Source organism: Marinospirillum perlucidum, assembly GCF_003336805.1.
Classification (GTDB): domain Bacteria; phylum Pseudomonadota; class Gammaproteobacteria; order Pseudomonadales; family Halomonadaceae; genus Marinospirillum; species Marinospirillum perlucidum.
Map to the genome: position 1 here is coordinate 57,672 of NZ_QFWJ01000011.1, position 57,671 is coordinate 115,342.

The 57,671-nt window shown below is 52.0% G+C and carries 52 protein-coding genes (2 of these 52 cut by a window edge); 9 read left to right on the forward strand and 43 right to left on the reverse strand.

Annotated elements, in window-relative coordinates; translation table 11 throughout:
- The 19 genes from DFK18_RS12600 to leuC all read right to left on the reverse strand — a co-directional run.
- Window positions 1-621: the 5' end (the start) of an ATP-binding protein gene (locus DFK18_RS12600; protein WP_114418628.1), read on the reverse strand. It extends 1,509 nt beyond the left edge of the window; 621 of the gene's 2,130 nt are visible here — the first part of the coding sequence; the start codon lies at window positions 619-621; its stop codon lies beyond the left edge, outside the window.
- A gap of 179 nt (window positions 622-800) precedes the next feature.
- Window positions 801-1,889: a methyl-accepting chemotaxis protein gene (locus tag DFK18_RS14775; protein ID WP_114418629.1), complete on the reverse strand. Its 1,089-nt coding sequence runs from the start codon at window positions 1,887-1,889 to the stop codon at window positions 801-803.
- Window positions 1,890-1,959: 70 nt separating this feature from the next.
- Window positions 1,960-2,331, reverse strand: a complete 372-nt coding sequence (locus DFK18_RS12610; RefSeq protein WP_114418630.1) for a DUF3135 domain-containing protein — start codon at window positions 2,329-2,331, stop codon at window positions 1,960-1,962.
- Between the two features lie 104 nt (window positions 2,332-2,435).
- Window positions 2,436-3,593, reverse strand: a complete 1,158-nt coding sequence (locus DFK18_RS12615) for an HD-GYP domain-containing protein (RefSeq protein ID WP_114418631.1) — start codon at window positions 3,591-3,593, stop codon at window positions 2,436-2,438.
- 274 nt (window positions 3,594-3,867) lie between these two features.
- Window positions 3,868-5,052, reverse strand: a complete 1,185-nt coding sequence (locus DFK18_RS12620) for an O-succinylhomoserine sulfhydrylase (RefSeq protein ID WP_114418632.1) — start codon at window positions 5,050-5,052, stop codon at window positions 3,868-3,870.
- A gap of 62 nt (window positions 5,053-5,114) precedes the next feature.
- Entirely contained in the window at window positions 5,115-6,632 is a 1,518-nt protein-coding gene (purF, locus tag DFK18_RS12625; protein ID WP_114418633.1) for an amidophosphoribosyltransferase, read from the reverse strand.
- Between the two features lie 11 nt (window positions 6,633-6,643).
- Window positions 6,644-7,129: a CvpA family protein gene (locus DFK18_RS12630; protein WP_114418634.1), complete on the reverse strand. Its 486-nt coding sequence runs from the start codon at window positions 7,127-7,129 to the stop codon at window positions 6,644-6,646.
- 15 nt (window positions 7,130-7,144) lie between these two features.
- Complete coding sequence (locus DFK18_RS12635; protein WP_114418635.1) at window positions 7,145-7,735, reverse strand: SPOR domain-containing protein; 591 nt, start codon at window positions 7,733-7,735, stop codon at window positions 7,145-7,147.
- Window positions 7,720-9,057 carry a bifunctional tetrahydrofolate synthase/dihydrofolate synthase gene (gene folC / locus DFK18_RS12640; protein WP_245944390.1) on the reverse strand — a complete coding sequence of 446 codons (1,338 nt, stop codon included), beginning with the start codon at window positions 9,055-9,057 and terminating at the stop codon, window positions 7,720-7,722. Before folC ends, DFK18_RS12635 begins: the two co-directional genes overlap by 16 nt.
- A gap of 6 nt (window positions 9,058-9,063) precedes the next feature.
- Window positions 9,064-9,927: an acetyl-CoA carboxylase, carboxyltransferase subunit beta gene (accD, locus tag DFK18_RS12645; protein ID WP_114418637.1), complete on the reverse strand. Its 864-nt coding sequence runs from the start codon at window positions 9,925-9,927 to the stop codon at window positions 9,064-9,066.
- A gap of 93 nt (window positions 9,928-10,020) precedes the next feature.
- Entirely contained in the window at window positions 10,021-10,824 is an 804-nt protein-coding gene (gene trpA / locus DFK18_RS12650; RefSeq protein WP_114418638.1) for a tryptophan synthase subunit alpha, read from the reverse strand.
- Window positions 10,821-12,032 carry a tryptophan synthase subunit beta gene (gene trpB, locus DFK18_RS12655; protein ID WP_114418639.1) on the reverse strand — a complete coding sequence of 404 codons (1,212 nt, stop codon included), beginning with the start codon at window positions 12,030-12,032 and terminating at the stop codon, window positions 10,821-10,823. The genes trpA and trpB overlap by 4 nt, the downstream gene beginning before the upstream one ends.
- A 47-nt stretch (window positions 12,033-12,079) precedes the next feature.
- A complete protein-coding gene (locus tag DFK18_RS12660; RefSeq protein ID WP_114418640.1) occupies window positions 12,080-12,730 on the reverse strand; it encodes a phosphoribosylanthranilate isomerase in 651 nt (216 codons plus the stop codon).
- Window positions 12,723-13,682 (reverse strand): tRNA pseudouridine(38-40) synthase TruA, encoded by a 960-nt coding sequence (gene truA, locus DFK18_RS12665; protein WP_114418641.1) that lies wholly within the window; start codon window positions 13,680-13,682, stop codon window positions 12,723-12,725. Before truA ends, DFK18_RS12660 begins: the two co-directional genes overlap by 8 nt.
- A 1-nt stretch (window position 13,683) precedes the next feature.
- Complete coding sequence (locus tag DFK18_RS12670) at window positions 13,684-16,275, reverse strand: FimV/HubP family polar landmark protein (protein ID WP_162299779.1); 2,592 nt, start codon at window positions 16,273-16,275, stop codon at window positions 13,684-13,686.
- A gap of 222 nt (window positions 16,276-16,497) precedes the next feature.
- Complete coding sequence (gene asd, locus DFK18_RS12675) at window positions 16,498-17,604, reverse strand: aspartate-semialdehyde dehydrogenase (RefSeq protein WP_114418643.1); 1,107 nt, start codon at window positions 17,602-17,604, stop codon at window positions 16,498-16,500.
- A gap of 24 nt (window positions 17,605-17,628) precedes the next feature.
- Window positions 17,629-18,714 carry a 3-isopropylmalate dehydrogenase gene (gene leuB, locus DFK18_RS12680; protein WP_114418644.1) on the reverse strand — a complete coding sequence of 362 codons (1,086 nt, stop codon included), beginning with the start codon at window positions 18,712-18,714 and terminating at the stop codon, window positions 17,629-17,631.
- A 36-nt stretch (window positions 18,715-18,750) separates the two neighbouring features.
- Window positions 18,751-19,389, reverse strand: coding sequence for a 3-isopropylmalate dehydratase small subunit (leuD, locus tag DFK18_RS12685; protein ID WP_114418645.1), 639 nt, complete (start codon window positions 19,387-19,389; stop codon window positions 18,751-18,753).
- A 15-nt stretch (window positions 19,390-19,404) separates the two neighbouring features.
- On the reverse strand, window positions 19,405-20,820 hold the full coding sequence (gene leuC, locus DFK18_RS12690; RefSeq protein ID WP_218563960.1) for a 3-isopropylmalate dehydratase large subunit: 1,416 nt from the start codon (window positions 20,818-20,820) through the stop codon (window positions 19,405-19,407).
- Between the two features lie 109 nt (window positions 20,821-20,929).
- On the opposite strand from leuC, the gene DFK18_RS12695 reads away from it, so the two are divergent.
- Entirely contained in the window at window positions 20,930-21,805 is an 876-nt protein-coding gene (locus tag DFK18_RS12695) for a LysR family transcriptional regulator (RefSeq protein WP_114418647.1), read from the forward strand.
- Here the strand turns inward: DFK18_RS12695 and DFK18_RS12700 are convergent.
- Together DFK18_RS12700 and DFK18_RS12705 are read right to left on the reverse strand one after the other, a co-directional pair.
- On the reverse strand, window positions 21,778-23,835 hold the full coding sequence (locus DFK18_RS12700) for a putative bifunctional diguanylate cyclase/phosphodiesterase (RefSeq protein ID WP_162299780.1): 2,058 nt from the start codon (window positions 23,833-23,835) through the stop codon (window positions 21,778-21,780). The genes DFK18_RS12695 and DFK18_RS12700 overlap by 28 nt on opposite strands.
- Before the next feature lie 94 nt (window positions 23,836-23,929).
- On the reverse strand, window positions 23,930-25,258 hold the full coding sequence (locus DFK18_RS12705) for a diguanylate cyclase domain-containing protein (protein WP_114418649.1): 1,329 nt from the start codon (window positions 25,256-25,258) through the stop codon (window positions 23,930-23,932).
- Window positions 25,259-25,453: 195 nt separating this feature from the next.
- Between DFK18_RS12705 and DFK18_RS12710 the strand changes: the two genes are divergently transcribed.
- From DFK18_RS12710 to DFK18_RS12735, 6 genes are all read left to right on the forward strand, one after another.
- Window positions 25,454-26,623 carry an isovaleryl-CoA dehydrogenase gene (locus tag DFK18_RS12710; protein WP_114418650.1) on the forward strand — a complete coding sequence of 390 codons (1,170 nt, stop codon included), beginning with the start codon at window positions 25,454-25,456 and terminating at the stop codon, window positions 26,621-26,623.
- 295 nt (window positions 26,624-26,918) lie between these two features.
- On the forward strand, window positions 26,919-28,526 hold the full coding sequence (locus tag DFK18_RS12715; protein ID WP_114418651.1) for a carboxyl transferase domain-containing protein: 1,608 nt from the start codon (window positions 26,919-26,921) through the stop codon (window positions 28,524-28,526).
- Window positions 28,527-28,537: 11 nt separating this feature from the next.
- Window positions 28,538-29,344, forward strand: coding sequence for an enoyl-CoA hydratase/isomerase family protein (locus tag DFK18_RS12720; RefSeq protein ID WP_114418652.1), 807 nt, complete (start codon window positions 28,538-28,540; stop codon window positions 29,342-29,344).
- A gap of 181 nt (window positions 29,345-29,525) precedes the next feature.
- Window positions 29,526-31,553 carry an acetyl/propionyl/methylcrotonyl-CoA carboxylase subunit alpha gene (locus tag DFK18_RS12725; RefSeq protein WP_114418653.1) on the forward strand — a complete coding sequence of 676 codons (2,028 nt, stop codon included), beginning with the start codon at window positions 29,526-29,528 and terminating at the stop codon, window positions 31,551-31,553.
- Between the two features lie 125 nt (window positions 31,554-31,678).
- On the forward strand, window positions 31,679-32,584 hold the full coding sequence (locus DFK18_RS12730) for a hydroxymethylglutaryl-CoA lyase (RefSeq protein WP_114418654.1): 906 nt from the start codon (window positions 31,679-31,681) through the stop codon (window positions 32,582-32,584).
- A 146-nt stretch (window positions 32,585-32,730) separates the two neighbouring features.
- On the forward strand, window positions 32,731-33,471 hold the full coding sequence (locus DFK18_RS12735; protein ID WP_114418655.1) for a YdcF family protein: 741 nt from the start codon (window positions 32,731-32,733) through the stop codon (window positions 33,469-33,471).
- Here DFK18_RS12735 and rluF read toward each other — a convergent pair.
- The 8 genes from rluF to DFK18_RS12775 all read right to left on the reverse strand — a co-directional run bounded on the left by rluF (window position 33,465) and on the right by DFK18_RS12775 (window position 42,704).
- Complete coding sequence (rluF, locus tag DFK18_RS12740; RefSeq protein WP_114418656.1) at window positions 33,465-34,373, reverse strand: 23S rRNA pseudouridine(2604) synthase RluF; 909 nt, start codon at window positions 34,371-34,373, stop codon at window positions 33,465-33,467. The two genes, DFK18_RS12735 and rluF, sit on opposite strands and share 7 nt — an antisense overlap.
- A 23-nt stretch (window positions 34,374-34,396) precedes the next feature.
- A complete protein-coding gene (gene rsgA / locus DFK18_RS12745; RefSeq protein WP_114418657.1) occupies window positions 34,397-35,425 on the reverse strand; it encodes a ribosome small subunit-dependent GTPase A in 1,029 nt (342 codons plus the stop codon).
- A 200-nt stretch (window positions 35,426-35,625) separates the two neighbouring features.
- Complete coding sequence (locus DFK18_RS12750; RefSeq protein WP_114418658.1) at window positions 35,626-36,978, reverse strand: alanine/glycine:cation symporter family protein; 1,353 nt, start codon at window positions 36,976-36,978, stop codon at window positions 35,626-35,628.
- A gap of 68 nt (window positions 36,979-37,046) precedes the next feature.
- Window positions 37,047-38,687: a BCCT family transporter gene (locus tag DFK18_RS12755; protein ID WP_114418659.1), complete on the reverse strand. Its 1,641-nt coding sequence runs from the start codon at window positions 38,685-38,687 to the stop codon at window positions 37,047-37,049.
- A 137-nt stretch (window positions 38,688-38,824) separates the two neighbouring features.
- Window positions 38,825-39,577: an SDR family NAD(P)-dependent oxidoreductase gene (locus DFK18_RS12760; RefSeq protein WP_114418660.1), complete on the reverse strand. Its 753-nt coding sequence runs from the start codon at window positions 39,575-39,577 to the stop codon at window positions 38,825-38,827.
- Between the two features lie 162 nt (window positions 39,578-39,739).
- Window positions 39,740-41,344, reverse strand: a complete 1,605-nt coding sequence (locus DFK18_RS12765; RefSeq protein WP_114418661.1) for an ATP-binding cassette domain-containing protein — start codon at window positions 41,342-41,344, stop codon at window positions 39,740-39,742.
- Window positions 41,345-41,474: 130 nt separating this feature from the next.
- Window positions 41,475-42,083: a DNA-3-methyladenine glycosylase I gene (locus DFK18_RS12770; RefSeq protein WP_114418662.1), complete on the reverse strand. Its 609-nt coding sequence runs from the start codon at window positions 42,081-42,083 to the stop codon at window positions 41,475-41,477.
- 15 nt (window positions 42,084-42,098) lie between these two features.
- Window positions 42,099-42,704, reverse strand: coding sequence for a LysE/ArgO family amino acid transporter (locus DFK18_RS12775; protein WP_218563962.1), 606 nt, complete (start codon window positions 42,702-42,704; stop codon window positions 42,099-42,101).
- 113 nt (window positions 42,705-42,817) lie between these two features.
- Here DFK18_RS12775 and DFK18_RS12780 point away from each other — a divergent pair, with 113 nt between their 5' ends.
- Window positions 42,818-43,708, forward strand: coding sequence for a LysR family transcriptional regulator ArgP (locus DFK18_RS12780; protein ID WP_114418663.1), 891 nt, complete (start codon window positions 42,818-42,820; stop codon window positions 43,706-43,708).
- Between the two features lie 52 nt (window positions 43,709-43,760).
- Window positions 43,761-44,354, forward strand: coding sequence for a GNAT family N-acetyltransferase (locus DFK18_RS12785; RefSeq protein ID WP_114418664.1), 594 nt, complete (start codon window positions 43,761-43,763; stop codon window positions 44,352-44,354).
- Window positions 44,355-44,537: 183 nt separating this feature from the next.
- On the opposite strand, the gene DFK18_RS12790 is transcribed toward DFK18_RS12785, so the two are convergent.
- The 14 genes in view from DFK18_RS12790 to DFK18_RS12855 are tightly spaced (at most 34 nt apart) and all read right to left on the reverse strand, a layout consistent with a single transcriptional unit that may run on beyond the window.
- A complete protein-coding gene (locus DFK18_RS12790) occupies window positions 44,538-45,452 on the reverse strand; it encodes a hypothetical protein (RefSeq protein ID WP_114418665.1) in 915 nt (304 codons plus the stop codon).
- Between the two features lie 16 nt (window positions 45,453-45,468).
- On the reverse strand, window positions 45,469-47,277 hold the full coding sequence (locus DFK18_RS12795) for a hypothetical protein (RefSeq protein ID WP_114418666.1): 1,809 nt from the start codon (window positions 47,275-47,277) through the stop codon (window positions 45,469-45,471).
- Window positions 47,262-47,999, reverse strand: a complete 738-nt coding sequence (locus tag DFK18_RS12800) for a hypothetical protein (protein WP_114418667.1) — start codon at window positions 47,997-47,999, stop codon at window positions 47,262-47,264. The genes DFK18_RS12795 and DFK18_RS12800 overlap by 16 nt, the downstream gene beginning before the upstream one ends.
- 7 nt (window positions 48,000-48,006) lie before the next feature.
- On the reverse strand, window positions 48,007-48,582 hold the full coding sequence (locus DFK18_RS12805) for a hypothetical protein (protein ID WP_114418668.1): 576 nt from the start codon (window positions 48,580-48,582) through the stop codon (window positions 48,007-48,009).
- Between the two features lie 26 nt (window positions 48,583-48,608).
- Complete coding sequence (locus DFK18_RS12810) at window positions 48,609-49,343, reverse strand: ATP-binding cassette domain-containing protein (protein WP_114418669.1); 735 nt, start codon at window positions 49,341-49,343, stop codon at window positions 48,609-48,611.
- Window positions 49,336-50,841, reverse strand: a complete 1,506-nt coding sequence (locus tag DFK18_RS12815; protein ID WP_114418670.1) for a hypothetical protein — start codon at window positions 50,839-50,841, stop codon at window positions 49,336-49,338. Before DFK18_RS12815 ends, DFK18_RS12810 begins: the two co-directional genes overlap by 8 nt.
- Window positions 50,841-51,917, reverse strand: coding sequence for a hypothetical protein (locus DFK18_RS12820; protein ID WP_114418671.1), 1,077 nt, complete (start codon window positions 51,915-51,917; stop codon window positions 50,841-50,843). Before DFK18_RS12820 ends, DFK18_RS12815 begins: the two co-directional genes overlap by 1 nt.
- Before the next feature lies 1 nt (window position 51,918).
- Window positions 51,919-52,731: a hypothetical protein gene (locus DFK18_RS12825; protein WP_114418672.1), complete on the reverse strand. Its 813-nt coding sequence runs from the start codon at window positions 52,729-52,731 to the stop codon at window positions 51,919-51,921.
- Between the two features lie 5 nt (window positions 52,732-52,736).
- A complete protein-coding gene (locus DFK18_RS12830) occupies window positions 52,737-53,495 on the reverse strand; it encodes a hypothetical protein (RefSeq protein ID WP_162299781.1) in 759 nt (252 codons plus the stop codon).
- Window positions 53,482-55,200: a hypothetical protein gene (locus tag DFK18_RS12835; RefSeq protein ID WP_114418674.1), complete on the reverse strand. Its 1,719-nt coding sequence runs from the start codon at window positions 55,198-55,200 to the stop codon at window positions 53,482-53,484. Before DFK18_RS12835 ends, DFK18_RS12830 begins: the two co-directional genes overlap by 14 nt.
- A 15-nt stretch (window positions 55,201-55,215) precedes the next feature.
- Window positions 55,216-56,067, reverse strand: a complete 852-nt coding sequence (locus DFK18_RS12840) for a hypothetical protein (RefSeq protein WP_114418675.1) — start codon at window positions 56,065-56,067, stop codon at window positions 55,216-55,218.
- Window positions 56,068-56,087: 20 nt separating this feature from the next.
- A complete protein-coding gene (locus DFK18_RS14510) occupies window positions 56,088-57,185 on the reverse strand; it encodes a hypothetical protein (RefSeq protein ID WP_162299782.1) in 1,098 nt (365 codons plus the stop codon).
- Window positions 57,160-57,588 (reverse strand): LPP20 family lipoprotein, encoded by a 429-nt coding sequence (locus DFK18_RS12850; protein ID WP_162299783.1) that lies wholly within the window; start codon window positions 57,586-57,588, stop codon window positions 57,160-57,162. Before DFK18_RS12850 ends, DFK18_RS14510 begins: the two co-directional genes overlap by 26 nt.
- Window positions 57,589-57,622: 34 nt before the next feature.
- A protein-coding gene (locus DFK18_RS12855) for an RCC1 domain-containing protein (protein WP_162299784.1) crosses the window boundary here: on the reverse strand, window positions 57,623-57,671 show its 3' portion. Its footprint extends 1,697 nt past the window's final position; only the last 49 of its 1,746 coding nucleotides appear in the window; its start codon lies beyond the right edge, outside the window; the stop codon is at window positions 57,623-57,625.

The following is a 57,671-nucleotide window of genomic DNA, read 5'->3' on the forward strand; positions in this document are numbered from 1 at the left end:
CACCTCGATATCGGCTAAAATATTTTGGATGCGGCCCAGATTAAGTGGCGCATTGATACTCCCCAGAAAGCGGCCTTCACCATCTTCCAGTCGGTGGCTGATTACCAGTATCTGCTCACCGTTGGCCCGCGAGCGGATCACTCCGGAAAAAGCAAGATGCTCATCGTCCTTTTCCTGAACCCGATGAAAGTGAGGACGGTCGGCAATGCTCATGCTGGTGGGGCGCTGTCTGGGAGCCAGGCTGCTGACATAAAGACGCCCCTGGTGATCAAAGATATTCAGGTAGTCAACCAGGGGGAAGCTGGCGACCAGCCGTGCCAGGGAGGTCTGAAGCTGGCGATAGCTTTGCAGATCCATCTCGCGCAGGCTTTCTTCATCCTGCACCTTGTCGGCTGCATAATGAAGCAGATTACTCACCCGCATCAGATCAGCATGCAGATGAGCATCCAGAAGACCGGTCAGGTTACGCACCTCGGTTCGAGCCTGGGCCTCAGACTGGCGATATTCAAAAACCTGAACCAGCCCCATGATCAAATAGACCAGAAGCAGGACCAGCCAGATAATCCTGGGTTTGAGCCAGAAGCGCGAGGCTAACAAAGAGGGCTGGATAGCAGAGGACATAGATACCTTTCCTTAATCACCCACTAGAGGCTAACAGCTTTCCCTGGAATACCAACAAAAAGGCAGGCGAAATTATATTCGCCTGCCTTTTTTTGATACATTTTGACTAGATTAGTGACACCTTTCAATCGCAATAAAACCCAGCTTAACAAAGCCTCTGCTTTTAAACAAACACTTGATTAGCCGGTAATTTCTGCCTGTAGCCGATCGATCAGTTCCACCACCTGATGGCTGGCATCTTCCATGGCTTCCAGGGCTGCCACCATGGCTTCCTGATCCCCTCGGCTACCAGCTTCCAACGCCTGATTGCCATAGTCATGCACGGATTTGTGGGGGATGTTCAAATCGCGAAAACTTTGCAGATGCTGGTAATGCCTGGAACCATAGCCTTCAAAGTACCATTTGCCTAAACGGCAGCAGGTATGATCACCCAGGCGTTCACCGAAATCCCCCTGCTGAACTCGGCGGTAAACGTTGTTTTTCCAGACAGCATGATCCAGCTTGACCGTATTCAGAAAAGCATTGGTAGTGGTTTCATAGATAATCGCCTGCATTCTCTCAGAACGCTGAATCACCTCATCTACCATGGCATCGATCTGCACTGAAGAGGCCGAGACTTCTTCCGCGCCTTCCAGACTGGTGTCGATCCGCTGCTTGATAACACGGGTCTGATCACTAATCTGTTGGATCATTCTGCCAATTTGCTCACTGGCTTCCCTGGCCTTGCCTGCTAGCTGGCGCACTTCATCGGCCACCACAGCAAAGCCCCGACCCTGCTCACCGGCTCTGGCCGCTTCAATGGCCGCATTCAGGGAAAGTAAATTGGTTTGATCGGAAATTTCCTGGATCGAGGTGATCAGGTCACCTATTCCTTCAGCCTTTTCGGCCAGTTCTTCTGCCTGATGTGCACTGTCTTCAGCCTGGCTCTTAATATTGCCGGCACGCAGGTCAAGCTTTTCAACGGCTGTTCGTGTCTGAGCAAAAACATCATCCAATTGCTTGAGCGCCTTGCGCTCTTCAATCAGGGCTCCGGCACTGGCTGCCAAGCCTTCACGAATTGCTTCCAGCATATCGGCACCTTTCAAGGAGGTCGCCGTAACATCACAATGACCTTTGGAGTCCAGCGACTGATGCAAAGCCTGCTTTTCTTGCTGCTCCTGGTGCAATTGCAGTTCCAGCTCCTCCACTCGGCGCGCAAAATCCTGCTCTTGTTGTTGCAGTTGTTGCCGGAGTTGGTTCACCTCTTTTTTCAAGCCTTGATTAAACATAGACACCCTGTCTTTATTGTTAATAGTTGTTAATCCTGGCCGGAAGGACTCCAAGAGTTCATCCCAGCCTTTACACTCGGGACTGGCCTGAACCGCTAAAAGGAAGCAGTCGCCCAGGTTGTTTTGACGTCTTCGTGGCCTCTACTGACCGGTCAGAGTGACCTGCGTCAGGAAAAGCATGCAAGAGTTGATTAAGCTCCTGGAAATGCTCATGCATGAGTGCAGAAATATCCAGAGCCGCGCCCAGCCCCTTCCCTGATGCCCGGGCACGAATGGCCTGCATCTTGAAAAGCAGATAGCGGGGGTGATCCTGCCTGTCTTCAGGAATCAGATCCAGCGTCTGCTGGTTCATCTTCTGACAATAATCATCCAGGCGTCCTTCCTGGTGCATCGCAAGCAATTCATCAAAACTGGCTAAAACGGGCCATTTCCTGATCGCCATAACCTGCACCTCACAGTATCAGTTCTAGTCGTTGGCTAGTCACCAAGTAACTAAATGTTATCTGCAAAATGCTTGTACAGGAAATGTAAATGTATCTCTTTGTATTATTCTGCTATGGCGTTACTGACCTTGATACGCCAGAAAAGAAAAGGCTGCAGCGGCTTGAGAATATCCTTGCTGAGAATTTTCTTGATCATCAGTTCGGGATCACTGGTATCCCGGCGCGGTGGATGCATGTAGATCTGCCCGGTTGCTGCACGAATGCCGGCACAAATAGGCGCATGAATGGCGCTGCCTTTTTCCACCACCACGGCTTGATCACCATTTTTCAACTGCACGGGGGTTCCCGGTGGATAGATGCCCAGCTGACTCAAAAACACCTTGCCCAGACGCGCATCCAACAACTGGGAATCTTCACCCAGCATCTGCTTCATGGCCTGACGGGGCGTTAAAAGAGGTCGATATTCGCGAGGTGCCGTCAGGGCAGCATAGCTGTCGGCCAGAGCAACCAGTCTTGCGGTATTGGTTATTGCCTTGCCCTTGAGGCCTTCAGGATAGCCGCTTCCATCCAGGCGCTCATGGTGCTGGGCTACGGCACGCAACCAGATACTGTCTTCCACCCCCATTAATTCCAGCAGCAGCAAAGACCGTTCAGGATGGTTATGGATGGCTTCTTTCTGCTCTTCGGTCAAGGGAGTCTGCTGCTTGTTAAGCTTCTCCTGCAATTGCAACATGCCCAAATTGGCCGTCAGGGTTGCCGCCAGGGCAGAGGTTAACTTCTCTTTACTGGCCTGGAGAGGACGCGCCACCACCGCCAGAATAACGGCACAACGCATGGGATGATCTAGCCAGGAAGGAATTTCTCTGGGCCAATGAGCAGCACCGAGCAAGGCATCCGGTTGCTTATTGGCCAGAAACATCAAGGTTTCACAGATATCGCGGATACGCCGTTCAAAGCCCTTGCCGCTGGTATGCTTTTCCACTTCGTCAAATGCCAGACGCAGCTCTTCATAGAGGCTTTCCAGCTCCAGAAAGGGATTGACGTTGCGGCTGTAACGATGGCGTTTAAAGTCCGTTTCGTCCTGACGGACGATGGTTCTTTCCTTGGGATTGATATACCCCTGAGCCAGCAGTGCCTGAACCTGCTGTTCACTTTCCACTGGCGATCCCTTGGTGAGGAGAACCACGCCACTGCGGGCATAGACATTCAAGGGCGCACGATCGCCAACAATCAGTTGCCCTTTGGCCAGTTTTTCCAGCATCGGCTTCCTGCTCCTTGCCTGCACCCAGTGCCGCTTGCCATTTATTCAGGTAAAACAGGCAACTGGGGCAAAGTAATTAATCGGTTCTTAAAGAAACCAGATTAGCGAATTCAACTTCAAAATGACAGTTGCATTACGCGGCCTTTTTTAACAAAAGGTAACTGGATCTTGCTAAAACCTAATCAAACCAGGACAGGAAATGCCTTGTATTTAACAAGACAAAACCCCGGCCACCTAAAAGTGAACCGGGGTTTTGTCAGCAACTGATTTAAATTTAAGCCGAGAAGCCCCTGGCCAAATCAGCCTGGATATCTTCGATATCCTCCAGGCCAACAGCGACCCGCAGAAGGCCTTCGCTGATTCCGGCAGCCGCCCGGGCTTCCGGGGTCAAGCGGGCATGGGTGGTGGTGGCAGGATGGGTAATGGTGGTCTTGGCATCACCCAGATTTGCGGTAATAGACAGCATTTGTGTGGCATTGACCAGCTTCCAGGCGGCTTCACGTCCACCTTGCATTGCAAAGGAAAGCACCCCGCCAAAGTCACGCATCTGCTTTTTAGCCAACTCATGCTGGGGATGCTCGGGCAAACCGGCATAGTGTACAGCCGCCACGCCGGGCTGTTGTTGCAGCCACTGGGCCAGCTTCAGGGCATTGGCTGAATGGGCCTGCATACGCAGCTTGAGGGTTTCCAAGCCTTTGAGGAATACCCAGGCATTAAAGGGGCTCATGCAAGGACCTGCCGTGCGCACCACGCCAAAGACTTCGGCCATATCCTTGTCATTGCCCACGACAGCGCCACCCAGCATGCGGCCCTGACCATCTAGGTATTTGGTGGCCGAATGAACGACAATATCCGCTCCCAAAGCCAGGGGTTTCTGAAGTGCAGGCGTACAGAAACAATTATCCACGACCAGGCGCAGTCCGCGTTTTTTGGCCAAAGCCGAGAGAGCTTCCAGATCAGCCAGCTCACACAGGGGATTGGAAGGTGTTTCAGCAAACAACAGGCGCGTCTTGTCATTGCAAGCCGCTTCCCAGGCCGACAGATCCTGCAGGTCAACAAAGTGAACACTGATGCCAAAACGTGCCATAAAACGGCCAAAGAGGCCGATCGTGGAACCAAAAACACTACGCGAGCAGACGATTTCATCGCCCTGGTTCAAAAACGCCATACACACGGAGAGGATAGCGGCCATCCCCGAACTGGTGGCAACGGCCCGATCAGCCCCTTCCAGGGCAGCCAGGCGCTCTTCAAAACAGGCCACCGTAGGGTTGGTAAAGCGTGAATAGATATTCACTTCCCCGGTTTCGTTGGCAAAGCAGTCAGCAGCCTGCTCGGCTGATTCAAAAACAAAGCTGGAGGTAGTAAAAATCGGCTCGGCATGCTCGCGTTCAGCAGTGCGTCGATGACCGGTACGCAGGGCCTGTGTAGCAGGACCCCAGGGTTTATCCTGTTCAGACATAAGCTTCTCTTGGTTACAGACCCCGCCCCCGGCAAAGCTAGGGACCTTGGGAGTATCCCGGCCTAGTCAGCCGAGCTGTCGTTATGCAAATCGATGGCCGAGTTATCAGCAGTATCCTTGCTGCTCTTGGCCGCATCATTGCGCTGGTTTTCCAGGCGTTCCAGGTAGGCTGCATCAATACCGCCGGTTACATAGTGGCCATCGAAGACCGAGCAATCAAAACCATCAACCTGGGGATTCAATTCCTTGCAAGCGGCAACCAGATCGTCAATATCCTGATAAACCAGCCAGTCGGCACCGATCAGATCACCCACTTCCTGCTCGGTACGCCCATGAGCAATCAGCTCCTGAGCAGCCGGCATATCTATGCCATAGACATTGGGATAGCGTACGGCTGGAGCCGCCGAGGCAAAATAAACCTTCTTGGCACCTGCATCACGAGCCATCTGGATAATTTCATTACAGGTGGTACCGCGAACGATGGAGTCATCCACCAACATGACCGTCTTGTCTTTGAACTCCATGGAAATGGCATTGAGCTTCTGACGCACGGATTTTTTACGCTGCGTCTGACCGGGCATGATAAAGGTACGGCCGATGTAGCGGTTCTTGATAAAACCTTCGCGATAGGTCACACCCAGATGCTGGGCCAGCTCCAGGGCTGAGGTACGACTGGTGTCGGGGATGGGAATGACCACATCAATATCATGCTCGGGCATAACCCGGCGAATTTTTTCGGCCAGCTTTTCACCCATCTGCATGCGCGCATGGTAGATATTGATGCCATCCATGATGGAGTCAGGACGAGCCAGGTACACATGCTCGAAAATACAGGGAGTCAGTTTGGGGGCAGCCGCACAGACTCGGGTGTGAAGTTCGCCATCACGGTCAATATAAATGGCTTCACCGGGTTGGAGATCACGAACCAGTTCAAATCCGGCCACATCCAGCGCTACGCTTTCCGAGGCGATCATATACTCGGTGCCTTGGCTGGATTCGCGCTTGCCGTAGACTATCGGACGTATGCCATAGGGATCACGAAAACCCACCAGACCGTAACCACTGATCATGGCGACAGCAACATAGCCGCCTTCACACCGCTCGTAAACACGAGCAATCGCTGAAAACATGTCATCCGGGGTCAGGGTCATGCCCTGCTTGCCCAGCTCATGGGCAAACACATTCAAGAGGACTTCGGAATCGGAATTGGTGTTGATATGACGCAGATCCGTACGATACAACTCTTCTGTCAGGGCTTCAGAGTTGGTCAGATTACCGTTGTGCGCCAGGGCAATACCATAGGGAGAATTGACGTAAAAAGGCTGGGATTCGGCCTCGCTGGATGAACCTGCTGTGGGGTAGCGAACATGGCCGATACCCATGTTGCCCGTCAGACGCTTCATGTGGCGGGTTCTGAAGACATCCCGCACCAGACCATTGCTCTTGCGCAAGAAGAATCGCCCCTGATCGCAGGTCATGATGCCTGCTGCGTCCTGGCCGCGATGCTGTAATACAGTCAGGCTGTCGAACAGCATCTGGTTGACCGGTTCATGGGCCAAAATACCCGTTATTCCACACATGAAGCTTTCACCTATTTACTGATGTAATCATTGAGATGGGAGGCACTGTAATCACGCACCTCTTCCATATAAGGCATCAATCGGGATTCCTGCCAGAGGCTGTGATTGCGTAGATCGGTTAAGCTGGCCACAGCCACACCCAACACGATAATCACGACCCCGCGCAGGGCTCCGAAGAGAATACCCAGCAATCGATCCAGCTTACCCAGACCAATTTTCTGCACTAGCGTACCCAGTGCACTGCAAACCACCCGGCTGGCCAGCAACACCAACAGCGTGATACTGACGTAGGCAGCAGCCAACTGCAGCCCCGGATCAGCCAGAAGAGAAGCAAACAAGGGCGCCACCTGCTGCCCCAACATGCGTGCAGCTAACAAGGCGGCAATCCAGCCAGCCAGGGATAAAACCTGCTGCACAAAGCCTTTCCAGAAAGCCAGCAGCATGGAAGCCACCAGGATAACCAGAAAAACCAGATCCAGTGAATTGAGACCGAACATCTTCCTTAGTGCTCCTTAATCAATCGACTCGGGTAAACTGCCCTGTTCACGGGCGACACTTTCAGACACATAAGCCTTGAGCAGGGTTTTCACGCCCAGAGCCTGCAAGAGTTTATCCTGGGTGGTACGCGCCTGCTGCTGGGTTATAAAAGGGCCGACAAAAACCACTGCCAGACCATTAATCTTGCGCCAATAGGGACGGTACTGCTGTTCCCTCAGGCGGGTTACCATGCGCTTGGCATTGGCATCATCAGAGAAGCTGGCCACCTGTATGGACCAGGCTTCCACACCCCCTTCCTCGGCCAGCATCAAAGCTGACCGGGAGTCCTCGTCCACGGAAGTAGACGACTCACTCGTGTTTGACGAGGCTCCTTGTTCGGGTGAAGAAGTCTCAGCTGTTTGCGTCTCTTCATGAGTCGCTGACAATTGCGGAGCTTCCGGCCGATCCACCTCAACCTCCAGGGGATCCGGAGTAGGCGGCGTGATAATTTTATCAGATAGTGGTAGGGGCGCACGCTCTTCTTCCAACACAAAGGGTAGAAAAATGACCGCCAGAGCAATCAAAGCCACGGCTCCCACCAGCCTTTCCTTCAGACCGTAACGCATGAGGCCTCCTTGGAAACGGGCATTAACTCCAGAAACAAAGCCAGGGTAAAGAAGGACCCTAACACCAGGATTTCATCCACTTCACCTGCCGCTAAGGCAGCTTCACCCTCACGATAAAGCCTTGCCGCCTCATCCCAGTCAGCCATCTGCTCAACCCTGGCGCCCAGTTTCTGCAGAACACCGGCCAAATCACCAGGTGCAGCGGCACGCGGTGTAGGCAAACCGGTCACCCACCAGGCATCCACCCGTTCTAATAGAGGTTCCAGGGTGCCCTGTTGATCCTTATCGGCCATCATGCCCACAACAGCCAAACGCCGCTTGGGTGTTTCCTTGAGTTTTGCTGCCATATAAGCCGCTGCCTGGGGATTATGGGCCACATCCAGCAACCAGCCCCCCTGACGTTGCCAGCGACCCGTCAGTTGAGCGGTTTGCAACCCCTGACTAATGGCAGCAGTCGTCAACGGGCAAGCGGCCAGCATCAAAGCCTGGATGCTGGTGGCGGCATTATCCCAGGGGAGCTGTGGCCAGGGTAAGGCATCCAGTTTCAGGGGCTTGCCCTGGGCATCAAGGCCTTGCCAGGTCCAGGATTGCTCCTGATCTTCACGGAAAAATTCGCGCCCCAACTGAGCGATATGGCAAGAAAGCTCTTCGGCTCTCTGGCGAACCGATGCAGGCAGATTAGCAGGCGAACTGCCTAGAACAGCTTTCCCCCCGGGACGGAAAATACCAGCCTTCTCCTGCCCGATGACCTGCAGGTCACTGCCCAGGTATTCCTGATGATCCAGGCCAACGGTGGTTACGACTGCAACATCGGCATCGACCAGATTAACGGCATCCAGACGCCCACCCAGGCCGACTTCGAGCAGCCAGAGATCAAGATCGGCCTCTGCAAAGATCAGCAGGGCGGCCAGGGTGGCAAACTCAAAGTAACTCAGAGAAATGGGCGGTCGGTCCACTTGCAGGCGGGCTGCTTCTATCGCCTCAAAGGCAGCTACCAGCTCGGCATCTTCAACCGGCTGGCCGTCAAGCTGAATACGTTCATTAAAACGCAGAAAATGTGGAGAGGTATAGCTGCCGACCCTAAGGCCAGCAGCTTGAGCAATCGCCAATGAAAGCGTGAGCGTGGAACCCTTGCCGTTGGTTCCGGCAAAGGTCAGCACCTGAGGCCGTCTGGATTCAGCAGTCAGCGGCAACCCGAGCCTGCGGGCCACTTCACCAACGCGTTCCAGACCCAGGTCGATCTCACGTGAGTGCAGATTTTCCAGCCGCTTGAGCCAGGCATCGAGCGAACCGGAGAAGGTTTTCACTGGCTTGCTGCTCACCAGAGATCAGGCAGCGGGCTGGTGAGTCATTTTGCGTAGCAAATCAGCAAGCTTGGAGGACATTTCGTGTCGATGAATAATCATGTCGACGGTACCATGCTCCAACAGGAATTCTGCACGCTGAAAACCTTCCGGCAACTTTTCCCGCACTGTCTGCTCGATCACTCGGGGACCGGCAAAACCGCAGAGCGCAAAAGGCTCGGAAACATTCAAATCACCCAGCATGGCCAGGGAAGCGGAAACACCACCGTAAACAGGGTCGGTCAGTACGGAGATGTAGGGAACCCCTGCTTTTTTCAGACGCTCCAGCGCCGCAGAGGTCTTGGCCATCTGCATCAGAGAGAAGAGGGCTTCCTGCATGCGTGCACCACCGGAGGCGGAGAAACAAACCAGGGGAATGCGTTCTTTCAGGGCAATTTCAGCAGCGCGAACAAACTTCTCGCCCACCACTGACCCCATGGAGCCACCCATAAAATTGAATTCAAAGGCAACTGCCACCAGAGGCAGACCCGTCAACTCACCCCGCATGGCAATCAGGGCATCCTTCTCACCCGTGGATTTTTGCGCAGCGCTCAAGCGATCCTTGTATTTTTTGGAATCCTTGAATTTGAGGCGATCCACTGGCTCCAGATCTGCGGCCAGCTCTTCGGCCGTACCCTTATCCAGAAAAGCTTCCAGACGCTTGCGGGCCGTCAGGCGCATGTGGTGATCACACTTGGGGCAGACATGCTGATTCTTTTCCAGCTCAGGGCGGTAAAGGGCAGCCTCACACTTGGGGCACTTGCGCCACAAGCCTTCGGGCACATTAGCCTTGCGCTCAACGTTATCGGAGCGAATGATGGAAGGAACAATTCTGTCTAACCAGCTCATAAATTCTTTAACCTGCTAATTAATTATCGGTAGCCCTGCTAATGGCGTGCATTTTACCTCAAGTACACCCCGGCAGGAAATCCCGGATAGCGGTCAGGCATCCAGTGCCTGACGCATTTCGCCCAAAACTTCTTGCAAACGCGGCACGATCTTCTCGGGCTGATCGGCCAGTTCGGCAATCTGACTCACCAGGGCGCTGCCAACAATGACCCCATCGGAAACTTCCGCCAAAGCCCGGGCCGTCTGGCCATCACGGATACCAAAGCCCACCGCCAGTGGCAGGTCAGTAATACCGGCAAATTCATTGAGCTTTTCGGCAACAGCCGGGATATCCAGTGTTGCCGAGCCGGTCACCCCTTTCAGGGAAACATAGTAGAGGTAGCCGCTGCCTGCCGCTGCGATCTTGCGAGCCCGCTCCAGGGTAGTGGTTGGAGCCAGCAGGAAGACGCTATCCATCTCCTGACCCTTGAGCAAGTCGGCAAACTCCTCAGCTTCTTCAGGGGGCAGGTCCACCACCAGAACCCCGTCAATACCGGCCATGGCTGCGGCCTTGACGAAGGTGTCATAACCCAGGGCTTCAATGGGGTTCAAATACCCCATGAGCACCACGGGGGTAGTCTGGTCTTTCTTGCGGAACTCGGTCACCAACTGGAAGACATCCAAGGTGGTCGTCCCCTTTTTCAGGGCACGTTCACAGGCTTTTTGAATCACCGGGCCATCAGCCATGGGATCGGAAAAGGGAACCCCCAGCTCGAGAATATCAGCACCGGCTTCCACCAGGGCATGCATGATCGCCACGGTCTGCTCGGGGGCAGGGTCACCCGCTGTCACAAAGGGAATCAACGCCTTGCGGCCCTCTTTTTTCAATTGCGCAAAGGTTTTTTGAATACGGCTCATAAACTGATCCCCTGCATGGCGGCTACGGTCATAATATCCTTGTCACCCCGACCGGAAAGATTCACGACCAGGTGCTGGTCTGGCTTCATGGTTTGCGCCAGTTTTTTGGCATAGGCCAGAGCATGGGAGGATTCCAGGGCTGGAATTATCCCCTCGAAATAACACAGATCCTGGAAGGCTTCCATGACTTCCTTATCAGTGGCCACTTCATACTGAACCCGGCCGATATCCTTGAGATAGGAATGCTCGGGACCTACGCCAGGGTAATCCAGACCGGCAGAAATCGAGTGAGTTTCAATGATCTGACCGGCTGCATCTTCCATCAGGTAGGTACGGTTACCATGCAAAACACCGGGGCGACCGGCATTCAAAGGTGCGGCGTGACGCCCGGTTTCCAGGCCATCACCGCCGGCTTCGACACCGTACATGGCCACTTCATCATCGGTCAGGAAGGGGTGGAAAAGACCCAGTGCATTGGAACCGCCGCCCACGCAGGCAATCAGTGCATCCGGCAAGCGACCGATCTGTTCTAGTGACTGGCGTCTGGCTTCACGCCCGGCCACGGCGTTGAAATCACGTACCAGCTGCGGATAGGGATGAGGCCCAGCCACCGTACCGATGATATAGAAGGTATCGTCAACATTGGTCACCCAGTCACGCAGGGCTTCATTCATGGCATCCTTGAGAGTCTTGGAACCTGACTCGACCGGAATCACCTCAGCCCCCAAAAGCTTCATGCGATAAACATTGGGCGATTGACGCTGAACGTCATCAGCCCCCATGTAGACCTGACATTTCAACCCCAGACGGGCTGCAACCGTAGCCGTGGCCACACCATGCTGACCGGCACCGGTTTCAGCAATCACCCGCGGCTTACCGGAATACTTGGCCAGAAGGGCCTGACCAATGGTGTTGTTCACCTTGTGAGCACCGGTATGGTTGAGGTCTTCACGCTTCAACCAGATCTGGGCACCACCGAGATGCTGAGACCAGCGTTCAGCTGGATACAGAGGAGAAGGACGACCGACATAGAGGGCCAGGTCGCGGTCAAATTCGGCCTGAAAATCAGGATCAGCGCTGAGTCGCCTGTACTGTTCATCGAGCTGCTCCAAGGCAAAGCTCAGGGTTTCAGAAACAAAACGACCGCCGTATTTGCCGAAATGCCCTCGGGCATCCGGCAGTTTTAACAAGTCAGCATATTTTGACACTTTCACACCTCGGATTAATCATCGGGTTCAGCAAGCCGGATTGCTTTCTATTGATGGCCTAGAGCCACCACTTCCATAAACTGAGTCATTTTGCTGGCGCATTTTATACCCCGGCTGGCTTCGACTCCACCGGAAACATCTACGCCATAAGGCCGGGCAATTTTTACTGCCTCGGCCAGATTGTCAGGATTCAAGCCGCCCGCCAGTATCCAGGCACGCGGGTCGTCCTGGGGAAAACGCTGCCAGTCAAAACGCTCGCCCGTGCCTCCGGGGACTCCCGGCTGGTAGGCATCCAGCAAAAAACCCTGGGCTGAAGGCCAGCGCCGGGCTTCCTCAAGTGGATCCAGGTCCGGTTTCATACGCAGGGCCTTGATATAAGGACGACCAAAACCGGCGCACAAGGCCTCGTCTTCATCGCCGTGAAACTGCAGCAGATCCAGGGGCACCTGGGACAGAACCTCTTTCACCCAGGCAGGCTCGGGATCGACAAAAAGACCTACAGTGGTCACAAAAGGAGAAACCGCATGCAACAACTTGGCCGCTTCTTGCGGGCTGACCGAACGCGGGCTGGGCGGGTAAAAAACCAAACCCAGCGCATCAGCCCCGGCTCTGACAGCAGCCTCAACATCCTGCTTTCGTGTCAGACCACAAATCTTGGCACGAATTCTTAATGGCTGCGGCCTTGCTGTATCAGACATCGGCGGGATTATCCTCGTTGGCGGCGGTTGCACGTGGTTGTGAGCGGGTCAGATCACTACGATACCATTCCGGCAGGAAATCCGGATAGGGCGCATCCAGATCCTCATCCGCCAAAAGTGTGAGAAAATTGGGGCCCAGGCGTTCAACCGGTAGTCCCAGATCAGCCGGATAAAGGGCAGCGACAAAATAGAGACCATCTGCCGGTGCGGTCATACCCGCCAGGGCTCGCTGGCGACTGGCCAGCAGTTCGGACATCCACTCCAGCGGCTTATCACCCTGTCCAATACGAATCAGGCTGCCCACGATATTACGCACCATATGATGCAAAAAAGCATTGGCCTGAATATCCACGATAATCAAGTCACCGCGGCGCAGCACCCGGATAAAATGCAGGTGCCGCCAGGCGATCCGGGATTGGCAACGAACCGAGCGAAAAGCAGAAAAATCTTTTTCCCCGACCAACTGCTGGGCAGCCAGGTGCATTCTTTCAGCATCCAGGGGTTGATTCCACCAGGTCATCTGCTGGTGCAAAATGGAATTACGCGTACGATGGTTATAGATAATATAACGATAGCGACGAGCCAGAGCGGAATGGCGGGCATGAAAGCTATCCGGTACGGAGCGCGCCCAACGCACCCTTAGATCCGAAGGCAGGCGTCCGTTGACACCCAGCGTCCAGGCGCGTTCAGGGAAGCTGCGTGTGGTATCAAAATGAACCACCATACCACTGGCATGAACTCCGGCATCCGTGCGGCCAGCGCACATCACCGAAATCGGCTCACCCGCCTGTTCGCTCAGCCCCTTTTCCAACAAAGGCTGGAGGCTGGGAATACCTTCGCTTTGGGTTTGCCAGCCGCGGTAATCACTGCCCTGGTACTCGATTCCCAGGGCGATACGTCCAGAGCTGGCACGGGTTTCATCAAAAAGTTCAAAAGGGTCAAGCAAAGCCATATCAGGAGTTCAGAGACTCCAGCATCTGTCGGGCTGTTGCCTGTTGATCGGCATCCCCTTCAGCAGCCACCTTATCGAGAATCTCCTGAGCACCCTGCTTGTCTCCCATCTCGATGTAGGCAGTCGCCAGATCCAGCTGGGTATTGAGGTCATCACTGTTACCGTCAAAGTCCAGATCATCTCCCAGATCACCCAGCTCATCCAGGCTGCTCAAGTCATCATCACTGAAATCCAGGGATTCTTCACTCACCTGAGGTTCGGCAGCGGCCTGAGGTTCAGAATCCAGATCACTGAGTTCCAAGCTGTCCAGATCAGCCAAATCATCTTCCCAGACATCCGAAGAATCCTGAGTATCCGAAGACAGGGGTTCACCTTGATGCTCACTAGTCAGTTCGGACAGATCTTCACTCAACGAAGAAAGCTCTTCATCTACTCCAGGAGCACGCTCAAGCTCTTGATCCTGCTCGGATTGAGGCTCATCAGCAACATCAGATGAAACCTCGTCCAGTGCCGACATAAAATCATCAGCATCGGAATGGTAATCTACGGGTTCAAAATCCTGGATATCACTGGTGTCTGAATTCAGCTCATTTTCATCCAGAGGTTTTTCCAGATCCAGCTCCAGATCCAGGTCTTCCGCTTCATTCTCATCCAGTTCTTCCAGATCACTGAGATCGTCTTCCAGATCTTCTTCCTGGCTGGGCTGCAAAGGCGGATTCTGGGTCAGGACTTCATCCAGCTCAGCTTCCAGATCACCTAGATGATCGGGATCATCCAGCTCGTCGGAGGTCTCTTCGTGGGCTTCAGAAAGAGGCACGGATTCCGGTGCGGTTTCCGGCACTTCAGCCTCTTCAGGACCAAAAATGGCATCCAGATCCAGGTCATCCAGCTCATCATCCGGCAACTCCAGTTGACCCAGCTCTTCCGCTTCAGCTTCCTCTTTGGCTGCTACTGCAGCGGCAGCTCCGGCAGTGGCGGCCCCTGCTGTAGAAGCGGCTTCTTTCTTCAACCCCTGGAGGGCATCAGCGCGCTCCTGCTGCTCTGGAGTTGGCGAATGAGCGGCCAGTTGCTCGTAATGCTGGTCAAAGGCATCTTCATCCCCCATTTCCAGCAGCACTTCCAGCAGCTTGACCCGCATGTCATTGCGTTCAGGCTGAGATTCCAGAGCGGTTTGCAGGCAACCGGCCGCCTGTTCCAGACGCCCATAAGCGATAAACATTTCCGCTTCCTGCAGCGGATCCCGCTCCTGAGGTGTGGAGTCAGCACTGGGCTTGGGTGGCTTGGGGGCAGGCTCAGCTTCGCTGAAGTCTTCTTCCAATTCGGCCAGATCACTGAGGTCATCATCCAGGCTCAGGTCGTCATCTAGGCCCAGATCATCATCCAATCCAAGGTCATCATCCAAGCCCAGATCCGCTTCGAGCTCCAAATCATCGGTCAGGTGGTCATCCAGATCATCGTAATCTTCGTCGAGTCCCTGCAGCGGCTGAGCATTCAGATCACGGTCAAAATCTTCAGAATGAGCATTACTGCCTGTCAGACTGCGTAACTCTTCTTCACGTTGACGGGCTTCCTGCTCCTCATTGTATTCCCGCGCCTGCTGAATCAGCTTGCGGCGGGTGGAAATCAAGGCCAGAAGCACCAGCAGCAAGACCAGCAAGGAGGTGCCCAGGGCTGCATAAATACCTGGCTGAGCCTTGATTTCAGCGGTTAACTGGCCGGCAAAGTCTTGTGGTTGAGGTTCGGGAGCGGTGGCTGGCTGATTATTGTTACTGGGAGCTGGGGCCGCTGGGCGAGCCTGACCGGCCTCAGCCAGCTGCTCTTCCATTTCAGTCAACTGTTCGTCTTTAAGGCGTAGGAGCTGCTGCAAAGTATTCAGCTGTTCCTGCATTTCAGAGATACGTGTCGCCAGCTCATCTTTCTCGCGTTCTACCCGATGCAGATTGTCTTCACTGCGCTCCAGGCGGGTTCTCAACTCACCGATCAATTGCTGTTGCTCAGTAGCGGCTTCACCTGCTTCTGCATCATTACTCAGTTCCAGCTCATCACGTTCACCAGCAGTATTGCGATTAGTGGGTGTTGAAGTGGTCGTAGGCGTCGAGGAAGCAGTTTCACTCGTTGTGCTGGCTGATGTCTGGGCAGTGGGCTGGCGAGGTGCGCGACTGGCGACCCATGCCTGGTTCTGACGCCGGACTTCGGCTTCAGCTTCACTGGCAGTCCGGCTACGCATGGCGCTGGCTGAAGGAATGACCAGTGTCGAGCCGACTTCCATCTCATTAATATTGCCGGTGGGAAAGGCTCTGGGATTGGCATCGCGGATGGCCAGCATGGCCTGTTTGATGGTGATATTGCGGGAAGGGCGATGAACGCGGGCCAGACTCCACAGAGTGTCTCTAGGACCAACATTGATACGTCTGCTACCGGAATCAATGGCAGAGGCCTGAGCAGTCAACAATTCTTCGGCACTCAGGGCAGCAGGTGAAGCATGGAGCCGGGAATCTTCCCAGAAATAAGCGGGCTGCTCATTGTCTGCAGCCAAGCTCAGGGGGGCTAGAGCAACGCCTGCAATCACTAGAAAACTACGCCATGAACGCATCTTTTTGACCTTCCTCTGCATACCCTGCCCCATGATTATTCTTAAAAAAACCTGTGGAAAAACTTCCAGATTCCCGCTTGCTTTATATAGATAGGCTTTTTTTAACAGTTTTTCAGCGGTTTGTCATTGCTGTTTATACTTTTGTCACCAACTGGCAGGTGGTTGGCTTAAAAAAGTGGGCTGCCTTTTAGCAGCCCACTCCAAGCACATTATGGCCTGCTTTTAGCGCTTCAACAAGATATGCAGCATACGGCGCAGGGGTTCTGCCGCGCCCCAAAGCAGCTGATCGCCAACAGAGAAGGCAGACAGATACTCAGGCCCCATTTTCATCTTGCGCAGACGACCCACGGGTACACTCAGGGTGCCTGTTACCTGAGTCGGGCTCAACTCGGCAATAGAAGCATCACGCTCGTTAGGGATCACCTTGGACCACTGGTTGTGTTCATCGAGCATTTCTTCGATTTCATCCAGAGGCACGTCTTTTTTCAGCTTGATGGTAAACGCCTGGCTGTGGCAACGCATGGAGCCAACGCGAACACAGATGCCATCGATGGGAATAGGATTGCCATCGCTACCCAGGATCTTGTTGGTTTCCACCGAGCCTTTCCATTCTTCCTTACTCTGACGGCTCTCCAGCTGCTTGTCGATATAAGGAATCAAGCTGCCACCCAGGGGCACGCCGAACTGGTCTGTGGGGAAATCCGGTGAACGCATGGCTTCAGCCACTTTACGATCAATATCCAGAATGGCAGAACCTGGATCAGCCAGTTCACTGCTAACACTCTGGTGAATAGCACCCATCTGGTTGAGCAGCTCACGCATATTCTGCGCACCCGCACCGGAAGCCGCCTGATAGGTCATGGAAGTTGTCCATTCCACCAGCTGCTGATCAAAGAGACCACCCAGCCCCATCAGCATCAGGCTGACGGTGCAGTTACCACCAACAAAGGTCTTCACACCGGCTTCCAGGCCCTTGTCGATGACATCCCGGTTAACCGGATCAAGCACGATAATGCTGTCGTCAGCCATACGCAGACTGGAAGCAGCATCGATCCAGTAGCCCTTCCAACCGCTTTCACGCAGAGGACCATAGACTTCATTGGTGTAGTCACCACCCTGGCAGGTAACGATCACATCCAGCTTTTTCAGGGCATCCAGATCGGTTGCACTCTGCAGTGGCTGGCCATCAGGACCCGGCTTGCCTGCTTGAGAAGTAGTAAAATATACCGCTTCAAACAGATCAAAATCCTTTTCTTCCTGCATGCGTTGCATGAGTACCGAGCCGACCATTCCACGCCAGCCGACCAGACCTACTGTTAATTTGCTCATAGCTACCTCAATTCTGTTTTGGATTTAAAGGGCTTTCAGGGCGTCCACGACGGCCGCACCCATTTCCTTCGTACCCACCTTGCGGGTATCGGCAGACTGGATGTCCGCCGTACGCAGCCCCTGATCCAGGACTTTGCTGACTGCTTCTTCAATCTTGGCGGCCACTTCAGCTTCACCCAAAGAATAGCGCAGTAACATGGCCACCGACAAAATTGTGGCCAGCGGATTAGCCATATCCTGACCGGCAATATCCGGCGCTGAGCCGTGACAGGGTTCATACATCCCCTTGGCATTTTCATCCAAGGAAGCTGAAGGCAACATCCCGATGGAACCGGTCAGCATGGCGGCTTCATCAGAAAGGATATCGCCAAACATGTTACCTGTGACCACCACGTCAAACTGCTTGGGTGCGCGCACCAGTTGCATAGCGGCGTTGTCCACGTACATGTGGGAGAGTTCAACATCAGGGTAGTCCTTGGCCACTTCTTCCATCACGTCACGCCAGAGCATGGTGACTTCCAGAACGTTGGCCTTGTCGACCGAACAAACCCGCTTGTTGCGCTTGCGCGCCATTTCAAAGGCCACCTTGCCAATCCGGCGAATTTCGCTTTCGGAATAAACATAGGTGTTAAAACCTTCCTTCTCGCCGGAATCCAGCTCACGAATGCCACGTGGCTGACCAAAATAGATGCCCCCGGTCAGCTCACGTACAATCATGATGTCCAGACCGGAAACGACTTCCGGCTTGAGGCTGGATGCTTCGGCCAGTTGGGGGTAAAGAATAGCCGGACGCAGGTTACCAAAGAGTTTCAATTCCTTGCGCAAACCCAAGAGCCCGCGTTCGGGACGCTTGGAAATATCCGGCAGCTTGTCCCATTTGGGACCACCCACGGCCCCCAGCAGAATAGCATCCGCTGTCTTGGCCTTTTCCAGGGTTTCAGCCGGCAGGGGTTCACCACTGGCATCATAGCCGGCACCACCGACCAGACCTTCTTCCCAGCTGATATCCACACCCAGCTGATCACGGCAGACTTCCAGTACACGTACTGCCTGGGCAGTGATCTCGGGACCGATGCCATCACCGGGCAGGACCAGAATTTTTTTGCTCATTTCAAATCTCTCAAAGTGGGTTCAGTTTTCTTGTAATCAGGAGAAAATCCAGGGCGTCACCTGGCTGCGTTTCGCTTCATAGGCCTGGATTGCCTCGGCGTCCTGCAGGGTAATACCGATATCATCCAGACCTTCGATCAAACAATGCTTGCGGAAGGGGTCAACTTCGAAACTCAATACCTCCCCGGATGGGGTGGTCACCGTCTGGGCAGGCAGATCGATAGCCAGACGATAGCCTTCATTGGCCTCGACTTCCTGGAAGAGGCGGTCGATGACGGCTTCATCCAGCTTGATCAGCAAGAGGCCATTTTTAGGCGCATTGTTAAAGAAAATATCGGCAAAACTGGGTGCGATAACCGCACGAAAACCATAATCAACCAGTGCCCAGGGCGCGTGCTCACGCGAGGAACCACAACCAAAGTTCTTGCGACTCAAGAGGATTTCACTGCCCTGGTAGCGAGGCTGATTCAAGACAAAATCCGGATTCAAAGGGCGCTTGGAAGCATCCTGACCGGGATAGCCTTCATCCAGATAACGCAACTCATCAAACAGATTAGGGCCAAAGCCGGTGCGCTTGATGGATTTCAAAAACTGCTTGGGAATGATCAGGTCAGTATCGACATTGGCACGATCCAGGGGTGCTACCAGGCCATTCACTTGGGTAAATTTCTGCATTGCTCTTCTCCTGCCTCAAAATTCCCGAACATCGACAAAGTGACCGGCAATCGCTGCCGCGGCAGCCATCCCCGGGCTGACCAGATGGGTGCGCCCACCATAGCCCTGACGACCTTCAAAGTTACGGTTGGAGGTGGAGGCGCAGTGCTCCCCCTGCCCCAGCTTGTCGGCATTCATGGCCAGACACATGGAACAACCGGGCTCACGCCATTCAAAACCGGCTTCAATAAAGATTTTATCCAGACCTTCTTCTTCTGCCTGTTGCTTAACCAGACCCGACCCTGGCACCACCAGTGCCTGTTTGAGGCTAGCTGCAACCCGACGTCCCTTGGCGACGGCAGCGGCTTCACGCAGATCTTCAATCCGCGAGTTGGTGCAGGAACCGATAAAGACACGATCCAACTGGATGTCGGTAATTGCCTGACCGGGCTCCAAGCCCATGTACTTGAGTGCCGCTTCCCAGCTCTTGCGCTGGTTGTCATCTTCGGCCTTTTCCAGTTCGGGCACGCGATCTGTCACAGCCACGACCATCTCCGGCGAGGTTCCCCAACTGACCTGAGGCTCAATGCGCGCGGCATCCAGCTTAACCACCTTATCAAAGCTGGCATCAGCATCCGAGTGCAGGGTTTTCCAGTAGGCAACCGCCTTGTCCCAGTCTTCACCCTGGGGGGCAAAGGGACGGCCCTTGACATAATCCAGAGTGACCTGGTCGCAGCCCACCAGCCCCACACGAGCACCGGCTTCAATGGCCATGTTACAGATGGTCATCCGACCTTCCATGGACAGGCTGGCAATGGCAGAGCCAGCAAATTCCATGGCATAACCGGTTCCTCCGGCTGTCCCGATTTCACCGATAACCGCCAGAATAATATCCTTGGCAGTCACGCCGGGCTGTAGATCACCATCCACCTGGATCAACAGGTTTTTCATCTTGCGCTGAATCAGACACTGGGTTGCCAGCACATGCTCGACTTCGGAAGTACCCACCCCATGAGCCAAGGCAGCAAAAGCGCCGTGCGTGGCCGTATGGGAATCACCACAAACCAGCGTCATGCCCGGCAGGGTGGCACCCTGCTCGGGACCAACCACGTGTACAATCCCCTGACGCGGATCATTGATTTTAAACTCGGTAATGCCAAATTCATCGCAGTTGTCATCCAGGGTTTGCACCTGAATGCGCGAGGTTTCGTCTTCAATACCACTGACCCCGACCTGGCGTTCTTTATTGGTCGTAGGTACATTATGATCCGGTGTAGCCAGGTTGGCGCTCAAACGCCAAGGCTGACGCCCAGCCAGACGCAGGCCTTCAAAAGCCTGGGGGGAAGTGACTTCGTGCAGCAACTGGCGATCAATGTAAATCAGCGCGGTACCATCATCACGCTGCTTGACCAAATGAGCATCCCAAAGTTTATCGTACAGGGTCAGGGCCATGTTTTTTCTCCTCAGTCATGAGTCTTAGAAATGACTCTTGCCTCCATCTTAGCGCCTGTGATTCAATAACACCAATTCATAGATTTCATAATAAGGATAACAACAAGGAATGGAGCTACAATCTCTTCAGGCTTTTATTCAGGTCGCAGAAAAGGGTTCCTTCTCCCGGGCAGCCGATGAACTGCATCTATCCCAGCCGGCTGTCAGCAAGCGTATCGCTGTTCTGGAAGAGCAGCTGGAGCAAAAACTCTTTGATCGCATCGGCCGCAGCATCACCCTGACCCAGGCTGGCTTTGCCCTCTTGCCACGTGCCAGACGCCTGCTGGTTGAGCTGGAAGACACCCGGCGCATGCTGGCTAATCTCAGCGGTGAAATCCAGGGACCGTTGATCCTGGCCACCAGCCACCACATTGGCCTGCATCGCCTGCCGCCTCTGCTTAAGGAGTTCACCCAGCTTTACCCCCAGGTAAAACTGGACATGCGCTTCCAGGATTCGGAGCAGGCCTATGCCGGTGTCATCAGCGGTGAACTGGAGCTGGCCATCGTTACTTTGGCGCCGGTTCCCGACCCCTCGCTGGTCGTGGTTCCGGTCTGGGTCGATCAGCTACGTTTTGTCGTTTCCAGGGGGCATCCACTAAATCGGCTGCCCAGTCTGCAACTGGATGATCTAACCCACCATGATGCCGTTCTTCCCGGTGAGCAAACCTTTACCCGCGGTATCGTGGAGCAGGTGTTTCGCGAGCAGGATCTGGGACTCAATGTCACCCTGTCGACCAATTATATGGAAACCCTGAAAATGATGGTGTCTATCGGCCTGGGCTGGAGCCTGCTGCCGGAAACCCTGATCGATGATGACAGCCTGGTGACTCTGGATCTGGATCACCCGCCGATTACCCGCCCCCTAGGGTTTCTGTATCACCGCGAGCGCACGCTATCCAACGCCGCCCGCAAGATGATTCACCTACTGGAAGCAGCCAAAAGCTGAGTAAATTCTGACTCGGGCAGAGGTCGATAGTAATGAAAGCCTTGGGCAAGCGTGCATCCCAGTCGCAGAAGCTGATCCGCCTGCTGGGCATCCTCAACCCCCTCGGCAACCAGATCCAGAGACAGGTTGTGGGCGAGTTGAATGATGGTTTTGACAATATTAAGGCTGATGGTATCGCGCGCCATATCTATGACAAAGGAGCGATCGATCTTCAGAGTTGATAAGGGCAACTTGCTCAAATAGGAAAGACTGGAATAACCGGTCCCGAAATCGTCCAGGGCAATACGGAACCCCTTTTCCTTGAGTTGGCGCAGACTCTGCAAGGCCTGATTCTGGTTTTTCATCAAGCCGGTCTCGGTAATTTCCAACTCCAGCACTTCCCGGTCCAGCTGATAGGCTTCCAGCAGTTCTTCCAGCTTTTGCGCAAACTCGGTTTCTTCCAACTGGTGAACCGAGAGATTCACGGCAATTCGGGGCAGGGTATATCCGGCTTCCTGCCAGGCGACCAGCTGCTGGCAGGTATGCCGCAAGACCCAATCGCCAATATCCACAATCAGGCCCGCCTCTTCCGCCAGAGGAATAAAAACGGCTGGCGACAAGGGGCCCAACTCGGGGTGTGTCCAACGCAACAGGGCTTCTGCGCCATAGAGACGACCATCTTCGAGCAATACCTTGGGCTGATAATGCAGACTCAACCCCTCACCCTTGACCGCTGATCGTAGTGCCTGCTCCAGCTTAAGGCGCTCTCTAGCCTGCTGACTCATTTCGCGGTTGAAAAAACGGAAGGTATCACGCCCAGACTTTTTGGCATCCAGGAGCGCCGTCTGGGCATTGATCAGCAGCTCGACTGAATTCTGGGCATCCTGGGGGAAGAAGGCCACCCCTACTGAAGGACTCAACGTGACCTGGTGGCGGCCCAGTTGAACCTCTTCCTGGAGCACCCGAATCAGGTCATCAGCGATCTGACTGACATCATGGACGGCCTCATAATCCTCGATCAGCAGGGCAAATTCATCAGAACCGATGCGAACCAGAGTATCCGCCTCGGCCACCACTTCCTTGATGCGTGCGCTCTGGCCTCGAATCAGGCGATCACACCAGGTATGCCCCAGGCTGTCATTGATCAGTTGAATATGGCCCAGATCAAGCACCAGCAATGCCAGCTTTTCTTCCTGCACCTTGGCTTGACGCACCGCATGCTGCAGTCGCTCATTCAGCAGGTGACGATTTCCCAGGCCAGTCAGGGGATCATGATGGGCCAGATGCTGGATTTCCGCTTCCTTGGCCCGCATTTCAGTCAAATCATGGAAAATGGAAATGTAGTTTTCGATATAACCCTGAGCATCACGCACACAGTTGATTGACAGCCATTGCAGGTAAACACTGCCGTTCTTGCGGCGATTCCAGACTTCACCCTGCCAGCGATCCGTATCAGCAATGCTCTGCCACATGGTATCGTAAAAAGCCTGATCATGATGATTGGAACGCAGCATCTTGGGCGTCTGCCCCAGGGCTTCTTCGGCGCTATAACCGGTAATCTCGGTAAAGGCAGGATTGACGTGCTGAATGCAGGCCCGACCATCGGTAACGATGATGCCCTCAATGGCGTTATCAAACACCCGCTTGGCCAGACGCTGCTGAGCTTCCAGGTGTTTACGACGACGCAGATCCCGGCCAATGCCGGTGATCCACAGCGGCTCTCCGTCTGCATCAGTGTGCAGAATAATGGTCATCTGCATAGGACGCGACTGGCCATGAAAATCCAGGAATTCCAGCTCACCTTCCCAACGCCCCTGCCCGGCCAGCAGGGTCGGAAAGATGTCTTCATTCAATTCCCGGTAAACATCCGGTGCGTGCAGGTCCTTCACTCTCAGGTCCTGCTGCTCTAGATCATAGTCCTGGGGCAGAGATAACAAATGTCGGGCAGAAGGATTCAGATAAAGCAGGCGCTGCTCCAGATCAATGGTAGCAATCAGCTCACTGGCAGCTTCCAGAATAGCTTTTTCCGGATTGAAATTGGAAAGACTCAAGGGCAGCACTCGCTTCACAAAAACCTTAAAAGTCCAAAGGTTAGGGGGTTCCCCAAAAAATAACAAGGCTCCAGATCAAAGGAGCCTGCAAGAGTTACCTCGAGGGCTTGGTTTTATGGCTGCCACGGGGATCAAAAACCCGGGCTCGTCCACGCCCGGCATGCTTGGCCGCATACATGGCATCATCACTGCAAATGATCAGGCTATCGGCATCCTCACCATGCTCGGGGTAGAGGCTGATCCCGATACTGACCCCCACTTGCCGCTCTTCGCCATCACGAAAACTCAGCGGCTGACTAACGGCAGCAATGATTTGATCTGCCAGATCCAGCGCCTGACTTTTAACCTTTTGCCGGTCGCGCGCGGTCATCAAAACGATAAACTCATCCCCGCCCAGACGCGCCAGCATATCCTGCGCCGGCAACAAAAGCGTTATCCGGGTCGCCAGATCCTTGAGCACCCGGTCTCCAGCCTTGTGGCCCAACTCATCATTGATGGGTTTAAATTTATCCAAATCCATGAACAAGAGCGCCAGTGCCTTGTCTTCCTGCCCTGCCTGGCGCAAGGCAGTTTCCAGAGTCTCCAGAAAAAGCCCACGATTAGGCAGGCCCGTCAGGGTATCGTGGGTCGCCAGATAATGCAGATTGGCCTGGTTCTCATGCCGTTCGGTCACATCCATGAGATAGCCGTACCAGACTCGCCCACCACCGGGCCGCGGTTCAGGCGATGAATGCAATTCAATCCAGCGCACGCCCTTGACTGGATGACGAAAACGAAACACCACCTTCAAATCATCCAGGGTTTCCTGGGTACCCATAAATCCTTTGCGCAACGCCTTTTGATCATCTGCATGGACACCATCAAAAAAAGCCTGGGCATCCTGCTTCAATTGACGCGCTCCAAGTCCAAGCAAGGCAGTCATCTTGGGGCCTGCCAGAGGAATGCGATTGTCGCCATTGGCATCCTGATGCAACTCAAAAGGCACACCCGGCAGATGACGGCTCAATTTATACCAGCGTTCCCGATAGCTTTCCTCCTGGCGGCGATGAGTCACTAACCGGGCGATACCCAGAAGATGGCTCACTCGCCCCTGATCATCCACGATAGGCGTCAAAAGGGTGTTCACTTCCTCACGCCCCAAACTGCTGGGGGCCAGGGTCCAGGTATCATATTCCTGAACTTCACCCGTCTCGGCGGCCAACTGGTAGCGGGGCGCGACTTCGGCCAAGAGGCCCGAGGGAAAACACTCCTCGACCAGACAACCCTGCAACCCCTCCAACGGCTGCCCCAGATGCTGGGCAAAAGCCTGGTTACAGGCCTCAACCCGAAATTGCTGCCCCGGAAGGACTTCCAGCAAAAAACAGGCATCCTTCGCTTGCTGCAATGCCTGCCAACAAATATCCCCGCCTTTTACCTCTTTCATAATCAATCCTTGGCGTTCACTTTACGAGTTCAGTATAAGCAGCCTCCTCTTGAGGAAAAAGAAAAATTACATCGGAAGGATGCAGTGACGCTCCGGTCAAAATTTTTCCCTTTACGTTAACGTAAACTTGCCCTAAAGTTCCCTGTATTACAAAAGACAGAGAAACACCTATTCAACACGCAGAGGGTAAGAACTATGCAATCCATCTTTAAGGATATGAACTTTGGCCTGGACGAAGAGCTGAACATGCTGCGCGAGCAGGTGAATGCCTTTGCTGCTGACGAAATCGCTCCACGGGCTGCCGAGATCGACCAGAAAAATGAATTCCCCAATGATCTCTGGAAAAAGTTTGGCGACATGGGCCTGCTGGGTATTACCGTACCCGAAGAGTTTGGCGGCTCCGGCATGGGTTATCTGGCACACGCCATCGCCATGGAGGAAATCTCCCGCGCCTCGGCCTCCGTCGGCCTGTCCTACGGTGCCCACTCCAACCTCTGTGTCAACCAGATCAAAATCAACGGTAACCAGGCACAAAAAGAAAAATACCTGCCCAAGCTCTGCTCCGGCGAGCACATCGGTGCCCTGGCCATGTCCGAGCCTAATGCCGGCTCTGATGTTGTCAGCCTCAAGCTGCGCGCCGACAAGAAAGGCGACAAGTACATTCTGAACGGCAATAAAATGTGGATCACCAACGGCCCCGATGCCAACACCTATGTGATCTATGCCAAGACGGACGTCAATGCTGGCTCCAAGGGCATTACTGCCTTTATCGTCGAACGCGACTTCCCCGGCTTCTCCCGTCACCAGAAACTGGACAAGCTGGGTATGCGCGGCTCCAATACCTGCGAACTGGTCTTTCAGGATTGTGAGGTGCCCGAAGAAAATGTCCTGGGCGAAGTAGGCAAGGGGGTTCGTGTCCTCATGAGCGGCCTGGACTATGAGCGTACCGTACTGGCCGCCGGTCCGGTCGGCATTATGCAGGCAGCCCTAGATATCGTCGTCCCCTACATTCACGAGCGCAAGCAGTTCGACCAGTCGATCGGTGAATTCCAGTTGGTTCAGGGCAAGATTGCCGATATGTATTCCACCATGAGTGCCTGCCGGGCTTATCTCTATGCCGTCGCCCGCGCCTGTGACCGTGGTGAAACCAGCCGTAAAGATGCTGCCGGGGTGATCCTCTACGCTGCCGAAAAAGCCACCCAGGTTGCCTTGGATGCAATCCAACTGCTGGGCGGTAACGGTTATATCAACGAATATGCCACTGGTCGGCTGCTGCGTGATGCCAAGCTTTACGAGATCGGCGCGGGTACCAGTGAAATCCGCCGCATGCTGATTGGCCGCGAGATCTTCAACGAATCGCGTTAAGCCTTTCGATCTCTATCAGGAGTCGATGGATCGTCAGGTGGGTAAACCGGGGAGACCCCTAGATACCTCTCCCCTGAGTTTCTGCTGTCCTTGAGGGCAGCAGAGGCTCCCAACCTCTCTACCGGCCATCCACTGAACCAGAAGGCTAAAAGCTGCTGCCAGGACAGGCCCATAACAATAAAACCCAACGAGCAGCGACTCCTTGGAAAATCAAGCCTACCAGAGCTTATAACCGCGGTGTCTTTACCAGGCCCGCCTGAGCAGCACCAACAGTTACCAACTAAAGGTTATCAGCATGACCGTGATTAAATCTCAGATAAACACCCGCTCGCCGCAGTTTGCAGAGAAGGATGCGGCCATGCGCTCTCTGATCGAGGATCTTCACGAAAAGCTTGATCAGGTCAAACAGGGCGGCGGCAATAAAGCCCAGGAGCGGCATCTGTCACGCGGCAAACTCCTGCCCCGCGAACGCATCGAACGCCTGCTGGATCAGGGCGCTCCCTTTTTGGAATTTTCCCAACTGGCTGCTTGGGAGGTCTATGATGACTTTGTTCCCAGCGCCGGGATCGTCACCGGCATCGGCCGGGTTTCCGGGGTGGAATGCATCATCGTTGCCAACGATGCCACCACCAAGGGCGGCACCTACTACCCCCTGACGGTAAAAAAACACCTGCGCGCCCAGGAAATTGCCCGCAAAAACCGCCTGCCCTGTATCTACCTGGTGGATTCCGGCGGTGCTAACCTGCCCCGCCAGGATGACGTCTTCCCTGACCGTGATCACTTTGGCCGCATCTTCTACAACCAGGCCACCATGTCCGGCGAGGGCATTCCCCAAATCGCTTCGGTCATGGGCTCCTGTACAGCCGGGGGCGCCTATGTTCCCGCCATGGCCGATGAGTCCATCATCGTCAAGGAGCAGGGCACCATCTTTCTGGCTGGCCCGCCTCTGGTTAAGGCGGCTACCGGTGAAGTGGTCTCGGCTGAAGATCTCGGTGGTGCCGATGTTCACGCCAAGGTATCCGGGGTTGCCGATCACTATGCCTTGAATGATGAACATGCTCTGCAGCTGGTACGTCGCTCCATTGCCCGCCTGAATTGGCAAAAACAGGGCGAAGTCGATATCCAGCCCTCGCGCCCACCGGCTTATGACCCGGAAGAGCTCTACGGCATCGTCGGCAACGATCTGCGCAAGCCCTTTGATGTGCGTGAAGTGATTGCCCGCATCGTCGATGCTTCCGAATTTGATGAATTCAAACGCTGGTACGGCGACACCCTGGTCACCGGCTTTGCCCGGATTCATGGCTATCCCGTGGGTATCGTGGCCAACAATGGTGTGCTCTTCTCCGAATCAGCGCAAAAGGGTGCCCACTTTGTTGAGCTTTGCGCCCAACGCGGTATTCCTCTGGTTTTCCTGCAGAATATTACCGGCTTTATGGTGGGCTCGCGTTATGAACACGAAGGCATTGCCAAGCATGGTGCCAAGATGGTTACCGCCGTGGCCTGTGCCCGGGTGCCCAAGTTTACTATCCTCATTGGGGGTAGCTTTGGCGCCGGTAACTACGGCATGTGTGGCCGTGCTTATGACCCCAATTTCATGTGGATGTGGCCCAACGCCCGCATCTCGGTCATGGGCGGCGAACAGGCTGCCAATGTACTGGCCCAGGTCAAACGCGAGCAGCATGAGCGTAACGGCACTGACTGGCCCGAAGCCGAAGAAGAGGCCTTCAAGAAGCCGGTTCGCGACCAGTACGAAAACCAGGGGCATCCCTACTATGCCAGTGCGCGCCTCTGGGATGATGGCATTCTGGACCCGGTACAAACCCGCGACACCCTGGGCCTGGCTATTTCCGCATCCTTGAATGCGCCCATCCAACCGACACGCTTTGGCGTCTTCCGGATGTAAGGAGGTCGAAAATGACAGCGACTAACGAACCGACTGAACAGGCAGGAGCCCTGCTGGAAATCGATCAGCGCGGCGTTGCCTTTCTCACCCTGAATCGTCCTCAGGTTCACAATGCATTTGATGACAGCCTGATTGCTCTGCTTCTGGACAAGCTGCAGGAAGTCCGTAGCGCCGGTGCACGTGTCCTGGTACTGGGTTCACGCGGCAAGAACTTCTCCGCTGGAGCTGACCTGGGCTGGATGAAACGCATGGCGGCCTACAGCCAGGAAGAAAACCGTCAGGATGCGCGTGAACTGGCGCGCCTGATGCATGAGCTCGACACCCTGCCCTGCCCCACCATCTGCCGTGTTCAGGGGGCGGCTTTTGGGGGTGCCGTGGGGCTGGCAGCCTGCTGTGACCTGGTCGTCGCCAGTGAAAAAGCACGCTTCTGCCTGTCTGAAGTCAAAATCGGTCTTTCCCCGGCTGTGATCAGCCCCTATGTGGTTCGTGCTCTGGGAGCCAGAGCCATGCGCCGCTATGCCCTGACGGCTGAAGTCATCACCGTACAGAATGCTCAGCAATTGGGGCTGGTCAATGAGATCGTTGATGAAGACGCCCTGGATGGCCAGGTCGATTACTTCGTGGAAACCCTGCTGGCTAACAGCCCTCAGGCCGTGAAGCGCACCAAGGAGCTGGTGGCACATGTGGCCGAGCGTCCTGCCGATGAAGCCACCCAGGATTACACCACGCGTTTGATTGCGGAAATTCGTGTTTCAGAAGAAGGCCAGGAAGGCCTCAGCGCCTTCTTTGAGAAGCGTGCGCCCGGCTGGCAGGAATAATAATGACACCGCTCGTGCATTCCTGTAGGAGCGCAGTCCCTGCGCGATAAAACTATCGCTCGCGGAGCGAGCTCCCACAAACCAGGGGAAAACAGCCCCTATAGGAACACGGTTATGTAGGAGCGCAATCCCTGCGCGCTACGACCTTGAACAAAAACATAATTAAAGAGAGGAACGCCCCATGTTCCGTAAAATACTGATTGCCAACCGCGGCGAAATTGCCTGCCGCGTGATTCGAACTGCCCACCGCCTGGGTATCCGTTGTGTTGCCGTCTACTCAGATGCTGATCGCCATGCCCTGCACGTCAAGATGGCCGATGAAGCCGTACACCTGGGTGGTGCCGCTGCCAAGGACAGCTACCTGGTAATCGACAAGGTCATAGCTGCGGCCCAACAAACGGGCGCAGAAGCCATCCATCCCGGTTATGGTTTTCTTTCGGAAAACAGCCGTTTTGTCGAAGCCTGTGATGCTGCCGGCCTTGCCTTTATCGGCCCTCCCGTGGGAGCCATCGAAGCCATGGGTTCCAAATCCGCAGCCAAGTCGATCATGGAAAAAGCCGGTGTACCCCTGGTTCCCGGCTATCACGGTGACGATCAAAGCCCCGAGCTCTTGAAAGCCGAAGCCGAAAAAATCGGCTATCCGGTGCTGCTGAAAGCCACCGCTGGTGGTGGCGGCAAAGGCATGCGTATCGTCGACAAGGCCGCTGATTTTGACCAGGCTCTGGCTTCGGCCAAGCGCGAAGCCATCAATGGCTTTGGTGATGACACCATGCTGGTGGAAAAATACCTGGTTAAACCCCGCCATGTTGAACTTCAGGTCTTCTGTGACAGCCAGGGCCAGGGGGTCTATCTTTTTGAGCGCGACTGCTCGGTACAACGTCGCCACCAGAAGGTCATTGAAGAAGCCCCTGCTCCGGGCATGAGTGAAGCCCTCAGGGCGCAAATGGGTGAAGCAGCTCTGAAAGCAGCTCAGGCCATCGGCTATGTCGGCGCAGGCACCGTCGAATTCCTGCTGGATGTCGATGACAGCTTCTTCTTTATGGAAATGAATACTCGCCTGCAGGTCGAACACCCGGTCACCGAAATGATCACCGGTGAAGATCTGGTGGAATGGCAGCTGAAAGTGGCTGCAGGTGAACCCCTGCCCAAGCAACAGCAGGAGCTGCAACTTCAGGGGCATGCCTTTGAAGCCCGCATCTACGCTGAAGACCCTGATCAGGACTTCCTGCCTGCCACCGGCAACCTCAGCTACCTGCGCACCCCGGAAGAAAACCGCCATGTCCGCGTGGATACCGGGGTACTCGAAGGCGATGAGGTCAGCATCTACTACGACCCCATGATTGCCAAGCTGATCGTCTGGGATCAGGATCGTGAAACGGCACTCAGCCGCCTGGCTCAGGCCCTGGGTGAGTACCGCATTGCCGGGGTGACCACCAATACCCGCTTTTTGAAAAAACTGGCAGAAGCAGCGCCTTTTCAACAGGCAGATCTGGATACCGGCTTTATTGAACGCCATGAACAGCTGCTGTTTGACGAAACAGGCGGCAGCTACAGCCCCAACCTGCTGGCCCTGGCTTCTCTGTATGCCCTGCTCAAACTGGATCAGGAACGCCGCCAGGAAGCCCAGCGTTCACAAGATCCCTATTCACCCTGGCATGGTTTTGGCGGCTGGCGGCTGAATAACAACCCGACCCTGAAATTGCGCTTTGCCCTCCCCGGCCAGGAAGAAGCCGAAGAAGTCAGTGTCGAAGCCAGCAATGCCACCGGCAACAAGAATCTCTGGAGTGTCCAGCTGGCACAACACAAGCTGCTGGTGGAAGGCCGCCTGGAAGGCGATCGCCTGGAAGCCGTGGTCAATGGCCATCACCGCAGTATTCATGTGGCCGATCTGGATAACCAGCTGACCCTCTTCACGCCCGATGAGCAGTTTAGCTGCCAGTGGCTCCGCCCGGACCTGGATAATCATGAATTTGAAGAAGCCAGTGCCAACTTGACGGCACCTATGAATGGCTCGGTGGTTACCCTGCTGGTAGAACCCGGCCAGGCGGTGAGCAAAGGTGATGCCCTGATGGTGATGGAAGCCATGAAGATGGAGCACACCCTTAGTGCGCCGGAAGATGGCCAGGTGGAAGAATTCTTCTTTGCGGCCGGTGATCTGGTGAGCCAGGGTGCCGAGCTGCTGAAGTTTGCTGCCACCGAAGAAGCCTAAATAGAGGATTGCACTGGGACTCACTGTGGGAGCTCGCTCCGCGAGCGATTAACCCGAATCGCGCAGGGACTGCGCTCCCACAAGACAGGGCCCCTACAGCAGAACATCAAAGCAGGAGACAAAAAATGCCTTTTCCTAAACAGGTTCGCCTGGTTGAAGTGGGTGCCCGTGACGGCCTGCAAAACGAGCCCAATCCGGTGACCACGGCAACCAAGCTGGAATTGATCGATCGTCTGGGAGCGGCTGGTGTGGGTTATATCGAGGCCGCCAGTTTTGTTTCCCCCAAATGGGTGCCCCAGATGGGCGATGCCCGTGAAGTCATGACCGGCATCCAGCGCCGTGAAGGCATCACCTATGCAGCCCTGACCCCCAACCTCAAGGGGCTGGAAGCGGCCTTGGATACCGGCGTGCAGGAAGTCGCTGTCTTTGGTGCCGCTTCTGAAAGCTTCACCAAAAAGAACATCAACTGCACGATTGCCGAATCCTTGGAGCGTTTTGCGCCTGTGATCGAGAAAGCCCGGACAGCCGGCATCCCAGTTCGGGGTTATGTTTCCACGGTACTGGGTTGCCCCTATGAAGGCGAAATCGCGCCGGCCAAGGTGGCCGAGGTCAGCAAAACGCTCTATGAAATGGGCTGCTATGAAATCTCCCTGGGCGACACCATCGGGGTGGGCACCCCGCTAAAAGCCAAGCGCATGCTAGAAGCCGTGAGCCGGGATATTCCTCTGGAAAAACTGGCTGCCCACTTCCATGACACCTACGGTCAGGCTCTGGCCAACCTCTATGCTGTGCTGGAAGAAGGCGTGAGCATTATTGATGCCTCAGTTGCCGGTTTGGGTGGCTGCCCCTATGCCAAGGGGGCTTCAGGCAATGTCGCCAGCGAGGATGTTGTCTATCTGCTGCAAGGCCTGGGGATAGAAACCGGTATCGACCTGCAAAAACTGGCTGAAACCGGTCACTGGATCACCCAAAGTATCCAACGCCCCAACCGTTCCAAAGTAGGCACGGCCCTGATGGCACAAAAGGATTAACCTGACTTCTCTTTGCTCTGTTGCTGCTTGCGAAGGATCAATTTTCCCCGCCTTGATCCTTCGCACCCCTCCCTGCTGCTGAAATGCTATCCTCGCAGGTAAAAACCGGCCACCAGTCGGACTTTTACCAGCAAGGAAATCCTGTGATGATCAATCTACTCAAATATCTGGCCTTGCCTCCCCTAGCCAATCTTCTCCTGCTCCTGGCCGGCTTTTTGTTCTTATCGCGGAGGTGGCGAAAAATGGGCATTCTACTCATCTCGATCAGTCTCACCAGTCTTTTGGTTTTGTCCCTGCCCTTGGTCAGCCATGCTCTGGTCAAGCCACTGGAAAGTTTTGCTCCAGTCGACCTGGAAAAGCTGGAAGACGGCCAGGTGATCGTTGTCTTGGGGGGTGGCCGCGCTTATACCGGCCGTGAATTCGGCTGGCCGGATGCACCCAGCCAACCCACCATCAGCCGCCTGAATTATGCCGCCTGGCTAGGCCGCAAAACGGGCTTTCCACTGCTACTGACCGGTGGGCGGGTTCACCAGGAAAAAATCAGTGAGGCCCAGTTGATGAACTGGACCCTGCAGGAAAGCTTTGGTCTGGAAGCCCGTTGGCTGGAAGAAAAAAGCCGTACCACCCACGAAAATGCTCTCTTTACTGCCGACCTTTTACAAAAAGAAGGCTATGGCAGAATCCTCCTGGTCAGCCAGGCTTGGCATCTGGCCCGGGCCGTCCCCGTATTTGAAGCTCAGGGGCTGACGGTCACACCGGCTCCCATGCAGTTCTCCAGCCCGCCACCCGAGGGTTGGATACGCTGGATACCTCGCGCCTACCACCTTAAAAAGAGCACCCAGGCGCTGCATGAATGGCTGGGGCGGCTGGTGTATTCCTTCTACTGAGAAGGCTTTAATTTTTTGGCTTTTTTCTTATTCTTGCCTCCGGCATAGGGCTTCTTGCCGGATTTCTTCACAGGGGGCTTACCTCTGGAGGCAGGTGCAGGACGCTTGCCTGCGGAAGATTTCTTGCGGGCCCCGGCCGGTTTTTTAGAGGGGGTTGCCTTTGCTGGCAAGCTGGCTTCTTCGGTTCCACTGGAAGTGGCGATCATTCGATTGATAATCGCCATTTCCTTGGCATTCAATTCCCGCCACTGGCCTTTTTTCAGGGAGCCCAGGCTGATATTCATGATTCTGACTCTTTGTAAACGAGTCACCTGAAAACCCAAGTATTCAGTCATACGCCGTATCTGGCGATTCAAGCCCTGGGTCAGAATGATATTAAAGCTACGCGCTGATAGCTGGCGGACCTGACAGGGCTGGGTCACGGTATCCAGGATAGGCACCCCAGCCGCCATTTTTTCCACAAAATCTTTACCGAAAGGCCGGTCCACCTCAACAATATACTCCTTTTCGTGGGCATTCCCGGCACGCAGGATTTTATTGACGATATCACCATCATTGGTCAGCAGGATCAAGCCTTCCGAGGGCTTATCCAGCCGCCCGATGGGAAAGATCCTGCCTTTTTTGTAGCGCACTGCATCGACGATGTTTTCCGGTACCTCAGGATCCGTCGTGCAGGTAATCCCCTCAGGCTTGTTATAGGCCAAGTAGACAGGCGCAGGCTTGGCTTTCAAGGGCTTGCCCTTCACAGTCACCCGATCTTGCGGCCCGACCCTCAGCCCCATGGGGGCCACTTCCCCATTAACCCGAACCTGCCCGGCTTCTATCAGGCGGTCGGCTTCCCGGCGGGAGCAGATTCCCGTTTCACTAATCCACTTATTCAGACGTGTGTCTTGGTTGTTCATGCTCCCGCCGGGCTCCTTCGGGGTTATTGGCGTTTATCAATCAGTGTCTTGCGCAGTTTACTTAATTCCCGCCCCTTTTTGCGCTTTTGCGACAGACTGGCAGCATGCTGAGCCTGTTCGCGCAGGAGGCGATGATACTGATCCAGACGCCGGGGTTCCAGCTCACCCGCTTCAATGGCAGCAAGCACTGCGCAACCCGGTTCCTCCTGATGCTGGCAATCACGGAAAAAACACCCTTCTGCCAAAGCTGTGATTTCCGAGAAAACGGCCTTGACCCCGGCTTCTGCTGCAGGCAGTTGCAGCTCCCGCATTCCCGGTGTATCCAGCAACCAGCCACCTGCTTTGAGAGGGTAGATATTTTTGGCCGTGGTGGTATGCCGCCCTTTGCTGTCACTCAAGCGAATCGCTCCGGTAACCAACTTCTGACCGGTGAGATGGCTGGCCAGGGTCGTCTTGCCGACACCGGAAGAACCCAGCAAGACCAGCGTCTGTCCAGGGCCACACCAGCTGTCCAACGGAGCCAAGTCTTCGGCATTCAAGGCATTTACCGCCAGCACCTCCAGATGTTGGTCCAACGCCCTGACAGCCTCGACACGACTGGCCGTCTGATCACATTTATCGGCCCAGGTGAGCAGAATAACCGGCTGTACCTCGGCCTCTCGGGCCAGAACCAGATAGCGTTCAATACGATTGAGGCTGAAATCATCATTCAGGGCACAGACGATCAGTGCTGTATCCACGTTGGCGGCAATCAACTGTTCATGAAGGCGGCTGCCTGCAGCCTTGCGCGAAAACAGGGAAAGACGCTCAAGCAGGCGTTGAACCCTCAGGTTTTCATCCAATAGCACCCAGTCACCGAGCGCCAAAGGCTCTTGCTGGTGGGGCAAGGGCAAAACCAAGTCCTCAGCAGCGGGTCGTTTCAGGAGAAGCTGATTGGGCGTCAAGCCAAAAACGCGGGCCGGTTGAAGGCTTTCCAGACCGTCCAGCGAGAGTTGTTGCGAGAAAAAAGAGCGCCAGCCCAGTTCGGATAAAGAAAATAGCGGTTGTTTCATGATGCTTAAATCCCAGCAATGGAAAAAGGCCGGAAATCAGGTTTCCGGTTTAAACTTCCACGGGCAGGTTTCACTCGGGCAGCTACAGCTGATTAGCGAAGCGGCAGAACCTGCTGAGTTGGGATTACATGCATCAAGAATTCCTTGGAAAGGGTTACGGGGTCAATATTAGCAACCCCGCAACCACAAAACAAGCCAGCTTAGATTTTATGAGTGGCGAAGTATTCGCGACTCAGTTTAAACACTACAGGGCTGAGAAGCGCCAGAGCAACCAGGTTGGGCAGAGCCATCATGGCATTCAGGGTATCGGCCACCAGCCAGATAAAGTCGAGGTTGACCATAGCCCCCAAGGGAATCGCCAGTATCCACAGCACGCGGTAAGGCATGATGGCTTTGATGCCAAACAGATACTCGGCGCAACGCTCGCCGTAGAAAGACCAACCCAGGATGGTAGTGAAGGCAAACACCGCTAGGGCAATGGCTACCAGGTAGTTACCCACTGAAGGCAGGATGGCGCCAAAGGCCGCACTGGTCAGGGCAGCGCCGGATTCACCACTGGTCCAGACACCGCTGGTAATAATCACCAGACCAGTAATAGAACAGATAATCAGGGTATCGATAAAAGTCCCCAGCATGGCAATCAAGCCCTGGCGCACGGCATTATTGGTTTGTGCAGCAGCATGGGCAATGGGAGCAGAACCCAGACCGGCTTCATTGGAGAAGATACCCCGGGCCACACCAAAGCGAATCGCTGCCCAGACAGCCGCACCGGCAAAACCACCCTGAGCAGCAACAGGGGTAAAGGCATATTCCACAATCATAACCAGCGCCGAAGGAATTGCAGCCGCGTTGAGGGCCAGAACTACCAGCCCGGCCACCAAATAGGAAACCGCCATCAGGGGAACCAGAGCCGCAGCAACCCGCCCGATACGACGGATACCGCCGATCAGTACCAGGCCTACCAGGACCATGATAATCAGGCCGGTCACGGCAACGGGCAGATCAAAATTAGCTTGCAGAACATCGGCTACGGAATTGGACTGCACGGTATTGCCAATGCCAAAAGCGGCAACCCCGCCAAAAATGGCAAAAAGCGTACCCAGCCAGGCCCATTTGGGACCCAGGCCATTCTTGATGTAGTACATGGGCCCGCCAACGTGATTACCCTGAGCATCTTTTTCACGGTAATTCACGGCCAGGACCGCCTCGGCAAATTTGGTGGCCATGCCCACCAGGGCAGTAATCCACATCCAGAAGAGTGCACCCGGACCGCCCAGGAAAATAGCCGTTGCCACCCCGGCAATATTACCCGTACCCACAGTGGCAGACAGAGCCGTCATCAGAGCCTGGAAAGGGGGGATTTCACCCTGGTTTTCTTTGTCATCAACCTGCTTGCCCTTCCACAGCAGCCGGAAACCTTCACCCAGCTTGAGAACCGGCATCAGCTTCAGGCCAATGGAAAGAAACAGACCGACACCCAGGATCAAAACCAGCATCACCGGGCCCCAAACGACTCCGTTGATGCTTTTGATCAGCGTTTCAATCATCTCCATAAAAGTCTCCTGACTTAATAGCTAGAACCATTAAAATATACTCTTCAAGAGACTTTTTCACGAAAAAATCACTGTTTAGTCTCGATTTCTTCCTGATTCTCACTCTCGACATCTTCCTCTTCAGCCTCCTCGGCATCAGCCACAGCCCAGGGCTCGGCTGGTGCGGTAGTCTTGCCACCGGCACGGGCTGCAAAGCGCTCACCGGCCAGCGCACGCATCAGACCGATCACCATACCCACGACGATCACCGAAAAAGGCATGGCTGCGGTAATAACCGCCGATTGCAGCGTATCCAGACCACCGGCGAGCAAGAGCACGGCCGTGAGCAGCGCCAGGAAAATCCCCCAAAGAACCCGATGCAACGAGGGGGGATCAGCATCGCCACCGGAGAGAATGGTGTTAATCACCAGCGTACCGGCGTTGGCCGAAGTAATCAGGTAGGTGCCGATCAGAACAATCAAAAGGGTGGAAACCACCGGCGTGAGCTGCCCCAGATCCATGCCTTCCACAGTTACGAAAAGCGCCGTGGATACATCCCGGTCAACGGCTTGAGTTACCCCTCCCGGACCAAAGAGTTCCTGATAGAGTGCCGTCCCGCCAAAAAGACCGATCCAGATAATGGTGATCCCGGTGGGAACCAACAGCACCCCCATAACAAATTCACGGAAGGTGCGGCCACGGGAAATCCGGGCAATAAACATCCCCACGAAAGGTGACCAGGCCAGCCACCAACCCCAGAAGAAGACCGTCCAATCAGCCTGCCAGCTACTGCCGTGCGTCACATTGGTATGAAAAGTCAAACGCAGAAGGTTCTGAATATAGTCACCGGTCGCTTCGATGGTCACACCGATCAGATACTGAGTAGGCCCCAGCAGCAACATGAAAGAAACCGCGGCAATACTCAGCCAGAAGTTCATCTCCGAGAGGAGCCTCACCCCCCGGGAAACACCGGAGACCACCGAAGCCGTAGCAATAAACATGATGATGGCAATGACTGTCAGCTGTAGCTCAGGTGAATTGGCCAGTCCGAAGACTTTACTCAGCCCGGCATTCATCTGTTGCACCCCCAGCCCCAGGGTGGTGGCAATACCAAAGACGGTACCAAAAACAGCCAACAGATCGATCAGATCGCCCAGAGGACCACGTACCTTTTCACCCAGAACCGGATATAAGGAAGAGCGCACTGTCAGGGGCAGATCATGGCGGAAAGCAAAATAAGCCATGGTCAGGGCAACGAAGGAGAAGATTGCCCAGCCGTTAATCCCCCAGTGAAAGAAGGAAAGGCGCATGGCTACCACGGCAGCATCCCCCTCAGTCGTTCCCGGCATCACAAAGGGATTATCCTGAAACTGCATGATCGGCTGGGCCACCGACCAGAACAGAATACCCACGCCGGTACCGGCAGCAAAGAGCATGCTGACCCAAGAGAAGAAAGTAAATTCAGGAAGCTCGGCATCCCCACCCAAGCGAACATTTTTATAACGCCCGGTTCCCAGCCAGATCATGAAAAACAGCAGAAAGGCCACCAGCAGAACGTAGTACCACTCCAGAAAAGGGTTCAACCACTCCCGCAAAGCAAAGATACCTGCCGCACTGACTTCGGTGTAAAAACTCCCCATGATAACGGTGACCACGATCATCAGGATGGAAACCTTGGTCATCAGGGGGTTCATGCCCTTGAACAAACCCGAGTCGGCCTGGTTATACATTACAACTCCTTAGTCAGGGTTTTTGTTAGTTTTTGCTACAGCTTAGAGATTCAAGGGCAGCACTGCCACCGGCTCCAAGAATCAAAATAAAAAGGCAGCCCTAAAGCTGCCTCTTTTCACGAGGAGATATTGTACGATCAGGATTTACCCGCTGTAAAACCGCCATCAACCAGCAAATTGGCTCCAGTGACAAAACTGGCTTCATCACTGACTAGAAACAGAAAGGCATTGGCGATTTCTTCAGGCCGCCCCAGGCGCTTCATCGGATGCAGGTTGATCAGGAACTGGCGCATGTCATCATCCAGGGCTTCCAGAAGCGGGGTATCGATATATCCCGGCCCGATGGAATTCACCCGGACGCCCTGCTGCGCATACTCCAGCGCCAGGGTACGTGTCATATTCACTACCCCTGCCTTGGCCGCGGTATAGGCTGCTGTTTGCGACTGGCCGAAGACCCCCAGAATAGAAGCACAGTTGACGATGCTGCCACTGCCCTGTTTTTGCATAAAACGCAGGGCGGCGCGGGCCACACGAAAAACCCCGGTCAGATTGATATCAATCACCTTCTGGAAATCCTCATCCTCCACCTCGGTGGAAGGTGCCAGATTACCTATACCGGCATTGTTGAACACCCCATCGACACTGCCCAACTCGCTTTGCATCTTAGCCAGCAGAGCATCCACCTGCTCGGTCGAGGTGACATCCACGGGAATAAACAAACACCGGCCGCTATACTTGCCATCCAGTTCCTGAGCCCGCTTCTCACCTTCACTGGAGGCCAGATCGGCTATGACCAGATTCGCGCCTTCTTGCAGGCAACGCTCCACTGATGCCAGACCGATACCACTGGCCCCACCCGTCACCAGAAGATTCTTGTCTTGCAAACGCATAACCCCTCTCCTTATTCAACCTTGTTCTAGCATCCTATACCAGATTTCAAAAAACTGCCCAGCTTTCATCAGCTTCCGGTCTACCGGTTGATAAAAACCCCAGCAAAAACTGAGTCAGATCAAACATGAAAAAGCCGGTTACAAGCGCCTTAATCATTAAGACTAGTGCAGCAAAAGATCCCCAACATCCAGATATTTATTCTGGTCACAGCGCAAATGCCCTGCAAAGAAACGGCTATGACTTACCACGATCAAACTACCCGTATAGCTGGAAAGAGCGCCAGCCAGCAGCTTCTGGCTGTCCAGGTCCAAATGATTATCGGGTTCATCCAAAAGCAAAAGCGGGGCTGTGACTGGCCCCAGCAAACAGGCAGCCAGAGCTACTTTTAACTGTTCTCCGCCACTCAGTTGAACACAAGGCTTTAACGCCTTTTCACCCCGGATACCTAGATGCGCCAATTGATCACGGTAGGCTGCGGGTTGCCAACCTGGATTCAAGTGTTGGAAATTTGCCACTGCTGACGCCTCTTGGTCCAGTAAACTCAAATGCTGGTCAAGCAATCTTGTACTAGCACGAACTTCAAGCGTTCCACTTGCAGGCTGTAACTGACCCGCCAAGACGGCCATCAAGGTCGATTTACCGCTGCCATTGGCTCCTTTTAACCACCAGCGCTCGCCAGCTTTAATCTGCCAATCCAGGGGCCTTTGCTGCTTTCCTCTGGGCAGATGCAGTGCTTCCAGCCTGACAAGACATCCTGAAATCGGTTCAGGCCGGGTGATCGGCAGCGCCAGGTTTTGCTCCTGCTGCAGTAGCCGGGCAGCTTCTTCGCGGCGGTGTTTTTGATGCTGCATTACCGTTTGGTGCTTTTGTACTATGCGCCCGCCTGCTGCTTCACTCTTTTCTTTTCGAGCATCCAGTAAAATTTTGGGTTGATCCCTGCGTAATGCCTGCTGACGACCACGCGCAGCACGCTGTTGGTGCCGTTCTTTTTCCTGTTGGAGCTGGCTGCGTTCTTTTTTCAACAGGATTTCAGCCTGGTTTTTGTCCCGCTGGGCTTTGTTCAGACGTTGCTGGCGAGTCTTTTGGTAACCATCAAAACCCTGGCCAAAAGCCTCCAAAGATCCATTGCGCAATTCCAGCAATAAATCAAATTCCTGCAACAAGTCCTGATCATGCGTAACGACCAGGCAGCCTGGCGAATATTCCTTCAACCACTGAGCTAACCAACGCCGACCTTCGGCATCCAAATGATTGCTGGGCTCATCAAGTATCAGATAACTCGTGCGGTCCCTGGCTAACTGCATCAGCTGCAAGCGGGTTTTCTCACCTCCACTCAAGGAATTAAAAGGATGAAACCAGCGTTCTGGCTGCAAACCAAAACGGATAAATTCGCTCGCCAACTCTTCCGCCAGAGTCCAGCGTTCATTCAGGATCAGTAGATCCTCTTCACTTCCCTGACCACCAAGCAATCGGTCCAAAGCCTTAAGTGGAGCCTCTACCTTCAGGAAAGCAGCCAGGCTTATATGAGCGGGGATTTCAGCAGCCTGCTGGGCCAGGTAAGCCACAGGTAGGTGGCGTTCAATTTGCCCTTGCGTAGGCTCTAGCAGACCAGTCAGGCATAGTGCCAACAAGCTTTTACCCGCACCATTGGGGCCGACCAAAGCCACAGGTTCGGAGCCGAGATGCAGATTCAAATCAGTAAAAACGGGGGGATGGGGATCAAAAGCAAGGGTTAAATCCCTTGCCGCAAGGCAGCAAGTCGCCATAGATAACACCTCTGTAACACCAAAAAAAGAAAAGGGGTTCAGAGTGTTGAAATCATTGGCGTAGCTCCTGCTGAAAAGAAAAGGTAATCAATGCTAACACGCGCGATGGAAGCCGACCAGCGCAAGCCTTCTAACAGGGACGCACAAAAGCCCGGCGAGCGGCTTCAGCTTTTTCCCGAAAGGCGCAAGAGGTCGCATGGTCGTTGATCAAGCCCATGGCCTGCATAAAGGCATAGACGGTGGTTGGCCCCACAAACTTCCAGCCTCTTTTCTTCAGGGCTTTGGACAAGGCATGGGACGCTGGAGACATCGTCTGTGTCTGGGGTTCGGGTAGTTGACCCGCCTCCGGCTCAAACTGCCAGAAAAAAGCAGCCAGGGAACCAACTTCCTCTACCAGCTCGCAGGCTCGCCCGGCATTATTGATCACGGCCTCCAGCTTGCCCCGATGCCTGACGATTCCCGAATTCTGCAGCAAGGCCTCGATATCCTGCGGCTGGAAGTTCGCCAGCTGGTAGAAATCAAAATGAGCCAGGGCTGCCCTGAAATTATCACGCTTATTAAGGATGGTGCGCCAACTCAAACCGGCCTGAAAACTTTCCAGACAGATTTTCTCAAACAGGCGGCGATCATCGGCAACAGGGTAACCCCATTCATAATCATGATAATCAAGAAATTCAGGTACCCCCGCACACCAACCACAGCGCGGTGTTTCCTTGGCTTGGGGTTCTAAGGGTGACATGGGAAACCTCTTTGGTTAGATGGCAGGCAGCAAGGAAGCGGCCACTAGCAGCATAATACTTCCAATCAGCGTATCAAAGATCCGCCAGGCACGAACTGATTGTAATCTGGGCCCCAGATAGCGACCCAAAAAGGTCAGGGCTGAAAACCACAGAGCCGAAGCAAGACCGGCACCGACCACAAACCAGACCGCTGATTCCTGACGAGCTCCCACACTGCCGATCAGCACCACAGTATCCAGATAGACATGAGGATTCAGCAGAGAAATCATCAATGCCTGCAAGGCCAGATGCCAGGCCGAAACCGAGGCTCCACTGGTTTCAGCGACCAGACCGGCTGAGCCCTGCCAGGCACGCCAAAAAGCCTGGATCGCCAGATACAGCAAAAGTGCAATACCCAGAAAGGTCATGATAGGCACCAGAGCAGGCATCCACGCCTGGATGGCCTCCATGCTGAAAACCCCCAGGCTCACCAGGATGGCATCCAAACTGGAACAGACCACGGCCAGCACCCAGGGATGCTCCCCACGCATACTCTTGTTCAAAACCCAAGCATTCTGAGCCCCTATAGCGACGATCAAACCCAGGGCCACGCCCAGACCGGTAAAAAACGAAATCAGCATCCAGCACTCCCTGATCCAAATAATGGAAGGCTAAGCTAAAGACTAGGCATTCATTAATCCAACGAATAATTTTTATGCTAGATTAGCTTTGCTAATAACTTGGATGTGAGAGCATGCTGGATTACCGACTCCTGGAAGCCCTGGCCGCCGTGATAGAAAGCGGTGGCTTTGAAAAGGCTGCGCAAAGATTGCATTTGACCCAATCAGCAATCAGCCAGCGCATACGCCAACTGGAAGAGCGCCTGGGCCAGCCAGTGATTCTCAGAAGCTCACCCCCGCGGGCAACGGCTTTGGGCCGGCGTTTGAGCAATCACCTGCAACAGGTCAAACAGCTGGAACTGGGGCTACTGGAAAGCAACCCTCTCGAGCCATTGAAAATCCGCATGGCCGTCAACGCTGACTCCCTGGCTACCTGGTTGATTCCGGCACTGGCCAGCAGCCCCCTTAGTCAGCAAATGGATTTTGATCTGGTTGTCGAGGATCAGGCCGTGGGGCTGGATAGGATGCGCAAGGGGGAGGTCATGGCCTGTATCTGTTCGGATGCCCAAGCAGTAAACGGGGGGGCGGTCAGCCCACTGGGGGTACTGCGCTACCGAGCCCTGGCCAGCCCGGCTTTTGTGGATCGATACCAGACGCGCACCCTTCCGGAAAAACTGGTGGAAGCCCCCTGTCTGATCTTTAATCAGGATGACCGCCTGCAACACCGTTTTTTGGAAAAACTGCAGCTGCCGGCGCCCCAGCGCCCACAGGGATGCCCTTCATCCGAGGGGTTTGTGGCCATGGCCTTACAGGGACTGGGTTATGGCATGATTCCGGAAATCCAGGTTGCGGATCAACTAAAAAGCGGGCAACTGATTGATGTCTCCAGCCCGGAAAAAATGGATATCCCCCTCTACTGGCATTACTGGCAAACAGAGAGTCCACCTTTGAGTCAGCTGCGTCAGGCTGTGATCGAACAGGCTCACCGGGTGCTGCATCCCCTGGCTTCAAGCAATCAATGCTAGGATTTGCAAGAAGAGCCAAGTACTTTTTTCATTTTGTGGAGAACACCCACCCATGGTTAGGCTCTATCAACCGGAAACACCCCGTCTGCTACTGCGCCAATGGCAACCTGACGATCGTGAAGCCTTTGCGGCCATGAATGCCGACCCCGAGGTGATGCGCTATTTTCCCCGCTGCTTCGAGCGCGAAGAAAGTGATGGCATTGCCGATCTCTGTGAGGAATTGATTCGCCAGCTGGGCTGGGGCTTTTGGGCGGTGGAGCTCAAAGCCACCGGCGAATTTATCGGTTTTACCGGCCTGCATGCCCCCACCGATGCCCTGGCCTTCGCTCCCTGCATCGAGGTGGGCTGGAGACTGGCCAGGCAGTATTGGGGACAGGGCTATGCCACCGAAGCTGCTCGTGCCTCACTGAAGCTGGGATTTGAAGTGCTTTGCCTGGATGAAATTCTTTCCTTCACGGCAAAAAGTAACCAGCCCTCGCTGGCCGTGATGCAACGACTAGGCATGGAGTATGTGGAAGACTTTGAACACCCGGCCCTGCCCGAAGGCCACCCATTGCGCGCGCACCAGCTTTATCGCCTGGGAGCCAGGCGCTGGTCAGCGGATCTGGGCGACCCAGACACCTGCATCAGGATGTTGAACCCGTAAAATCTTCCTTGGCAAAGGCCCGTTACTAAGTATTTAAACGATCATTAATCGCTTTTCAGTTTGCAGTAATAAATTGAAGGAGTTACACCAGCAACCCAATGCTTGATAAAAAGTCTGGCAAGCCAGGGTCAACCTACAATCCATTCGCTAACGGTAATCAGTCGACCACTTGCCTGAAGCTCTTTACAAACACTGCCACTCCTTGGATTGAATTTCAGTAAAATTCACTCTAGCTGTGCAAACCGGAGAGCTTTGAGAATAAAGTGAAATATCGGCAATACCACCCGTACTGAAGGTTAGATACACGTAACTGCCCTGAGCCCCCTGAAGCTTCAACTCACCGTTGTTCGGCAGTTCGGTATCCCACATTGAATAAAGGGTGTCAGCAGACGATAAAGGCGACAAGGTGCTGACCGAAAATGAACCCAAAAGCTCGGAATGGTCAACGACATAAGACCTTGTTTGTTGGTAGCTTCCGCCCGATTCATCAGTAACAACTGAGACATCAATCCAACGTTCAAAGGCCGGTCCCGTTACAATTGAGGCTAAATCACTTGTTACAGTAACCGTACGATAAGCTTGGGAATCATAGACTCGATTTAATCGGGCCTTGATTTGTGTGGAATTGCCATAGCGTTTAATAGTGAAATCCTGAAAATCAAGAGTGCGGGTCTGAGCCGAAGAACCATCAACAAACTCTTCTAGTGTATAAGTGTAACGAATATTTCCGTCATAGGACTCACTCGCATCATTTTGAGAGCAGGACAGAAAGTCAAATAAAACCGAGTAGCCCTGCTGGTATGAAGATCTATAAACTCGATTATAATAAGTAGTCACCAAACCTGAATGGTTACAATCAAAATCATTATAAGAAGGATAATCACTTGGATCACCTAAAAAATTATAAGTATCATAATAGCCTGAAAACTTAAAGTAAGGATCAACAACTGCTGCTGCAACAACTGCTGCGATATTTTCTTGTGTAATTTTCACCGCAGGGCTGGCTTCTGCCTCATAAAAAGCTTCCTCTTCAGTCTCAAGGCAGCCAGTCAGCAGCAAGTAGCCACTTAATGCCAACACAAGTTTGATATTTTTCATAAATCACCTGCCAGTATTATTTTAGCTGCAACCTGATTCCATTTTGTACATGAGGATAATACCTTTGCGAGTCACTAGTCCCCTGCCTGGGGTCACAGCCATCGCAATCCCCGATGGATCGAATACCATAAAACTCTGATGCACAGGCATCTCTAACACCACCACACAATCCCTGAATATTACCCTCAGTAGCAGAGCACTCCTGGGTAGAAGTTTTCTCAAGAAGAAAATCCTCCCAAGCAGCGCACTCCGGCAACGAGATTTGCTGTCCGGTTTTAGTATTCAACCAATGGACAAACCACTCCAAACCATCCGCGTTTAAACAGGTTGCAAATCTTGAATGTGGCGAACAACTGCTAGGAAGCATAGAGCGGATATGCTGCGTATTATCAGATAGAAATTGATCCAGCAGGGCTCTGGAAACATTATTCTCAAGAATCCAGGCTGGCTCATCATTTAAGTAAACTTCTCTGAAAACCAACTCATGACCGTCAACAATAACACTGGTGCTTGGTAACTCTGAGGACGGCTCGATTAGGGTTAAACGTGCAATGACTCCTACAGTATCTCCCTCACCCAAGTAAGGTTGTAGCTGAATATCAGCAATACGGGCCAGTTCCAATTGTTGAGTATTATTGACCGTATAATTGGTTGCCGTTACCTGCTCATCTACCGAGGTTCTGACTGTCTGCAAGTAGGTCAAGGTTTCTTCAGGAAGATAGAAGCTTAAAGCCAGATGCAAGGCTGCCTGAATACGGTCATGTCGTGCCTGGGTGTTCACCACAAGGTATTTGGGCCAATCATCAGCTGCTTCAACAGGAACATTCAGAGCGTTTGAAATACAACCGAGGGTGGCACAGTTTTCACCGTATTCACTAGAGTAAACCTGCCTGGCTAAACGAATTAGTCGCGAGCTTTCAGCGGTAATCTCCTCAACCAAATGCTGTAGTCTGACCCTGCCTTCACTAAAATCCTCGAGATTATTTGTTCCTGTCAGCAGAGACAGTACCGGCTCACATGCATCTGTGTACAAAGCCGGATCTAAAGCCTCTAGCGGCTGAGTCAGATTGACCACTTCAACATCTGGAAAGTCAACCTTGTTATCAACATAATTCCGAGTCACGTGGCTGCGTTCATCCGAATCAAACGGATAGAACCGGTGCCGAGTGATCTCAACACTGGTCGTCGTCCCCTGGTTTGCATTACGCACCTGACAAGAAGCCAGTGTATTCGCTAGCTCCAGACGACCTACAGTAGATAATTGAGTAACATCAGATGACAAATGACCATTTGTCAGAGATTGCTGACTAAGGATCTGCTCAAGACCAAAGTGCTTAGTAGCAAACTGAGCTCGGTGAATCTGAACGGCCCGGCTCCGAAGCTCATCCTCGGCAAAGCTTAGCTTTGTGATCGAAACCAAATACACCGGAAGATAAAACTGGGCATTTTGTTTTTGCAACGACTGATGAATTGCTGCAATCACACCATCAACACCCCCGGATACCTCGGGCTCAACATGAGTTGCCAACTCTGCCAAGGCTCGATTCAACTCCAGGCGCTCTTGTCGCAAACGTGTGTACTGGTCTGCCTGTGTCGTGGTCGAAGGTGCTATCTGCCAGCTTTCATATAAATCCAGTGCTGCAGTTTCACTGATAAAATTGTCATGATTTATAAGCTCCGATACCAAACCCCGGTCACCCAACTTTTCTTCAAGCATTTCATAATCCACTGCCTCAGCAGGCAAGGGAAGTGTATAGGGCTTTGAATGAACTTCTGAAAGCCCTATAAGAATCAACAGCGTGGCTAAGATCAGTTGCTTGAACATGGAATTTCTCCAAGGTTCAGATCCTCCACAACACCTGAAAGCTCAGTACAAAGGCTGGCATCTAAGCGCAGAGTCTGCGAGTTAATTAAGTTATCTGCAAACAGCTCACGAAAAGTTGAGTAGCTGGTGTAATCATCATAATCACGGCCAATCACGGCTGCACCAGCAGCTAAGCTATCAAAATAAATAAGTTCTTTTGTCATCTCCGAAGATGACTCTGTAGCCAGCTCGTCAACCGGTTTCCAGTGAAAAACCACTACTTTTTTCTCTGTTGTAAAATCACCAGAAGCATGGGTCATAACAAAATTCAGCTCATAAGCAAAATTAGAGGAAATCAAATAGAGTGGCGGTGCTCCCAGATTAATAAACAACTCACCTGTCTCAGAATCATGAAAGAAATCCTCACCTCTAACCATTACTCGGTTAATGGCCCAACCTGAATGTGTACTATGGTTTGCTTCACGGACATACACCCGCTGGATATCACTGGGCAACTCGTAACGAATACGCACCACATCTGCAGGCGTATTAAGTAAGACTTCAGCGCCAAGCGACTCAAAATCAAGCTGAAGATCCATGGAAGTTGGGCGTGCCAGAAAGCTTTCACGATCAAACATAACCAGACTACCCAGCTCACCACTGGAAAGATCAAGCCCCTTCTGAGCACAACCTGAGAAGATAAAGCTTGAAAAGATAACACTAGCTGCAAGGAGTTTTTTCATTAGCTGTCTACCAGGTTTTAAGGTCTGCAAAACGTGCTTGTTCATTCATCCAAAGAACCAACTCGCCAGCGAGCACATCCACCAATGCTGATTTCGAAGGGAGCTTGAAATAACCTGTCCGTGGGTTCTTATTACGATCAATGAGGGTGATATTGATCAGGCCCTGATCATTCAGATACAAATAGGCAAGGGTACGGTAACCGCCATTATTTAAACGGCAATCAACAAAAGTATCGCCTAAAACCTCTATCCCCTCACGGTTGTTCCTTACACCAAAGAAACAGGGGTTATCCTGAAAGGCATCTAAAATATCAGATTCAAGGGTAAAAGCCAGTTCTGACCTGTAGTGCAAATTCTGATAGCTCAAAAGACTAAGAAAATCATCTTCATAGCGCTCGAGGGTGGTCGCTAACTCTTCGCTAAAAATAACTAACACCGGATAGCTATTTTCACTCAATTGGTTTTCATCTTCAGATTCACTGCCTGAAAAAAGACTACAACCCGACATAAGCAGACTTACAAGAATTATTACGCCCAGGGTTAAAAGCCAGGAAGCTCGAACAAAGCACTGAAAACTAGACATAGGCTCACCTTAAGAGATCCACCCGCTCAGTCGTGACTCGCTACGACTGCTTCAAGGGTGCCACTATTGATTGATAAAATTCGGTCGATACTGCCTTCAGCCAGGCTCTTTTTTAAATGTTCTTTATGAGTAATCATAAAGAGTGCCTGCTCATGCCGGTTCAGCCAGGCAATCAGTTTGTTCCAGACCTGCTGTTCTGCTGCACTATTAAAAGACCTTAGCAACTCGTCAGCCATGAGGATTCTTGCTGGTGTCAGCAGGCCTCGAGCCAGGGCGACAATTTCTTTTTGACCGTTAGAAAGACCAGCAATACTCTTCATAGCCAGAATATTACTCAGGGACAATTTTTGCAGGGCAGGATCAAAATCTGAAAAGTCAAACAGCTCTAGCAAGGCTTCAAAGCGCTGTTCAATCTGGTCTTTAGAAACACTTGAGAAGTGGCCGGGCAAAAGAATATTTTCTTTCACCGATAACCCCTCTATAAAAGAAAAGGTCGAAGGTACAATACTCATCAGCTGGTTTCTAGCTGTAAGTCTGGACTGTCCCCCGGGAATAGCTTTTCCCTGCCAGGTGATCTGGCCTGCAGAGTGCTCATGCAAACCAGCGATGACCTTAAACAGCACTGTTTTTCCAGAAGCTGAAGCGCCAAAGAGCAGCACCTTCTCTTTGCTCACAACCTCCAGATTGACTGAAGGCTGATACAGCGAGTGCCCATCAAAGGCTACATTGACATCTTCAAGCTTAAAGAGGGTGTCAGACATAATCGTTCACACTATCAGTAGAGTATTTGATACTTTTTCTTAAAAGCAAATGATCAAAAACGATGACTGGAATAATCAGCATCCCCACAATAAAAAAGGAGGTAAACAAAGCAGATGAAGGCAAACTCACAACTGGATAGTGATACCAGGATAATTCCAGTTGATAAAACTCATTCCAGATCGACCAAAATAGCAGGCAAAGCAACACTGAAATAAGGAAGGCAAGAATAAAAAAAGGAAAGTACAAAGAAACATTCAGGCCCTGTAGACGCAAAAAAGCAATGCTCTGACGATTGGCACCATGGAATCGAAATACCATCGCACTCACTAATAGAAGAGCAAATACAAACAATAGGGTAGCCGGGTAGTAGACTAGTTTAGATAGAGCGTTATGACCTAAAGAACCATTGAGCTCTTTTCCTTGCCAAGACAAGTCAAAAAATTCTTCCTCCAACCCACTGACAAACTCATCATGCTGACTTTTCCCTGAAAACCAAAGATATAAATAATGTGAAAGAGTAGCATTTTCCTGATCAGCCAGAGTGCTTAATTCATCCATAAGCATAGAGTTTACCCACGCAAATCCTGACCAAAACTCTGGTTGAAAAGAGGTCGTCGCAGTGATGTTCAGCAGAGGTCGCAGTGTCCATTCACGTGCAAGCTGAGTAGGTTCGTCACTACTCAGGGAGACAGACAGAAAATCTTTAAAGCTTCCACCTAAGTCAATGCTTGTATTTCGATCCAAAATAACCTGCTGACTGAAAGGTGAAGGAAAAGCAACACTATAAATAGCTTCAATGCCACGTTGCATTAGCAGGTAGTTATCTGACGTCCCCTGAGGTTTAACCGTTGCAGCACTAAGGTCAAAACCGACACCACTGTGTGCTAGCGGTAGAAAACTATTCATCCCACTGATAAGAAAACTATAGAGTTGCTCTCTTTGCTCAGTGGATAGTTCCTCCTCAAACACTTCTATTAACCACTCATTGTTGCTGAGATCGGTTACCAAGGGTTGATAGCCAAAAACACGAGTGCCCTCAGCTTGCAGATTACAGTGGGAAACAACAAACTCCCACTTTGAACGGCTTGCCTGAAGGTCGATAAGAGGACATTGGGAGACACCGCCCGATGAGTGGCTAACCTTCAAGTGAAGCTCTGGAGCTTGAAGCTCATGAAGGTTTAAAGTAATAGGTATGCTCGGAACTCCATTGATCAGAAACACCTGGTGATCAAGGTGCAGGCGACGCCCGTGAATGACTTGATCAATACCTAACACCTCGGCCCTTTCTAGTGCTAAGGATTTTTGGTCTTCATTCAAAACCAATGCAAGATCAGGTGCCCATAAAGAACCGGGTCCGGCCTGATTTTTTAATATTTCAGGAAGACTGAACATCATGCCCATCAGAAGTATAACTGAAGTTATAGCCAAAACTTTTACCAGCAAAAACACTGGATGGGTGCGAAGATAAGATAAAAACAAGCGGCAATAAATAATCATTATCTTTCCCAAAACCCTCGCCCATTATTACGCCATCTCGTATAGATAACTAGGTAAATAACCGGCCAGCTCAGCAGTGCAAGAAAAATAATCGATAGACTTGGATGACTAGACTCCCACATAAGATGCAGCTCACTGGAAAGATAGCTTAATACAGCACCAGATAGGAACTGATAGAAGAGGAAAGCTAAAGCAAGAATAATTACCGCGCTTACAGCAAAGGTACAACTAACGACCAAGGCGACAAGATGAAAGTATGCAGAAAAATAGGATACAAATCCCAGCCATTGTTTGATCTGATCAACGAGTGACCTGGAAAACACAATAAGAAATGTCAGCGTTGCAATGAGGATAAAAAAACCGGCATAGGTTGAAAAGTACTGCACCAGTGAAAAGATCAACCTGTTCTTTAAGGGCAGCAAGTCAACCCAACTTTTTAAGTTTGTATCGGCAGCTTGCAAGGTCTCCCAAGCAGGTGACTGGTAATTCACATTAACCGCAACCCAGGTCTGCATCCTTGCTCGGCCAAAAACCCGGAGTTCTTCAACAGTCTGCGGGTGAAAAACCATCCAGCGATCAGAGGTTACAACAGGTAAAAGATTTACGTCTAAATGCAGAGGAGCTCCTCTATTTCCCATCAAGCTAATTCTGTACTGACCAAAAAGTTCATAGATACGCTGATAAATTGGTGGGGTAACATACACCTCATTTTGCTGTGGAGTTATACCACCTGCTAATGAGTAGGGACTGGCCGAACGAATATTCAGGTCAGGCATTAAGAATTTCTTATTCGTATCAGCAGGGTCACTAATTGGTAAGCTTTCATTAAGCGCTAACAAATGTCTTTCAAAATCAGCCTCTATAACCTCTGGTTCGGTCCTTGAATTGATATAGACCTCAGGATAGATGCTTTTGATATTTTCAATCAGCTGTACTTCAGAAAAGCGAATTGAATGAATCACCATTAGCAAACTTGCACCAACTACTATCATGGTCAGAAAAATCAGGAGAGAATCAATTCGAAAGAAAATTGATCGAACCAGTATGAGCCAAGATGCAAGTATGCGATTTATCATGCTACTGTTTCTGCTTTAGCTTGGTTTGATTATTAGGGCCGGACTCAGGTGCAGACTCGGACTCAGGTGCAGACTCGGACTCAGGTTCAAATTCAGACTCAGACTCAGGTTCAGATTCAGATTCGGATTCAGGTTCGGATTCGGACTGAGATACAGACTTAGACCCAGGCGTAGATTCAGTAGCCGCCTCTTGCTCATGAGAAGGCTCTAGGGTTAGCTCACTACAGGGGCCTTCATCAGCCTGATCGCACTGACTCGAAATCCTAGTAAGTAAACTCTGCGTAAGCCTAGCAATGGACTCTTTGGCTTCTGAACTCATGGCCCTTCCGGGTAAAATCTCAAATTCACCATTTACTGAGTAGCTGCGGCCATTGCTATATAAAAAGTTGACTGAATATGCTAAATGGCAGGGTGATGAACCACATTCATATAAGCGTTCACTAAGGTCATCAAAGGTTAACCAACCAAGTGCCAAGGCTTCCTGATTGTTAATCCAATCGATTTTTGCATTTTTTGATAACTGATAAAAACGCTCGATATTTTGCTGCCCCACAGAACTAGCCGGAGCAGTTTCAACAATCGCCAGGTGAAAGTTTTGGTTTATAAGTTCTCGAGCATGATTGGCAACCCCTGACTGAAAAGATGCAAAACTGCTTCGTGCTATATCTATCTTCACGTCATTATCCTGAGATTCCAGCTCAGAATAATTCAAATGGGGGGGTACAACTGCAATAAATTCTGTACTGGCAGCACTGACCGGCAGCATAAAAAGGCTGAACAGGCACAGTAGTAAAAAGGCTCTAATATTCATCATTGTATTTAGAATCCGCTGAGACTTGAACCAGGATCGGTCACTTCATTTGATTGCAAAACTTCCTGATAGATATCATTTGCAGCCTCCTGAATTTTGGCCAACAAAGCAGGCTGATCATAAGCCCAACGGTTACGGTAGGGAGTAGCAGTGAACTCGATGTACTTGTTTGCTGAATGACCACTGGCAGGAATATCTGCAACAAGATCCAGGTTGATCGTGATCGAGTCACTTTCCAGTGTCGACATTTCATGATTGATCATAATTTCGAAATCCTGCACATAGAGTGTCAGCAGGCCGATCAGCTCATTGTCATTAGACACTTGCCGGGTGTATTCCCGACCGCTCATTGCAGTATATTCATAAAACAGGCGGACTAGTGCCTGCTGTGCCTCGATTTGTGAGGCACGCAGTGGAAAAGGTTTTCCTGAATAGGGGCCACAAGGCACATTGATTCCAAGCATTGGATCGCTCTGGCAGGGAATCTTGACATCCTTTACACCCACCCCTGTCAGTGACTGCCTATGAATGATCGTCGTTGCTGAAGAGCGCATTTGCTGAAAAGTATCAGCAACAATATTTCTGACCAGAGGTCGTGCCGTCGGGTTAATGAAAGTATCCGGAATCGCAACAGGAATGACACCGATATTACCCGCATGAGACCTGTCTTCTTCCGCATGAGCAACTGGGAAGAAAAAAGTCAGCAACAACAAACTCAAGAACAGGCTATTTATTAGCTTCATCCCTTGCACCTTACTGACAAGCATTGCTTTCGCCCTCAATTCCAAGCAGGCCGTTATAGACTATAAAGTTACCTTGCAACTGAGGTTGCTCAGACAAAAAAGAAATATGGGGGTATTCACTAACAAAACTATCAATTAGCTGACTTTGAGCAGAGTTCTTATTGATTGCGTGAGTCATATCAAAATGGCATTGATCATTAATAACATCAGCAGAGGTAATGCTGGCATTATTAATATTTGACAAGCGTGATCCCATATCCTGACAAATTGAGGTAATAATCTCAGACTCAGGAACAGAGGTCTGAATGTAATCGCCTTGAATAAACGATATTTGGCTCATCTGGTTAATTTTATCTCTATTGTTGACACCGGCTTCATTTAATACTGAGGTAATCAGTTGATTTTCTGCCAGAGATGCAGAGTAATTAAGGGTCATTTCTTCCGTAAGTGTTGCATCGTCATTATCTTTACCACTGGGAAATTCAACGACGGCTTCCGATGCGTTCAGCAAGGTCATAGAGTAGCTTTTAACAACATTGTTTATGCTCCCTAGCATAGTCATATAATGAAAAGGATCATCCCCTTCCACTTCAATATTCAAATTAATACTGGAGCACTGGTTATCCCCTTCATCAAGGCTAACGGCATAGCTAAAATCCGAGGAGTTCAGTTGCGGAATCGATGCTAGTGATCGACTGATATGAGTCTCCAAACCGGAAAGGATTTCCGAACAATATGCACCGATATCAAATGAAATGCTGTAGTTGCCATTCACCAGTTCAACATCTTCTGATACTGAGTTTGCATTGAGACGAGCGGAGGCATATTGGCTTCTGAGTTGAGAGTCGGGGCTGCCTTCTATTCGGTGGTTTACGCGATACTGGTCATAACTCATCTCCATCCCTATGGGATTTGAGTTCAAGAAACCCAAGTTTCTCGAAATCTGCTGGGTCGACATGCTAACAATTCTCTGTTCAACTGCAACTTGATGCTGCTTTTCTTCCCCAGCTGCAACCAACTTCAGTGACCAGGCTCCAGAAGCAGCATTAGCTTCCCGCACGTAACTTTCACCTTGCATTATATTGATCAAAGGCACTTCAGCTTGCCCTTCCTGATCAAGCCTCAAGAGATACTGGTCCACTTCACACTGATCACCACCCAGTGTACCTCTACCCTGGCCTTCTAGAAAAACCCTTAAAAAACGATTGGTGCCAGGTTCGTAAAAGTACATGCGCTTTTCATTGTTGCCTTCATTTAAACCTAGAGCAATCAAGAGAGCTTCCGTATTAAAAACGGGCTCAACAGGGAAATTACTGACGGGTCGCCCCTGTTGATCAAGGATAACTGCACGATTCGCACGGTCGACTTCAGGAACCCGAGCGCGCCTTAAAATATCCTGACCTTCTGCATCAGAAAGATCATAGCGAAGACTATAACTATCCTGACCATTCACACTGATGCTGTTTAAGGTATATCCAAAATCACTGCTTAGTGGCTGCCCCAATGAGAAAGCTTTTATTTCTGCGTAAAAGGGCAGATTATCACTAGCTTGTAACCCTCTATTTGACACCTGAACCTGATGATCGGGACTTATATCGAGCATCAATACCCCGCGTGGCTCCCCGTTAAGCTCAACCAGGTACTGGAGTTGCGTTGAGCTTGCCACCGCGCTGCTCACTGCCAGAGTAGAAAAGGCAGCTGTCACAAGAAATCGATTCAATTTATTCATCACACACCTTTACTTTTAATTTTTAAAGTGGTCAAAGCCCAACAATTCAGTAGAATAAGTACCCAATCCTATTTTTTCTTCGGAAGAAAGGGTGCCTCGTAAATAACGATTGGAAAGGTTAATCTGCTCACTCTCACCTTGCTCGATATCACCATTAAAAACTCGACGACCGTTTATATTTAATTCAAATGATTGCAAGGCACTAATCCCGTCGTTCACAATCCTGACCTGGGAATCTTTTTTATCATAATACTCAATTACCACATAAGTATTCATACCTAAAGAAAGCCTTAATTCAGCCAACTCTAGCGGGGCATTATAATAACGCTCATTTTCATTAACGTACTGACGCAAACTCGGAAATCCCGGCAAAGTACCTGGTTGAGTTGCAACACATTCTACTGCAATTGTTAAATAACCATCACCTTCAGGTTCATCTGCAATATCGACGGCTTGAGTATAAAGCGCAAGAATTTCATAAAACAATAAATCCCGAAGTTCATTAGGATCTATCTGATCCAGGTCATAGGATTGCCTAAAATTCAAAAAGCTTTCAAGATCAGGTTTATTCCCTTGGGTGTACAGCAACTCATCCCGGTACACACTCATTTCGTAAATTAACTCAAGAAGATCTCTATCAGTTTCAGCATCTCGCAAGGCGTCAAGAAACCATTGAGCTGCCCTATATTTATTAACGGCATCCTCTTTAGAAAGGTCATCTTCAGCAATCTCACAATTTTCTGAAATGCGCAACGAGAAGTCCGGAACCTCAGACCAAGAGAAATTTGAATACAGCAAGCTGCAACCTGTTACTCCCAGCATAAAAAACAAGGAAAATTTTTTCGAAAAATCTTGTATTCTTTGCATATCAATTGCGCTTTAATTATTTAAAATTCTGTCTGAAATGTGAGTATCAGGCTGTCTGAACTGACTGCTTGCTCATTGGCTTCAATTTCTTGGGTAGAATAGCCTATACCAAGATTTTGAATGTAAAAACTAACACCTAAAGTGCTTGATTCCAGCACACCTGCTTCATCATTACCCTGATTATAACCAACCGTCAAATCTATCCCACCATAAGTCAAAAGAGTAATGGATGAATGCATACTTTCATAAACCCCAATATTAGCCAAAGCCGGGCTCCAGGATTTAATCGGCCCCGGGTCATCCAAAAAAACAACATCCGTATAATCAGTAATCTTGTAATCAATAGAAAAATTGAAAGATGTTTTAATATTCTTAACAAGCAGCCCAATGCCTACAGCGCTTTGGTGCGGTAAATCAATATCAGTGTCAACATAATCCGCATAATCATTATAGGTCGCCACATAGTCGTCCAAGAAGAATTGGCGTCGACTACCACCAATCATTAGACTAATTTTAGAATTATCAATAATTTTACTTTGAACCCCTCCAACCAGCGCAAAACCTGTTTCACCAGAATGCAAATAACTTAAACCTACTTTAAAGTTAACATCCCAAGCGTCCGGCAAGAAGTTGTATGCTGTCCCTACTCCATAATAACGTCCAGAAAGGGGAGCAAAACCCTCTTCAGTCTCATCTGGGCCTAGTGTTCTGAATTCACCAAAATCACCTACTGCCACGCCTATACCCCAACTCAAGGCGCTGTAATGCATCCCACCAGTTATTCCACCTCCATCTTCATTACTGTAGAGATCGCTTCGATTAGCATTGCTATTACCCCAATCTGGCCGATCGATAAACCCAGCAGATATTTCAAAACCCGAAGAAGATATATCAGAGCTGATGCTTTTTGATTTGACGGAACCATAAGAATGATTGAGGGTTAAACCAGCTGGATTCTCCAGAATAGAAGATGATCCACTGATGTGAGCAGTACCCGCACCGACACGACCCAAAGACTGGGCATTCAGATAGGGCATAAAAAGATCTGCAGAGGCTTCCCAGGGAAGTATTATTAAGGATAAAGCAAATATACTATGGCGCTTTAAAAACATCTTCATTCATTACCCCTAACAATACATAAAAATGTGAAGCATTTTCCCAGGTATCCAGCTTTTCGCTACTTGCCATTAACTGCTGCGTTGATTGATTCGTTGCACAATGAAACTCTTCTGTCGTGTGCCCATTGTCGATAGCTGTGCGCTGCTCACAAACGGATTCTATGTGGAGGGATAGGTGCCTTGCCAATTCAGCCTGAGCTCTGATATAGGCAGCTCTCTCATAGTGAGGGATGGTTTTATCCGCTGCACCCACTGCAAGCTGGTAACCATCACGTTGCGGGTTTAATACCCAAGCAGGTGTACGGCTTTCTGAACTTGCTGCCGTTGAGCTATCATTTACTGCTGAAGCACCACAACCAACCAGTATAAATATCAATAAAAAAATCAGATAAACTTTATTCATTAATGTCATCCTGTCAAATAACGGCAAACAAGGATCAAAGATTTAAAGGATTGCCATTTAAAAGAAGAATAGGCTGAGGTGCG

Bases quoted from the DNA above. Each gene is read 5' to 3' on its own strand.
- DFK18_RS14775 (WP_114418629.1), bottom strand. From the start codon at position 1,889: ATGTTTAATCAAGGCTTGAAAAAAGAGGTGAACCAACTCCGGCAACAA.
- DFK18_RS12610 (WP_114418630.1), bottom strand. From the start codon at position 2,331: ATGGCGATCAGGAAATGGCCCGTTTTAGCCAGTTTTGATGAATTGCTT.
- DFK18_RS12615 (WP_114418631.1), bottom strand. From the start codon at position 3,593: ATGCTGGAAAAACTGGCCAAAGGGCAACTGATTGTTGGCGATCGTGCG.
- DFK18_RS12620 (WP_114418632.1), bottom strand. From the start codon at position 5,052: ATGTCTGAACAGGATAAACCCTGGGGTCCTGCTACACAGGCCCTGCGT.
- purF (WP_114418633.1), bottom strand. From the start codon at position 6,632: ATGTGTGGAATAACGGGTATTTTGGCCCATGAACCGGTCAACCAGATG.
- DFK18_RS12630 (WP_114418634.1), bottom strand. From the start codon at position 7,129: ATGTTCGGTCTCAATTCACTGGATCTGGTTTTTCTGGTTATCCTGGTG.
- DFK18_RS12635 (WP_114418635.1), bottom strand. From the start codon at position 7,735: ATGCGTTACGGTCTGAAGGAAAGGCTGGTGGGAGCCGTGGCTTTGATT.
- accD (WP_114418637.1), bottom strand. From the start codon at position 9,927: ATGAGCTGGTTAGACAGAATTGTTCCTTCCATCATTCGCTCCGATAAC.
- trpA (WP_114418638.1), bottom strand. From the start codon at position 10,824: ATGAGCCGTATTCAAAAAACCTTTGCGCAATTGAAAAAAGAGGGCCGC.
- DFK18_RS12660 (WP_114418640.1), bottom strand. From the start codon at position 12,730: ATGTCTGATACAGCAAGGCCGCAGCCATTAAGAATTCGTGCCAAGATT.
- truA (WP_114418641.1), bottom strand. From the start codon at position 13,682: ATGGCTTTGCTTGACCCTTTTGAACTTTTTGATGAAACCCGTGCCAGC.
- DFK18_RS12670 (WP_162299779.1), bottom strand. From the start codon at position 16,275: ATGCGTTCATGGCGTAGTTTTCTAGTGATTGCAGGCGTTGCTCTAGCC.
- asd (WP_114418643.1), bottom strand. From the start codon at position 17,604: ATGAGCAAATTAACAGTAGGTCTGGTCGGCTGGCGTGGAATGGTCGGC.
- leuB (WP_114418644.1), bottom strand. From the start codon at position 18,714: ATGAGCAAAAAAATTCTGGTCCTGCCCGGTGATGGCATCGGTCCCGAG.
- leuD (WP_114418645.1), bottom strand. From the start codon at position 19,389: ATGCAGAAATTTACCCAAGTGAATGGCCTGGTAGCACCCCTGGATCGT.
- leuC (WP_218563960.1), bottom strand. From the start codon at position 20,820: ATGGCCCTGACCCTGTACGATAAACTTTGGGATGCTCATTTGGTCAAG.
- DFK18_RS12695 (WP_114418647.1), top strand. From the start codon at position 20,930: ATGGAGCTACAATCTCTTCAGGCTTTTATTCAGGTCGCAGAAAAGGGT.
- DFK18_RS12705 (WP_114418649.1), bottom strand. From the start codon at position 25,258: ATGAAAGAGGTAAAAGGCGGGGATATTTGTTGGCAGGCATTGCAGCAA.
- DFK18_RS12710 (WP_114418650.1), top strand. From the start codon at position 25,454: ATGCAATCCATCTTTAAGGATATGAACTTTGGCCTGGACGAAGAGCTG.
- DFK18_RS12715 (WP_114418651.1), top strand. From the start codon at position 26,919: ATGACCGTGATTAAATCTCAGATAAACACCCGCTCGCCGCAGTTTGCA.
- DFK18_RS12720 (WP_114418652.1), top strand. From the start codon at position 28,538: ATGACAGCGACTAACGAACCGACTGAACAGGCAGGAGCCCTGCTGGAA.
- DFK18_RS12725 (WP_114418653.1), top strand. From the start codon at position 29,526: ATGTTCCGTAAAATACTGATTGCCAACCGCGGCGAAATTGCCTGCCGC.
- DFK18_RS12730 (WP_114418654.1), top strand. From the start codon at position 31,679: ATGCCTTTTCCTAAACAGGTTCGCCTGGTTGAAGTGGGTGCCCGTGAC.
- DFK18_RS12735 (WP_114418655.1), top strand. From the start codon at position 32,731: ATGATCAATCTACTCAAATATCTGGCCTTGCCTCCCCTAGCCAATCTT.
- rluF (WP_114418656.1), bottom strand. From the start codon at position 34,373: ATGAACAACCAAGACACACGTCTGAATAAGTGGATTAGTGAAACGGGA.
- rsgA (WP_114418657.1), bottom strand. From the start codon at position 35,425: ATGAAACAACCGCTATTTTCTTTATCCGAACTGGGCTGGCGCTCTTTT.
- DFK18_RS12750 (WP_114418658.1), bottom strand. From the start codon at position 36,978: ATGGAGATGATTGAAACGCTGATCAAAAGCATCAACGGAGTCGTTTGG.
- DFK18_RS12755 (WP_114418659.1), bottom strand. From the start codon at position 38,687: ATGTATAACCAGGCCGACTCGGGTTTGTTCAAGGGCATGAACCCCCTG.
- DFK18_RS12760 (WP_114418660.1), bottom strand. From the start codon at position 39,577: ATGCGTTTGCAAGACAAGAATCTTCTGGTGACGGGTGGGGCCAGTGGT.
- DFK18_RS12765 (WP_114418661.1), bottom strand. From the start codon at position 41,344: ATGGCGACTTGCTGCCTTGCGGCAAGGGATTTAACCCTTGCTTTTGAT.
- DFK18_RS12770 (WP_114418662.1), bottom strand. From the start codon at position 42,083: ATGTCACCCTTAGAACCCCAAGCCAAGGAAACACCGCGCTGTGGTTGG.
- DFK18_RS12775 (WP_218563962.1), bottom strand. From the start codon at position 42,704: ATGCTGATTTCGTTTTTTACCGGTCTGGGCGTGGCCCTGGGTTTGATC.
- DFK18_RS12780 (WP_114418663.1), top strand. From the start codon at position 42,818: ATGCTGGATTACCGACTCCTGGAAGCCCTGGCCGCCGTGATAGAAAGC.
- DFK18_RS12785 (WP_114418664.1), top strand. From the start codon at position 43,761: ATGGTTAGGCTCTATCAACCGGAAACACCCCGTCTGCTACTGCGCCAA.
- DFK18_RS12790 (WP_114418665.1), bottom strand. From the start codon at position 45,452: ATGAAAAATATCAAACTTGTGTTGGCATTAAGTGGCTACTTGCTGCTG.
- DFK18_RS12795 (WP_114418666.1), bottom strand. From the start codon at position 47,277: ATGTTCAAGCAACTGATCTTAGCCACGCTGTTGATTCTTATAGGGCTT.
- DFK18_RS12800 (WP_114418667.1), bottom strand. From the start codon at position 47,999: ATGAAAAAACTCCTTGCAGCTAGTGTTATCTTTTCAAGCTTTATCTTC.
- DFK18_RS12805 (WP_114418668.1), bottom strand. From the start codon at position 48,582: ATGTCTAGTTTTCAGTGCTTTGTTCGAGCTTCCTGGCTTTTAACCCTG.
- DFK18_RS12810 (WP_114418669.1), bottom strand. From the start codon at position 49,343: ATGTCTGACACCCTCTTTAAGCTTGAAGATGTCAATGTAGCCTTTGAT.
- DFK18_RS12815 (WP_114418670.1), bottom strand. From the start codon at position 50,841: ATGATTATTTATTGCCGCTTGTTTTTATCTTATCTTCGCACCCATCCA.
- DFK18_RS12820 (WP_114418671.1), bottom strand. From the start codon at position 51,917: ATGATAAATCGCATACTTGCATCTTGGCTCATACTGGTTCGATCAATT.
- DFK18_RS12825 (WP_114418672.1), bottom strand. From the start codon at position 52,731: ATGATGAATATTAGAGCCTTTTTACTACTGTGCCTGTTCAGCCTTTTT.
- DFK18_RS12830 (WP_162299781.1), bottom strand. From the start codon at position 53,495: ATGCTTGTCAGTAAGGTGCAAGGGATGAAGCTAATAAATAGCCTGTTC.
- DFK18_RS12835 (WP_114418674.1), bottom strand. From the start codon at position 55,200: ATGAATAAATTGAATCGATTTCTTGTGACAGCTGCCTTTTCTACTCTG.
- DFK18_RS12840 (WP_114418675.1), bottom strand. From the start codon at position 56,067: ATGCAAAGAATACAAGATTTTTCGAAAAAATTTTCCTTGTTTTTTATG.
- DFK18_RS14510 (WP_162299782.1), bottom strand. From the start codon at position 57,185: ATGAAGATGTTTTTAAAGCGCCATAGTATATTTGCTTTATCCTTAATA.
- DFK18_RS12850 (WP_162299783.1), bottom strand. From the start codon at position 57,588: ATGAATAAAGTTTATCTGATTTTTTTATTGATATTTATACTGGTTGGT.